Genomic DNA, 57,671 nt, shown 5'->3' on the forward strand with positions numbered 1-57,671 from the left:
GCAGACCCTGGCGAAGCAGGGCGCGCTGATCGAGCGCATCGAATTTCCGGAGTTTCTCGACGTCGGCGTCATCGGCATGAAGGGCGGCTTTGCCGCGGCCGAGAGCTACGCCTGGCACCGCTTCCTGCTGATCGCCAAGGGCGACGTCTATGATCCGCGCGTCTCCGTCCGCATCCTGCGCGGCGAGGCGATCACGGTGCCGGACTACATCGAGATGCTCAACGCCCGCCGCTCGCTGGTCAAGCGGGCCGCCGCACGGATCGCGCCGTACGACGCGCTGGTGATGCCGACCACCGCCAACGCGTCGCCCAGGATTGCCGATCTCGCCGACGATCAGGTCTTCGCCCGCGAAAACATCCGTGCCCTGCGCAACTGCACCTTCATCAACATGATCGACGGCTGCGCCATCTCGCTGCCGGCGCATCGCCATGGCGAGGTCCCGGTCGGCCTGATGTTGGCGCAATCCGGCGGCAACGACCGCAAGCTGCTGGAGATCGCGGCCGGGATCGAGGGCGTGGTGCGGGGTTGAGGCGGCGGCTCGGCATGTCTGCGGTTTGGTATCGAGCTACGTGAGCTCGTTTTTGCCGAGCAGCGTTGTCTCTGATCGAGTTTGTTCTACCCCGGAAAACGGGTGGCGCTGGGCCAGCCTGATGGCCACATTGCTTGCATGATCAAGGCACGCAAGATGACTCCATCGTCGCCCGAACCCACGCCGCGCCCCGAGGCGATCGACTGGGCGATGGTGGAACGGGACCTCGATGCGCGCGGCTGCGCCGTGTTGACGCAGTTGCTCTCGCCCGACGACTGCCGCGCGTTGGCGGCGCTCTATCCGGACGACAGTCGCTTTCGCAGCCGGGTGGTGATGGCGCGGCACGGCTTCGGGCGGGGCGAGTACAGATATTTCAGCTATCCGCTGCCGGATCCGATCGCGCGGCTGCGGCCGCTTTTGTACGCGCATCTTGTTGCGGTCGCCAACCGCTGGAACGCGACGATGGGGATCGACGTCCGGTACCCCGGCGACCACGATGATTTTCTCGCGCGCTGCCATCGGGCCGGCCAGACCAGGCCGACGCCGCTGCTGCTGCAATATGTCGAGGGCGACTACAATTGCCTGCACCAGGACCTCTATGGCGAGCACGTGTTTCCGCTGCAGGTCGCGATCCTCTTGTCCGAGCCGGGGCGTGATTTCGAGGGCGGCGAGTTCGTGCTGACCGAGCAGCGGCCGCGCATGCAGTCGCGCGCCGAGGTGGTGCCGCTGCGGCAGGGCGATGCCGTGGTGTTCGCGGTCTACAATCGTCCGGTGCAGGGCACGCGCGGCAGCTACCGCGTCAACATGCGCCATGGTGTCAGCCGGCTGCGCTCCGGCCGGCGCCATACGCTGGGCGTGATCTTTCACGATGCGAAGTGAGGCGCATGACGGTGGATCTGTTCGATGGACTCGCGGCGGTAGGACCGGCTCGCGAGCAGCTCGCGCCCGGCGCGGTGCTGCTGCGCGGCTTCGCGCGGCCGCAGGAGGCGGAGCTTATCACAGCGATCGAGACGATCGCGGCGCAGGCGCCGTTCCGCCGCATGGTGACCCCGGGCGGCCATCAGATGTCGGTGGCGATGACGAGTTGCGGCGCGTGTGGCTGGGTCACGGATCGCAGCGGCTACCGCTATGATGCTGTTGATCCGGACAGCGGCCAGCCATGGCCGGCGATGCCGCCGCTGTTTCATCAACTTGCCGAGCAAGCCGCAAGCGAGGCCGGCTTCGCAGGCTTCGCGCCCGATGCCTGCCTGATCAACCGCTATGAGCCGGGCGCCAGGATGTCGCTGCATCAGGACCGCGATGAGCGTGACATCGGCGCGCCGATCGTCTCGGTGTCGCTCGGGCTGCCCGCGACCTTTCTGTTCGGCGGGCTCAAACGCACCGAAAGGACGCAACGCTATCGGCTGGTTCATGGCGACGTCGTCGTCTGGGGCGGGCCGGCGCGGCTCGCGTTTCATGGCGTTGCCCCGCTCGCCGACGGTGAGCATGCTCGGCTCGGCCGCCGGCGCATCAACCTGACCTTCCGCCGAGCGCGGTAGTCCTGGCCGGTCTGTGACCTTCCTCGTTTTGCAACGGGCATCCTTGGCTCTATGCTGCCCCCGGGAGAGGGGCCATGAGCACTGTCGAACTTGCGGAGGAGCGAGCGCCGGCGGCGACGCGAATAGGACTTCACCTTGCGCTGCTGCAGCTGGTGTTCACGCTGCTGTGGACGACCTATGTGATCTATCTGCCGAAGCTCGCGGCCCAGGCCGGCATCGCGCCCTCGGACGTCGTTCTGATCCTGATGCTGGACCAGGCGATCTTCACGCTCTCGGATACGGCCATGGGGATCGCGGCCGATCGCATCGGGCGCGTCGCCGCGCGGTTCGGTCTATTCGTTGGCCTGCTGGCTGCGGTATCCTGCGCCGCCTTTGTCGCGCTGCCGTTCGTGGCGGCGTCGGCGGGTCCAGCGGTCTTCATCGGACTGATCGCGATCTGGGCGCTGACCTCCTCGGTGTTGCGCGCGCCGCCCTTGACCCTGCTCGGGCGCCATGCGGCCCGGCCGGCCATTCCGTTCCTGGCAGCGCTGGTCATGCTCGGCTATGGCGTGGCCGGCGCCGTGTCGCCGTATCTCGGCGTGATCCTGCGCGACTACGATCCGCGATTGCCTTTCATCATCTCATCAGCCGTGCTGCTGCTGACCGCACTCGGTCTCGCGCGCATCCCGCAGGATGCCGGTCCGGCCGCGCAAGCGCCGGCCAATCCCAAGCCCGAGCCCAAGCCGCTGCGGGGACTGCCGCTGCTGTTCATCGGCGCCATGGTGATCCTCGCGCTCGGCTACCAGCTGCATTTCAGCATCAACAGCTCGGCGTTCTATCTCCGCTTCGCCAAGCCGGAGGATCTGTCCTGGCTGATGCCGGTGTTCTGGATCGGCTTCAACCTTGTGCTGTTTCCGGCCAGCGTGGTGGTGAAGCATCGCGGTGGGCTGATCGTGATGGGCATCGCGGGCCTGCTGGGCGCGATCGCGATCGTCATCGCCGAACTCGCCGGTGCGCTGACCGTGCTGATCGTGGCGCAGTTCATCGCCGGTGCGGCCTGGGGCTGCATGATGATGAGCGCAATCTCGGCAGCGCTCGCGATCGGCACGTCAGGTGCCGAGGGCAAGGTGACCGGTCTCGTGTTCTCCGCGCTGGCGCTGGCCACGTTCGCGCGGATCGCCGCCGTCGCCGGCGGTCTGCAGAAGCTGCCCGACTACGCACCACTGGTGCGATGGGCGCCGGTCGCGTGCTGGCTCGTGGCCGGGGCCGGCCTGCTGGCGATGGCCGCGGCCGGATTGCAGGGACGCCGCGCGTCCCCGCCGTGAGCTCGATCGGTGCCTTCAGGGCTTCGGCGGATGGATGAAGGCCCAGGGCGAGACCTCGCTGTCGCGAGGCACCTCGATATCGATCAGATACGGCCCGCCATGGGCGAGCGCGGTCTCCAGCGCCGACTTGAGCTGGTCGGGTGACGTGACCTTGCTGGCGGCGACGCCGAAGGATTCGGCGAGCCTGACGAAATCCGGATTGACGAGATCGGAGGCGACGACGCGGCCGTCGAAGCGCTCGCGCTGGTCGCGCCGGACATTGCCATAGGCATTGTTGTTGAACACCAGGGTGACGACGCCGATGTTGTATTGCACGGCGGTCGCCAATTCCTGCACGGCGAACATGAAACCGCCGTCGCCGGTGATCGCGACGACAGGCCTGTCGGGATGCGCGACCTTGGCGCCGAGCGCGGTCGGGAAGCCGGCGCCGAGCGTGCCCTGATAGCCCGAGGTGATGAAGGTGCGCGGCTCGTAGACCGGAAAGCCGTACCAGGAAGCGAAGCCGACTTGTGACAATTCGTCGGTGACGATGGCGTCTTTCGGCAGCGCCTCGCGCAGCACGTTCAGATAGGCCATCTGCGGCTGCACCTGCTGGATTTCCTGCAAGGTCGCAGCGCTGGCGTCGCGGATGGACGCGCGACGGCCTGTTGTCTTGCGATAGCCCGCTTTGCTGACGGCGGCCGCGAGCGCGGCCGTGCCCGCCTTGGCGTCGGCGACGATGCCGGCATCGACGATCAGGCGCCGCATCTCGGCGGGATCGATGTCGATGCGGATCGACTTCAGGCCATCCGGCTTGAACGGCCAGCGGAACGTGGTCGGCAGCTCCATGCGGGTGCCGATGCCGATCATCAGATCCGTGGTCGGCCACAACTTGTAGGCCGCGGCCATGGTGAGCCCGAGCTCGTGCGCATTGGAGACGATGCCGCGCCCGGAGCGGAAGGCGACCACCGGCGCGTCGATCATCTCGGCGAGCTCGCGGATCTCCTCGCGCGCATCGATCGCGCCCGCACCGACGAAAATCATCGGCGTCTTCGCAGCCGTGATCAGCGCGGCGGCCTTGGCGATGCGGTCGGGATCGGGCTGCGGCGGCGCGAACGGAGCCAGCGGCTTTGCGGCGGCCGTCTCAGCCTTCTGCGTGAACACGTCCCAGGGCATTTCCAGCGCCGCGGGGCCGCGCCGCCCGGACATCATCTCTTGAAAGGCGCGCGACACGAGCGTCGGCGCGCTGTCGGGATATTCGATGCGCTCGGCCCATTTGACGAAGGTGCGCAAGGTCGCGAGCTGGTCTGGCATCTCGTGCAGATGGCCGCGGCCACGGCCGAGATAGTCGGTCGGCACCTGGCCCGTGAGGCACAGCACCGGCTCATTGCAGCCGAAGGCGGTGAGCAGCGCAGCACCAGCATTCAGCACGCCGGGACCCGGTACGACGCTGAACACGCCGGGCTTGCCGCTGGCGCGCGCATAGCCGAACGCCATGTAGCCGCAGGCCTGCTCGTGGCGGGCGCCGACGACCTTGAGCTGCGCCTGGTGGAAGGCGTCGAACAGGCCGTAGACCTGCGCGCCGGGCAGGCCGAACACGGTGTCGACGCCGTGGGCGACGAGCCCGCTGACGATGGCTTCGCCGCCGGTCATGGTGGTCATGCTGACATTCCGTTTCTGAACTTCTACAGGGCTTCGTCGACGACGCCGTTGCGCAAGGTGCCGACGCCCTCGGCTTCGATCTCGATGACGTCGCCGGGCTTCAGATAGCGCGGCGGATCGAACCGTGCACCGGCGCCGGTGGGCGTGCCCGTCACGATCACGTCACCGGGGACAAGCGTGGTGAAGGTCGAGATGTAGTTGATGAGGTAGCGGAAGCCGAAGATCAGCCGCGACGTGCGGTCGTCCTGGCGCAATTCGCCATTGACGTGCGTGGTCAGCCTGATGTCGGCGAGCTGGCTCTCATTGGTGTAGGGCACGATCCAGGGCCCGAGGCTGCCCGTCGAATCGAAGTTCTTGCCTTGCGTGACGTTGAATTTCGCATGCCGCACCCAGTCGCGGATCGTGCCCTCGTTGCACAGCGTGAGCGCGGCGATGTGATCCAGCGCCTCGCTCTCCGGAATGTGCCGTCCGGCCTTGCCGATTACGAGGACCAGCTCGCCCTCATAGTCGAGCTGCGGCGAGGCGCGCGGGCGCACCAGCGGCGTGTCATGGCCGACGAAGGAGCGCGGCGTGCGCATGAACATCGACGGATATTTCGGCGCGTCCTGGCCGTCCTTGTACTCGGCGTTGCGATCGGGATAGTTGACGCCGATGCAGATGATCTTCTCGGGCGCGGGGACCGGCGGCTGCCAGCTGATGGCATCGAGGCCATGATCGGGCGACAGCCCGGCTGCGGCATCGATCAGCCGGGGCAGGGCTCCCGCGGCGATCACCTCGCGCAAGGTCGGATAATCCTGGGCGAAACGCGTGGAGAGATCGATGAGGCCCTTGTCGGTCGCAAGTCCGTAGCGGACCGAGCCATCGGCGACATAGGTGGCGAGGCGAGGGGAGGTCATGGGCTTGTCTCCTTACACCCCGAGCCGCTGGATCTTGTGGGTGCCGCGCGCGAGCGAGACGTGCTTGGTCTCCATGTAGAAGTCGAACGAATAGTCGCCGCCGTCGCGGCCGATGCCCGATGCCTTCATGCCGCCGAACGGGGTTGGCAGGTGGCGGACATTCTCCGAGTTCAGCCAGATCATGCCGGCTTCCAGCGCGTCGGCGACGCGCAGCGCGCGGCCCATGTCGCCGGTCCAGACATAGCCGGTAAGGCCGTATTGCACGTCATTGGCGATCGCGATCGCGTCAGCCTCGTCGCGGAACGGGATCACGGTGAGGAACGGCCCGAACACTTCTTCCTGCGCCACGCGCATGGTCTGGCGCGCGCCGGTCACCAGCGTCGGCTCGACGTAATGCCCGCCACCCGGGCCGTCGAACCGCTTGCCGCCGACGGCGATGATCGCACCGTCCTCGCGTGCAACGTCGACATAGGAGCAGACCTTGGCGAGATGCCGCTCGTGGATCAGCGGCCCGAGCTCGGTGGCGGGATCGAGCGGATGACCCACTTTCAGCGCACGCACGCGCGCCGCAAGCTTGGCCGTAAAGGTCTCGGCGATACTCTGCTGCACCAGCAGGCGGCTGGATGAGGTGCAGCGCTCACCGTTGAGCGAGTAGATCATGAACACGACGGCATCGAGCGCGCGGTCGAGATCGGCATCGTCGAACACGATCACCGGGTTCTTGCCGCCGAGCTCGAAATGCACCCGCTTCAGGGTCGGTGCGCCCTGCGCCATGATCGCAGATCCCGTCGAGCTCTCGCCGACGAAGCCGATTGCCTTGATCGCGGGATGCTCGGTCAGCGCCCTGCCGGCCTCCTCCCCGAAGCCATGAACGGTGTTGAGGACGCCGTCGGGAATGCCGGCGTCCTTGGCGAGCTTGGCCAGCCACTGCGCCGTGATCGGCGACCATTCCGCCGGCTTGTGCACGACCGTGCAGCCCGCCGCGAGCGCCGGGGCGATCTTCCAGGTCGACAGCATGAACGGCGTGTTCCACGGCGTGATCACGCCGACAGGCCCGATCGGCACCCGCGTCGAGATGTTCCAATGCTCGTCGCTCGGCGTGCTCAGGCCGTCGCGGGCCTCGGTGCATTTGTCGGCGAAGAAGCGGAAATTCTCGGCGGCGCGGATCGCGGCCTTGGCCATGAAGCGATAGGCCTGACCGGTGTCGATGCATTCGAGCACGGCGATGTCGTCGGCATGATCCTCGATCGCGTCGGCCACGCGATGCAGCAGCTTGCGCCGCATCGCCGGCGCCATGTCGCGCCACGACTTGAAGGCGAGGGCGGCCGACGTCGCCGCGCGATCGATGTCCTCGGCATTGCCGCGCGCGACCTTGGCGAGCACGGCACCGTCGATCGGAGACTTCGTCTCGAACGTCGCGCCTGAGATCGCCGGCACCACCTTGCCGTCGATGAAGTGACCGATGCCCTCGTCCTTCAGCTTCGCGAGCAGGGGAGCGGCACGGTCGAGATTGGCCTTGTAGATGTCGGCTTTGGGACTGGCCTTATCCATGGGATGCCTCCGCTTTCAGGGCGTCGTGGATGTTGTTGCGCTTCCAACTGGTCGCGGCATCGTTGATCTGCATGTCGAAGGACAGCGCGAACTTGCTACTGGCGAAGACTGGGTCGAGGTAATCTGAAAGTGCCTTGAAGACGTGCTCGCCGGCCTTCTGCCGTGCCGCGAGGTCGCGGCCTTCGCCGAGCCGCAGCAGCATCGCGAGGAAGGCGGAATCGGGCTTGCCGTCGGCGATCGCGTAGTGCTCGCAGCGGATCGCGCGCACGCGGATGCCGCCGATCGGAAAGATCCCGGTCTCGCTGGCGGCCTTGCGGACCACTTCGCAAAGGTTGCCCATCATGACAAAGCCGTCGAGATTGGCGGAGTATTCGATGCTGAAATGCGGCATGGTGCGGTCGCTCCGGGGCAGGCGTCAGGCGAAGTAACAGCTCACCGTCCCATACGGGCCGTAGTCGGCCTGGATCGTGTCGCCCTTGCGCGCCTCGATCGGCCGGATGAACGAGCCGGCAAGGACCACCTGTCCCGGCTCCAGCGCGAATCCATTTGCCGCGATCTTGTTGGCGAGCCACGCAACGGCCGTTGCCGGGTTGTTCAGCACGCCGGCGGCCAAGCCGGTCTCTTCCAGTTGACCGTTCTTATAACAGAGTGCGCCGATCCAGCGCAGGTCGGCATCGAGCGGCCGCAGCGGCCGGCCGCCGAGCACGATGCCGGCATTTGCGGCGTTGTCGGCGATCGTGTCGAAGATCTTGCGCGTCGCCTTCGTTTCCTGATCAACCCGCTCGATCCGGGTGTCGAGAATCTCCAATGCCGGCACCACGAAATCGGTCGCGTTGAGCACGTCGAACAGAGTGCAGTCCGGTCCCGAAAGACGATGCTTCATGACGAAGGCAAGCTCCGCCTCGATACGCGTCGCGATGAAGCGGTCGGACGGCACCAGCCCGCCATCGGCAAAGAACATGTCGTCGAGCAGCACGCCCGAATCCGGTTCATCGATGTTCAGCGCGCTCTGCATCGCCTTCGATGTCAATCCGATCTTGTGACCCTTGATGACGCGGCCCGCGGCCACCTTGACGCTGATCCAGGCCTCCTGGATCGCATAGGCATCTGCGATGGTGATATCGGGAAACTCCTGCGACAACTGCCTGATCTGGCGGCGGCTCTTTTCGGCCTGATCCAGGCGTAAGGCGCAGCTATGAATCTGGTCACTCGCAAGAGGCATGGTCTATCGCTCAGAAAAGAGATGGCGGCAGATGATTAACATGTTAAGTTTCAGCCGGCAAACCGAAACGGCGTTTGCTGCAGTGCAAATATTCAGGATGGCCCACGGGAGATTGATGTGAGCGAGACCAGGGCCAAGGTCGCCAGGCAGGCTGCGAAGGAAGCGCGCAAGGTGCCGATGCGCGACTTCTCGCAGTCGCTGCCGATGGCCTTGTTGCGGGCGCGTGAGGCCGTGATGCGGCAGTTTCGCCCCAATCTGCGACAGCACGGCCTGACCGAGCAGCAATGGCGTATCTTGCGCGCGCTGGCGGCGGTCGATGTGATCGAGGTGACGGAGCTGGCGCGGGTCGCGTTCCTGCTCGGGCCCAGCCTCTCTCGCATCCTGCGCGATCTCGAGGCGCGCGGCTTGATTCAGCGCGAAGTCGATAGCCGCGACATGCGCAGGGGCGTGTTGTCGATTTCCGCCAAGGGCATGAAGCTGATCGCACAGGTCGCGCCGAGCTCAGAGGCGATCTATGCATCGATTGCCAGCCGGTATGGGGCCCGCAAGCTTGCCGCATTGCACAAGATGCTGGGCGAGCTGGAGCAGAGCATCGGCGGCGATCTCGACGCCTCCGACGACGGCGATGGCTGATATGCCGCGGACCAAGCGCAATGGCGCGGTCTCATGCTTGGCAGGCCGTTCGGCGTTTTGATAAGAAGCGATGCAGCCGAGCGGAGAGGGCGTGCGTCGCAGGCATGGCAAACCATGCTAACTCTGTTTTCGCATGCTGATCGAACCCGCGAGTTGTCATGGTCACTATCAAGGTTGCGCATCTCATCGATTTCGTTGCCGACGTCTTCGAGCACGCCAATTCCTCGCCGGAGGAGGCCCGCCGGATCGCGACCTATCTGACGACGGCCAACCTGACAGGGCATGACAGCCACGGTGTGATCCGCGTGCCCGTCTATATCCGTTGGCAGAAGATGGGTTCGATCGTGCCCAATCAGACCGCAGAGGTCGTGGTCGACACCCCGTCGCTGGTGGTCGTCGACGGCAAGTTCGGCTACGGCCAGACCGTGACACCACAGGCCGTGAGGATCGGCATCGAGCGTTGCAAGAAGAGCGGCTTGGCCGCCTTGGCGCTGCGCAATTCCGGCCATCTCGGCCGGGTCGGCGACTGGGCGGAGATGGCCGCCGCTGAGGGACTCGTCTCCATTCATTTCGTCACGGCCGCAGGTTCACTGCTGGTGGCGCCCTATGGCGGAGTCGAGAAGCGGTTCTCCACCGCGCCATATTGTGTCGGCATCCCGCGCCAGGGACAGGATCCCATCGTGCTCGATTTCGCGACCTCGATCGTGGCTGAGGGCAAGGTCCTGGTGGCGAGCCGCGGCGGCAAGAAGCTGCCCAAGGGCGCCTTGATCGATGCCGATGGTACGCTCAGCGAGGATCCGGCGGTGCTCTATGGACCCTATGAGGCCGAGGGGACGCGCGACCACACCAAGGGGACGGGAGCGATCCGCGCCTTCGGCGAGCACAAGGGCTCCGGTCTCGCCTTCATCTGTGAGCTGCTTGGCGGCGCCTTGACCGGCACCGGGGCGACGTCGGCAAACCGGCGCTTTGCCAACGGCATGCTCGCGATCTACATCGACCCGAAGGTGGTCGATCCGGCGAGCTTCTTCGATGGTGAGATCACCCGCTACACGGATTTCATCCGGGCGACCAAGCCGGTCTCCGGCGTCGATCAGGTGCTGGTGCCGGGCGATCCCGAGCGCAAGATGCGGGCCGAGCGTACGGCCAATGGCGTGCCCTTGCCCGATGACACCTGGGCGGCAATAGTGAACACGGCACGCGAATTGGGTGTCAGCGAAGCGAGCATTCAGCGGGCGACATCGTGATATCAGTGTGATTTGCGGGTGGCGCGAAGCATCCATGCTCAAATTGAGCGGGATTGCATTGCGTTGAGCCATGGGCGAAAACGAATTCTAATGAGACGGATCGGTTGAACAACAAGGGAAGGAAACGCAGTCGTGGCGAACAATAAGGTCAAGCAGCTCTGGGCCGAAGGCAAGACGGTGGTGAATGCCTGGCTCGCGATTCCCTCGGGCTTTTCCGCGGAGGTCGTGGCTCAGTGCGGCTTCGACAGCGTCACCGTGGACATGCAGCACGGGGTACAGGACTATCTGTCGATGGTGCAGTGCTTTCAGGCGATGCATGGCCATCCGGTCACGCCGATGGTGCGCGTGCCGTGGAATGAGCCCGGCATCATCGGCAAGGTGCTCGATGGCGGTGCCTATGGCGTCATCTGCCCGATGGTCAACACAGCGCAGGAAGCGCGCAACCTCGTTTCCTATTCCAAATATCCGCCCAAGGGTGTGCGCTCCAACGGTCCGATCCGTTCGGGCATGTATGGCGGCGCGGGCGAGTATCAGAAGACGGCCAACGACGAGATCGTGCTGCTGCCGATGATGGAGACCAGGACCGCGGTCGAGAACATGGAAGCCATTCTCGATGTCGAAGGCATCGACGGCGTCTATATCGGTCCCTCCGATCTCGGCTTTTCCTATGGCCTGGTGCCGAAGCTCGATCGTGACGAGCCGGAGATCCTCAAGATCTATGAGAAGATCGTGAAGGAATGCGGCAAGCGCGGGCTCAATCCCGGTATTCATTGCAGCGGCGCCGAGGGCGCTGTCCGCGCCATCAACATGGGCTTTAAGCTCGTGACCTTGTCCAACGAGGTCGGCCTGATGCAGGTCTATGCCCGCCAGCAAGTCGCGCAGACCCGCAAGGACTCCGGCGGCAAGGCCTGAGGCGAATTGCGAATAGGGAGTAGCGAATAGGGGATTCATTCATTCGCTATTCGCAACTCGCTATTCGCATGCCGGTTTGCGACCTACCGATACAAACGAAGAGAGACTGCCATGGCTCCCGCCCCCGTCATCCGTCTTCATCCCGAGGACAGCGTCCTGATCGCGCGTGCGAGTCTGCCGCCCGGCCTCGCGGTTGCCGATGGCGTGGCCACGGTGGACCGCATTCCGGCGGGGCATAAGGTCGCGGTGCGTCCGATCGCGCAGGGCGAGCCCATCCGCCGCTACGGCCAGATCATCGGCTTCGCTACCGCGCCGATCGCGCCGGGGCAGCACGTTCATACACAGAACTGCGGCATGGGCGATTTCGCCAAGGATTATGCCTATGGCGTCGACGTGAAGCCGACGCCGAATTTCGATCTTCCGGCGACGTTCGAGGGCATTCGCCGGCCCGATGGCCGGGTCGCGACCCGCAACTACATCGGCATTCTGACGTCGGTGAACTGCAGCGCGCATGTCGCGGGCCTGGTCGCCGACGTCTTCAAGCGGAATCCCTTCACCGGTGATGATCCGCTCGCCGACTACCCGAACGTCGATGGCGTCGTGGCGCTGACGCACAAGACCGGCTGCGGCATGACGCTCGACGAGCCGCTGAAGCTGCTGCGGCGAACCCTCGGCGGCTACGCGCGTCACGCGAACTTCTCTGCGGTGATCGTGCTCGGTCTCGGTTGCGAGGCCAATCAGATCGGCGGACTGATGGAGGAGCAGAAGCTCGCCGGCCGTCTGCGTGCCATGGACATCCAGGAGGTCGGTGGCACCCGCAAGACCGTCGAGGCCGGCATTGCTTTCGTCAAGGAAGCGCTCGCCGACGCCAACAGGGTCAAGCGCGAGACGGTTCCGGCCAGCGAGCTGACGGTCGCGCTGCAGTGTGGCGGCTCCGACGGCTATTCCGGCATCTCGGCCAATCCGGCGCTCGGTGCAGCAAGCGATCTGCTGGTGCGACATGGTGGCACGGTGATCCTGTCGGAGACGCCCGAGACCTATGGCGCCGAGCATCTGCTGACGCGCCGCGCAGTCAGCCGCGACGTCGGCGAGAAGCTCGTCTCCCTGATGCGCTGGTGGGAGGAGTATACGGCGCGCGAGGGTGCGGAGATGAACGCCAATCCCAGCCCGGGCAACAAGGCGGGCGGCCTGACGACGATTCTCGAGAAGTCGCTCGGCGCGATGGCCAAGGCCGGCAGCACCAATCTGGTCGATGTGCTGCATTATGCCGAGGCCGTCACCAAGAAGGGCTTCGTGTTCATGGACACGCCTGGCTACGATCCCGTCGCGGCGACGGGGCAGGTGGCCGGAGGAGCCAATCTCGTTTGCTTCACGACCGGACGCGGCAGCGTGTTCGGCTGCAAGCCGGCGCCGTCCATCAAGCTCGCGACCAACACGCCGATGTACAAGCGGATGGAAGACGACATGGACGTGAATTGCGGCACCATCCTCGACGGCGAGGAGACGGTGCAGGAGTGCGGCCAGCGCATCTTCGAATTGATGCTGAAGACCGCCTCGGGGCAGCCGACCAAGAGCGAGAGCTTCGATTTCGGCGGGGCCGAGTTCGCACCCTGGGTGCTCGGCGCGACGATGTAGCTGGATCACTCAGCTATTCGGCGGCCCCATATCGGGGCTGCCGTCTGACATGTCCCGGCATCTGATCGCAGCTGAGATCGCCAATAGCTGAGACTGGATCGCAACTGAGATCAGATGACAGGTGAGCGCGCCGCCATGTGCTGGCTGTCGTGGGCAGTCCGTCATGGGCTGGCCCTGCCGACGCTCGCGCGACAGCGGCGCAGAGCAATTTACCGCTGGTGGCCCAGGCCGATGCCGAGCGCCAGGGCCTTCTGACGGAGCGAGCCTTCGGTCCGCTTCATGGCCTTGGCGATCTTGGCAACCGGGGTCTTGGACTTCGAGTGCTGCTTCAGCAGCTTGATGTCGGCGGGCGTGTAGGGTTTCCGCGCCAACTTCTTGGTAGCTGCCTTCTTAGCTGTCTTCGCCACTTGATTCTCCTTTTGGCAATGGTGGTCCTAAATAGCATGTGTAGTCGAGCTATCAAGCGATTGCGGCAAATGCAACGCTATTAGTTCTTGTTAGTTCATCATTCGGGGTTAATCCCTGCTTTGAGGGACTGGTCAATCTTCCGTGAGCGCCTGCGCGCCTTCCTGTGGACAACTCTCCGCGTGCGGCTGGAGAGGTTGTTTGTTCTTCTCTCGTTCTTCGTGACGGGCCGGATTGGGGCGCGCAGCGGCCGGAAAAGCGACCGGTGCGTGCAGCTGAAGCACCTGACAGGGGAGGCTCAACTCGACCTACGCGGACCCAAATGCCGCCTTTCGGGCTTAGGATAGTTCAATAGGCAGCTCTGCCCTTTGTTAGTGCTTGATCCCTAAGCACAGCAATGTTCTGCTTAAAAAAGTTGCTGGAGCGCCGAAACCTCGTGTCAATCTACGTCGCATTACATCACGTCACCCATTACAAATACGATCGTCCGGTCGAACTGGGCCCGCAGACCATCCGCCTGCGTCCTGCACCACATACCAGGACCCCCGTGCTGAGCTATTCGCTCAAGGTCACGCCGCCCAACCATTTCGTGAACTGGCAACAGGATCCGCAAGGCAATTGGCTGGCCCGCTACGTTTTCCCTGAGAAGGTGAACGAACTCAAAATCGAGGTCGACTTCACGGCGCAGATGACCGTGATCAATCCGTTCGACTTCTTCGTCGAGCCTTATGCGGACAGTTTTCCCTTTGCCTATCCCGAGGGCCTCAAGGTGGAACTCGCGCCCTATCTCGAGACGATCGAGCCGGGGCCGTTGTTCGCGGAATACTTGAAGTCGATTCCCCGCGATGCGGACAACACCGTCAACTATCTCGTCGAACTCAATGCGCAGTTGCAGAAAAAGATTCGTTATATCATCCGGATGGAGCCCGGTGTTCAAACGCCGGAGGAGACGCTGTCGTCGGCCGCCGGCTCCTGCCGCGACTCGGCGTGGCTGCTGATCCAGACGCTGCGGCATCTCGGCCTCGCCGCCCGCTTCGTCTCCGGCTATTTGATTCAGCTTCGTCCCGACATTGATCCGGTCGAGGGGCCGGTCGAGGTCGAGAATGATTTCACCGATCTGCATGCCTGGGCGGAGGTCTATCTGCCCGGTGCTGGATGGATAGGCTTCGACGTCACCTCGGGCATGCTGGCGGGCGAGGGACACATCCCCGTTGCTGCGACTCCCCACTATCACTCGGCCGCGCCGATCAGCGGCAGCGCCGGAGTTGCCGAGGTCGACTTCAACTTCGAGATGAATGTGAGGCGCATCCGCGAAGCGCCGCGGATCACCCGGCCATTTTCGGATGAGGCGTGGGACCGGCTCGACCGCCTCGGCGAAGCCGTCGATGCCGATCTCGCCGAAAACGACGTGCGGCTCACGATGGGCGGCGAGCCGACCTTCGTGTCGATCGACGACATGGAATCGGCTGAGTGGAATACGGCTGCCGTCGGCCCGGCCAAGCGCGGGCTCGCCGACAGCCTGATCCGGCGTCTGCGCGCGCGTTTCGCGCCCGGTGGCCTGCTGCATTACGGCCAGGGCAAGTGGTATCCCGGCGAAAGCCTGCCGCGCTGGGCGTTCGGACTGTATTGGCGCAAGGATGGTGAGCCGATCTGGCGCAATCCGGACCTGATCGCCAGCGTCGATGGTCCGCGCAAGGCGACGATCCAGGATGCGGAGCGTTTCCTCGACACGGCCGCCGAGACGCTCGGGCTCGAAGCCGACTACGTGCTGCCCGCGTTCGAGGATCCCGCGCATTGGCTGCAGAAGGAAGCCGCCCTGCCCGAGAACGTCGACGCACTCGACTCCAAGCTCGCCGATCCCGAAGAGCGCGCGCGCATGGCGCGGGTGTTCGACGAAGGCCTGCACATCCCGCGCGGCTTCGTGCTGCCGATCCAGCGCTGGAATGCACAGCCCAGGCGCTGGCGCAGCGAGCGCTGGGGCCTGCGGCGCAAGCGCCTGTTCCTGATTCCCGGCGACTCGCCGCTCGGCCTGCGGTTGCCGATCGGCTCGCTGGCCTACATTCCGCCGGAAGATTTCCCGTATATCCACGAGCAGGACCCGATGGAGGAGCGCGGGCCGCTGCCGATGTTCACGCAGGGGCGGCCGGTGATCGTGCCACAGGTGCCGCCGCTGCCGAAGCTCGACCGCGCGCCGAAGCCGCAGCAGGACGTTCAGTATCAGTACTGGGGCGGGCTCGGCGTCCGCACGGCGATGTCGGTCGAGATCCGCGATGGCATTCTCTGCGTGTTCATGCCGCCGGTCGAAACCATTGAGGACTACCTGGAGCTCGTCGCAACGGTCGAAGCGACGGCGGAGGCGATGCAGATCAAGGTTCACGTGGAGGGCTATGCGCCGCCGTTCGATCCGCGCATCGAGGTGATCAAGGTGACGCCCGATCCGGGCGTCATCGAGGTCAACATCCAGCCGGCCTCGAGCTGGCGGCAATCGGTCGACATCACCTTCGGACTTTATGAGGATGCCGCCAAGGTGCGGCTCGGCGCCAATCGCTTCCTGATCGATGGTCGCCACACCGGCACCGGCGGCGGCAATCACGTCGTGGTCGGTGGCAGCTCGCCGCCGGATTCGCCGTTCCTGCGCCGCCCCGATCTGCTGAAGAGCCTCGTCCTGTATTGGCAACGGCATCCGTCGCTGTCTTATTTGTTCTCCGGCATGTTCATCGGGCCGACCAGCCAGGCTCCGCGCATCGACGAGGCGCGCCACGACAGTCTCTATGAGCTGGAGATCGCGCTCGCCAATGTGCCACGGATCGGGCAGAGCGTGCCGCTGTGGCTGGTCGACCGGCTGTTCAGGCATCTGCTGGTGGACATCACCGGCAACACGCATCGCTCGGAGATCTGCATCGACAAGCTCTACTCGCCGGAGGGACCGACGGGCCGCCTCGGACTCGTGGAGTTCCGTGCGCTGGAAATGCCGCCCGATCCGCGCATGTCGCTGGCGCAGCAGCTTCTCATCCGTGCGCTGATCGCCAAATCGTGGCGCGAGCCGCAGGACGGCAAGTTCGTGCGCTGGGGCACGGCGCTGCACGACCGCTTCATGCTGCCTCACTTCATATGGGAAGACTTTCTTGATGTCCTGGATGAGCTGAGGTCGTCCGGCTACGATTTCTCGCCGGAATGGTACCAGGCGCAGCTCGAGTTCCGTTTTCCGACCTTCGGCCGCGTGCAGCATGGCGGCGTGACGCTGGAGCTGCGGCAGGCGCTGGAGCCCTGGCATGTGCTGGGCGAGGAAGGCGCGGCCGGCGGCACGGTGCGCTATGTCGATTCCTCGGTCGAACGACTTCAAGTCAAAGCCGAAGGTTTCATCGAAGGCCGCCACCTCGTGACCTGCAATGGTAGGAGAATGCCGATGACCTTGACGGGGCGTTCGGCGGAGGCGGTGGCGGCGGTTCGTTTCAAGGCGTGGCAGCCGGCCTCCGGTCTGCACCCGACGATTCCGGTGCATGCGCCACTGACCTTCGACCTGATCGACACCTGGAATGGCCGTTCGCTCGGCGGCTGCGTCTATCACGTCGCCCATCCCGGCGGCCGCAACTACGACACCAAGCCGATCAACTCCTACGAGGCGGAGGCGCGGCGGCTCGCCCGCTTCCAGGATCACGGCCACACTCCCGGACGAATCCCGCTGCCGCCGGAAGAACGCACAAATGAATTCCCGATGACCCTCGACTTGCGCAGGCCGCTCCTGCATTGATGAAACGGAGTTTGCGCGGAGGACCAGGGTATGGACGGCTCGAGCGGCCAGGACCAGGGAGCGAGCCCCGCCGCCGGTCGGCCGGCGGCACGTTCTCCGCTGCGCCGCGCCGAGCATTGGGCGCGCGATTATGCCCGGCTCCCCGGCATCCCCGATGAGTTCATCGGGGCCGACGGCCGTCCGCGGCCGGTCTGGACCCGCTTTGCCGAGACCTTCGCCGCACTCGCGCCGAGCGACATCGAGCGCCGCTTCGCCTCCGCCGATCGCCATCTGCGCGAAGCCGGCGTCACCTATCGCTCGCCGGGCGATAACGCCGAGCGATTGTGGCCGCTGAGCCATCTGCCGCTGCTGATCGACGAGTCCGAATGGGCGCAATTGTCCCAGGGCATCGTCCAGCGCGCCGAGCTGTTCGAGCGGGTGCTGCAGGACATCTATGGCGAGGGACGGCTGCTCGCGAGCGGCGCGCTTCCTGCGGCCGCCGTCGCCGGGTCCAGCGAATATCTGCGCCCGGTCTGCGGCGTCAAACCGCCCGGCGGCCGCTTCCTCAGCATCTACGCCGCCGATATCGGCCGTGGGCCCGACGGCGGCTGGTGGGTGCTCAACGACCGCACCCAGGCGCCGTCCGGCATGGGCTATGCGCTGGAAAATCGGCTGGTGCTGTCGCGCGCCTTCTCCTCGATCTACAAGTCCATGAACGTCGAGCGTCTCGCGCCGTTCTTCGAAGCGTTCCGCGATGCGCTGCGCGCCAGCGCCGATCGTGACGAGCCGCGCATCGGCTTGCTCACGCCGGGCATGTTCAGCGAGACCTATTTCGAGCACGCGACGCTGGCGCGCTATCTCGGCTTCCTGCTGGTCGAGGGCGACGATCTCGCCGTCAGCGGCGACCGCGTGCACATCCGCACCGTCGCCGGCCTCAAGCGCGTCGACGTGCTGCTGCGGCGGCTCGATTCCAACTCGCTCGATCCGCTCGAGCTCGACGCGGCCTCGCGGCTCGGCGTTGCCGGACTCATGGACGTCGTGCGCAAGGGCGGCGTCGTGGTCGCCAACATGCCGGGCTCCGGCGTGCTCGAGGCGCGCGCGCTGCTCGGCTTCCTGCCGAGCCTTGCCCGGCGCGTGCTCGGGGAGGATCTCAAGATCCCGCACATCGCGACCTGGTGGTGCGGCCAGAAGTCCGCGCGCGACGAGGTGCTGTCGCGGCTCGAGGAGTTCGCGATCGAAGGCGCCTATGGCCGCGCCGTGCCGGGCTTCGCGAGCAGCGGTCCGGTGCTGGCCGGCGAGCTCTCGGCCGCCGAGCGCGAGCGGCTGCGCGCTGCCATCAGCCAGCGCGGCATCGATTATGTCGGCCAGGAGGTGGTGCGGCTGTCGACCACGCCGGTGTGGCAGGACGGCCGGATCGCGCCGCGGCCGTTCGTGCTGCGGGTGTTCGCGGCCGCCACGCCCGACGGCTGGACCGTGATGCCCGGCGGCTTCTGCCGCATCGCCGACAAGCTCGATGCGCGCGCGGTGTCGATGGGCGACGGCGCGCGCGCCGCCGACGTCTGGGTGGTCGCCGACAAGGCGGTGGCGGCGCGCACTTTGCTGCCGGGCTCTGACAACGTGCGGATACGCCGCATCGCCGGCGTGCTGCCGAGCCGCGCCGCCGACAATCTGTTCTGGCTCGGACGCTATCTGGAGCGCGCCGAGGCCACCGTACGGCTGATCCGGGCGCTCGCAGCCCAGCATCGTGATCCCGGCAAGGGATCGCCGGCGCAGCTCAACACCTCCGAGCGCATCCAGCGGCTGTTGCTGGCATGGGGCGCTGTTGAGCAGACCTCGCGCAGCAAGGGATTCCAGGTGGCTGCCGAAGCCCTGCAGGCCGAGGCGCAGTTCGGCTCGGCGCTGTCGCTGCTCAGATCGGCGCAGCGCACCGCGACCTCGCTGCGCGAGCGCCTCTCGCCCGACGCCTGGCAGGTCATCACCGAGATGCCGAATCGGCTGGCGCAGGAGGCCGAGGATGAGGACGCCGTCGTCAGCATGGCCGAACTCACGCTCGACCGGCTCGCGAGCTTCGCCGGCCTTGCCCAGGAGAACATGAATCGCGCCGCCGGCTGGCGCTTTCTCGACATGGGTCGCCGCGCCGAGCGCGCCATCAACACCGCGCGGTTCGCGCGCCAGTTCGGCTATGACGAGGCGACGCCCGAGGATCTCGACGTCCTGCTCACCCTGGTCGATTGTCAGATCACCTATCGCTCGCGCTATCTGATCGGCCCGGCGCTGGCGCCGATCCGCGATCTCGTCGTGCTCGACCTCTATAACCCGCGCTCGGTCGCGTTCCAGGTCGAGCTGCTGAACGAGCACATTGCGAGCCTGCCGGTCCTGAAGGAGAACGGGCTGATCGAGCGGCCGCAACGCCTCGCGATCTCGCTGGGCGCGCGGCTGACCGCAGCGGAGGCGGCCCATCTCGACGGCCGCACGCTGTTTGCACTGGAGCAGGACCTGCTCAATCTGGCGGAGGCGATTGGCCAGCACTATTTCCCGCACGGTCCGAACGCGACGCGACCGGAAAAGCTGACGGGCCTCGCGTGATCTACGACATCCGGCATGTCACGACCTATGAGTATGAGAGCGCCGTCAGCTTTGCGCGCTGCTCGCTGCGCCTGGAGCCGCTCAGCGGCGACGGCCAGGAGTTGATCTCGCACAGCGTCGACATTCGCCCGCGTCCCTCGGAGCGGACGGCGCGGCGTGATTTCTTCGGCACGCTGACCGAGAGCATCGTGATCGACACTCAGCACCGCCATCTGCGCATCGACTCGCGCTCGCGGGTAAAGCTGTCGCGTACACCGCCGGAGCGCGATGCGCCGAGCGCGGCCTGGGAGGACGTGCGCGATGCCGCCTTCGAGGCGACGAGCCTCGGCCCGTCGTCGCCGATCGGCTACGTCTTCGCCAGCGCGCTGGTGCCGGTGCTGGAGCCGGTGACGGACTATGCCGCGGCAAGCTTTCGCGCCGGCACCGGCATCGTTGCCGGCGCGGCCGACCTCATGCGGCGCATCCGCAAGGAGTTCAGATACGATCCGAAGGCGACCGTGATCTCGACCCCGTTGCGCGAGGTGTTCGACAATCGCCACGGCGTCTGCCAGGATTTTGCTCATATCATGATCGCCGGCCTGCGCGGTCTCGGTCTCCCCGCGGCCTATGTCAGCGGCTATCTGCGCACCATCCCGCCCGAGGGCCAGCCGCCGCTGCAGGGCGCCGACGCCACCCATGCCTGGGTGTCGCTGTGGGGTGGCGAGGAGCTGGGCTGGATCGGCTTCGATCCGACCAATGATCTCCTGGTCGGCAATGATCACATCATCCTCGGCATGGGCCGCGACTTCTCCGACGTTTCGCCGGTCGATGGCATCATCGTCGGTTCGCGCAAGCAGAAGCTCGGCGTCGCCGTCGATGTGGTGATGGTCGAGTAGGGTTCCCTCACCGGGAACGGCCGGAACATTTTTCCCGCATCGCACTTGATCCGCCCGAGGGGCCCGAATGGGGGCTGGCTGACCCTTTCGAGCGATGGAGTGATCGACATGAAACGCGTTGCAATCGTCATTGGCCTCGTCGGCGCCTGCGTCGCCGGCAGCGCCTCGGCCCAGCCGAGTGCGAACCTCACCGGCACCTACCGCTGCATCCAGATGTGCCGCGACGGCATGATCGGCGCGCCGGCCTTCGTGACGCAGAACGGCGATGCCGTGAACCTGACCACCGAGACCGGCGAGTCCCTCCAGGCTTGGCCGGACTGGAATGCTCCCAATAGCCGGCTGTGGATCGATGCGCGCGACGAAAGCGCGGTCTATTCGCCCGACGGCATGCGCATTCAGTTCGACGACGGCCGCGTCTGGGAGCGCGACCTGCCGCCGCCGCTGATCGTGCGCCGCGCGCCGGTCGTGTACGGGCGATAAGCGATCGCCATTGCTACCAAGGCCCTCGCGCACGCGGGGGCCTTGATTTGCGGGTGAGATGAAAGGTGCCGGCCTCACAATCACTGTCGTCCCGGCGAACGCCGGGATCCATAACCCCAACTGAGTGTTGGGCGGCACGCTGTTAGCAGTTTCTCGCACGTCACTCCTGCTGCGGAGTATGAATCCCGGGCTTGCCTGGGACGACGGCGAGTTTGTTGCACGGTCTCTCCACCATTCGCGCTGCGGCGGGATACTTTCCGCTATCATTGTCCGCGAAAGCAGACGATCCAGTATTCCCCAGCAGGGGTGATGAATCGAGACGCCGCGGCGTACTGGATGCCCGCCTGCGCGGGCATGACACGGAGTATGAGGCAGCGTTCTCGCGACATGATCTGTCCGAGTCATGAAGGATAGCTCGAACCCTCTGAGAACAAGAGGGCGCAGGGAATGCCGGGTGATGGCCTCACCCATGGCCCGCCTGCGAAAAGAATGCAGGCGGCAGGAACCACAGGCAAAGCCGGATCAACCGGCATTCCCTGCGCGATGGCTTTACGGCTTATACGTGGTCTCCCTGGTGCGCCGGGCTTTCTGGCCACCATCCCCAGCGCGATCGCATTGCGCCAGGTTGACACCAGCATCGGGGTGTCGGGACATCACGACTTCACCGTGCGCATCATGCCGTTCGTCCGCGCGACTGATCACGCTGCAGCACCACACGCCCACCGCTCCCCAGGCTCCACGTTCGTGACGACCGCGATCCGCCCCTCTCACGAGCCCGGGATGGCCGGAAACATCGGTCTGATTTGCCCGACGACACAAGTGGGCAAGCGTGCGACAAACTGGCACGACGGGCAATTCGGGCATGGCGGATATGCGCGATCTGTTAGTTGTCGTTCAGACAGCGAGCGGCATGCTCAATCTGGCACCAGCAGAGAAGCTCAGCACTTCCGCATCTGCAAACAATGCTCTCGCCCCTCGACATCAGTCCGAAACGACTCGATGAAGCCGCCCTGGCGCTGGGTCACATACACGGTCTTGCCGTCGGTGCCGCCGAAGGCGAGGTTGGTCGGCTCCTTGGCTTTCAGCGCGATCTCCCTGATCATGCGCCCATCCGGCGCCAGCATGGCGATGCTGCCCTTGAGGATGCGCGCGACCAGCAGCCGGCCGCTGGCGTCGGTGCGCAGTCCGTCGATCGTGTTCGGCTCGAAGGTCTTGATCAGCTTCGGCCGTGTCAGCGCGTCGCCGTCGATCGCATAGGACCAGATCTCGCCGCTGTTGGATTCGCCGACATAGAGTGTGCGGCCGTCGGGGCTGAGATCGATGCCGTTGGCGGTGCCCATGGCGCGTGGCGCGATCATCGCCGCGCCCTGCATCACGCCATCAGCGCCCTTCGCAATGCGCCAGACGCGGCCGCTGCGCGCCTTCCAGTTGGGATCGCTCGCATAGATGGTGCCGTCGCGTGACAGCGTGACGTCGTTGGGCTGGCTCATGTCGTCGCCATGGAAGACGAGGCGGGGCTCGGTGGTGCCGGGCGCGATGGCGAAGATGTTGTGCTTCTTGTAGTCGGCGACGAACATGACGCCGGCAGCGTCGATGCGGATCGCATTGCCGATGCTGCCGTCGGGCAGCTCGGTGAATTTCTCCGAGGCCGTCGCTTCCGGCGCCAGCCTGCCGATCGTGCCGGGTTTGCTGATATTGACCACGAACAGATTGCCGTCGCGGTCGACGGCGGGGCCTTCGATGCCGAAGGTGTATTCGCCTGACGGTGTGAGCTGCGTGCTCTCGAACAGTTTTGGTGCGGCCAGGGCAGGGACGGTCGCAACGACGAGCATTGCGAGTCCCGCCAAACGCGGGATGCGTAGGGTGGGCAAGGGCGCGATGCGACGCTGCTTCCGAGCCAACACCGTGTGCGGCGCGCCGTGCCCACCATCGCGGGCAGCGGTGCTCGCGACTACCCCCACCCCCGACCCCTCCCCGCAAGGGGGAGGGGAGCACACTGCGCCTATGGCAGTCGCCTTGCTCGTCCCAGGGATCATCTCGTCGCGTCCGTCAGAGCGGCACCAGAAACTGCTGTTGGATATAATAGCCATCGTCGTCCGTGCAGGTGCCGTTGAGATAGGTGTCGGCTGGCCGGAAGAAACGGCTGAAGCCGGGCTTATTGACGGCAGACCTCTCGGTCACCACGACGATCTTGCCGAACGGAATGTCGCCGCATTCGCGGCCGTCCGCGGCGAAGAACTTGCGGTGCGGCGGGCCGCCCGCTTTGACCCGCATCCGCGTGCCTGGAACCAGGCGCGCGACGAGGTCGTCGGCCACATCAAGCAGTTTCGCATAGCCTGGTTCCGTCTTGATCAGGTCGGCCCCGGGCGGCATCTGCCGCTCGGCACCCAACCCGCGCAATCGCTGACGCAGCCGGCCGGCTTCGGGATCGCCGGGATAGATCCAGCCGTCCTGGGCCAGCATGAAGCGCAGCACCGCGAGGTCCTTGTCTCGATCGGATTGTCCGGCCTCGAGGCCGAAATCCGAATGGCAACCGCGACAATGTTTCTCGACGAGGTTCTTGCGCACCATCGCCAACCGCGCGCGCCGGGCAGCATCGTCCATCACCAAGGCGGCCAGCCGGTCGATCAGTTGATCGCTTCTCGTGTCGCAAGGCAACGGCTCGGGTGCAGCCTCGTCCGTGCGGTCGATCCGGATCACGGTCTGGTTCTTGTCCTCCACCAGCCAGATCGCGCCGTCGTCGGCCACGGTCATGCCGACCGGCGCGCCTTGCGGCCGGATGCCGTTGACGCGATGCCAGCCGGTGATGATCTCGTCGAACGCCGCGGCCGGCGCGGGACCGGCTGCGGTCTGGAAAGCGCGGGTCGGCTCGGCGGCGCAGCTCACATGATAGCGCACCGGCGCCGGGCTCACTTTCGGGAAGCCACGCTCGTCGACCTCATAGGCGAGCAGCCGGCTGCCGGTCGGCCGGTAGCCGTGCAGGCCGACCAGCAGCCTGCCTTTCAGCTCGTCGAAGCGATCGCCCGTGTAGTAGAGCATGCCGAGCGGCGCGCCATGCGGTGGCAGCAGCGACCAGGGCTGCTTGTAGAGCGTGGTGGTGTTGCAGAGGTTCTTGAGCGCGCCGGATTGCAGCACGCGCTTGAATTCCGGGCTCGGCGTCGTCAGGTCGTAGCAATAGGGCCAGCCATAGTGGCGGCCTTGCTCGATGGCGTTGATCTCCTCGTTGGGTGCGAACACGTCCTGCAGATCGCGCGCGTTCTCGCCCTGCAGCAAGGCGGTGCCGGGATCGGGAAAGCGCGGATGCAGGGCCAACGCCATTGAGTTGCGCAGGCCGCGCGCGTAGACCTCGTGCGGCGGCGACGGATCGCCGGATTTCAGCGCCGCAAAGACGCCGCCCGCCGGTGGCGTGAACAGCCAGATCGCGGCGAGCGCCGAGGTGCCTTCACCGGCGGCGCAGGGCTGCGTGATCGGCGCCGGCGACAGGCAGTTGTCGCTAGGCGAGCCGATGTTGACGAACAGCCGTCCGATGCGGTCGAAGGCGAATGCCTTCATCGGATGCGCACTTTCCGATAGGCGCGTGCCGTCGGGCAGCGTGAGGCGGCGTCCCGGCAGGTCGCGGATGATGGTCTCGATCGTTGCTTTCGGGGTGCTCGCGAGCGGATCGAAGCGGAAGATCGACGTATCGGTGGAGGCGTAGATCTTGCCGTCGGGACCGGCCGCAAGCCCGAACGGATAGGACAGCCGCGTGATCGCCTCGCGGAGGCGCTGGCCGGCCGGCGCCGCGGGATCGAGGATCAGCAGCCGGCCGTCGTCATGGCCCCAGCCGCCCATGTCCGCGATCACGAACAGCCGATGGCCGGGGATCTGCACGATGCCGCGCGGAAATCTCAGGCCATCGTCGCGGCTGGCGACGAGACCGGCGCAGAAGCCGGCCTTCATGTCGATCTGGAGGCGCGGAAAGGCGAGGGCGCCGTCGCCGCAACTGGCCGAGCTCAACGCGTAGCCGCTGCGGATCGTTGCGTCGTCAGCGCGGCCTTGGCTTGCGCCGAACAGGACGGTCGCGACGACTGCAAGGACATGCCACGACCGGCGCATGCGATCCGATCTGCTCAGTGCATCAGATTGTACTGCACGATGTAGGCGGCAGCGCCGGCAAAATAGCCGAGCAGGGCGATGCCGCTGATGCGGCGCACGTACCAGAAGAAGTGGATGTTCTCGAGCCCCATCGCGGCGACGCCGGCCGCCGAGCCGATGATCAGGATCGAGCCGCCGGTGCCGGCGCAATAGGCGACGAACTCCCACAGGAAACTGTCCGGCGGAAACTGGCTCAGGCTGTACATGCCCATCGATGCCGCGACCAGCGGCACGTTGTCGATGACCGCGCTGGCGAGGCCGAGCACGATCACGATCAGGTCGAGCCGGCCGACGGTGCGATCGAGCCATTGCGCCAGCGTCTGCAGGATGTGGGTGTGCTCGAGCGCGGCGACTGCCAGCAGGATGCCGATGAAGAACACGATCGAGGGCATGTCGATCCGGGTCAGCGCATGCACCAGCGTCAGGCGCTGCTTCTGCTCCGAGGCCTTCTCGCGATGGATGATCTCGCCGACCATCCAGAGTAGGCCGAGCCCGAACAGGATGCCCATGAACGGCGGCAGGTGCGTCACCGCCTTGAACACCGGCACGGCGACCAGGATGCCAAGGCCCATGAAGAACATCAAATTGCGCTCGAACGGCAGGATCGGGCTGATCGAGGCGAGGCCGGCGCTCGCCGGCGGCACCAGCTGCTTGCCGCGCAGGGTGAAGCTGACGACGGCGAGCGGGACCAGCAGGTTCAAGAGCGAGGGGATGAAGACCGACTTCATGATCGCGAGCGGCGTGATCTGGCCGCCGATCCACAGCATGGTGGTGGTGACGTCGCCGATCGCCGACCAGGCGCCGCCGGCATTGGCGGCGATGACGATGATCGATGCGAAGACCAGGCGGTCCTCGTCGCGGCCGGACAGCTTCTTCATCAGCGACACCATCACGATCGCGGTGGTGAGGTTGTCGAGCATGGCGCTGAGAAAGAAGGTGACGAAGCCGACCAGCCAGACCAGGGTGACCTGGTTGCGGGTGCCGATCAGCGAGGTCACGACCTCGAAGCCGTTATGGGCGTCGATGACCTCGACGATGGTCATCGCGCCGATCAGGAAGAAGATGATCTGGGCGGTCGAGGCCACGGACTCGTTGAGCTCGGTCGCGACCGCCGGCGCGGTCCCGCCCATGACGGCGTAGATGGTCCACATCAGGCCGGCACCGACCAGGGCGGTGGCCGCCTTGTTGATCCGGAACGGGTGCTCCAGCGCCACCACGGCATAGGCGAGCGTGAAGACGGCGACGATGGCAGCGGTCATCGCGGGGGATTTCCGGTCATGAATCTCGGCATGGGCAGCGTGGAACCGCCCCAGATATGACCGATCGGCGGTCCGCCAGCAAGCAGGGGACCGAAACCGCGTCGGGTCCTACACCACGGCCGACGCGATCGCGTCGGCGTGGCTGCGGATGGCGCGGATCTCGGCCGCGCTGCGGCGCGCACGGTCTTCCGCATCTTCAAGATCGTTGCAGCATGGAGCTCGGCAAAAGCTTGCTCATCGTTGCGTCCGGCACGGGCCAGAAGTCTGCTGAGATGCGCAACGTAATCCTTCTGATCCGCTGATCCGCGCTTGCTGATCGCATCCTTCTCCTCCATGCGCTCTCTCTGAGCGGAAACGGGTCAGAGTCAGATGCGGATCACCCGAATGCTTGCGGTCGTCATTGCGAGGAGCGAAGCGACGAAGCAATCCAGGCCCTTCGCGTCGCCCTGGATTAATTCGCTGCGCTCACAAGGACGGCGGAGGAATTCAGAGCCGGACGAACGGGCTGATGAGGCGGCCGAGCAGGCCGTGCATGCGCAGGTCGCCGGTCATGGCGACGAGGCAGAGGCAGGGGCCCTCGTCACCGACCACCGGACGATGGTCGACCTCGTCGTCGCCATAGTCGAAGTCGCCGGGTCCGTAATAGCCGCCGAGATGGCTGAAGCTGCCCTTCAGCACGCAGGTCAGCTCATTGCCGGAATGCGTATGCTCCAGCATCCGCGCCCCGGGCTCCGAGCGCAGCAGGAAGGCGCGCGATTTACCTGTGCCCGGTAGCAGGATCGGGCGCATGCTGATGCCCGGCGCCACGCGCCGGCGCTTGCCGATCTTGCAGCGCTTGACCATCTCGGGCAGGTCCGCGAGCTCGGGATCGTGCTCGGCGACCTCGCTCACCTGCGGCGCCGCCTGCGGGCGTCGATCGATGCGTGCCATCACGGCATCGAAAGCATCCGCGCCCGTCGCGACCGGCTCGGCCGCGTCCAGCGAGGCGCCGGCGAGCTGCTCGATGGCGCGCACGAAGCGCTGGCATCGGCCGCAATCGGCGACATGGACACCGACGACCAGCCGCTCGGCCTCGTCGAGCGCACCAGTGGCGAAGTCGGCCAGCAGGTCTTCCGGCGGGTGGTGGCTGATCGTCATGTCGCGTCGTCCAACAGGTCTCTCAGGCGATTCATCGCCAGTCTGATTCGTGACTTTACCGTACCCAGCGGCAGGCCGAGCACCGCCGCGATTTCCGAATGCGGTCGTTCTTCAACGAACGACAGGCGGATCACGGTGGATTGCTCCACCGATAATCTTTCGATCGCGGCCGCCACCCGCGTGGCATCTTCGACACGCGAGACGATCTGGTCGGCCGCGAGCGTCGGATCGGCCTCCTCGTCGCGCACTACTTCCCTGCTCAGCCGGCCGTCGCGGGCGGCCTTGCGCGCGGCGTCGATCCGCTGGTTGCGCGCGATCGTGAAGATCCAGGCGGCCGCGCCGGCCGTCGACGGATCGAATTGCCCCGCCTTCGTCCACACCGCCACCATGGTGGATTGGGCGATTTCCTCAGCGTCGTCGGCGTTGCAGCCGGTCTTGATGAGGAAGCCTTTGATGCGGGGCGCAAAATGCGCGAACAGGGCCTTGAACGCCTCGCGGTCGCCGCGCGCGGCGACGCGTCCGATCAATTCAGCCCAGTCCACAGTCGCCTTCGGCCCTCTGCTCACATTCACCCTGGTACGGGCACGGAAGGCCCGTGCAAATCGATGCCGGGACGATGCCACGTTCCATTGCGCTAATCCAGCCGCTCTCATCGCGTGGTCATGGTCCCCGGCACGCTGCTTAATCCTGGATAACGTGGACCATGGACGGCTGGATCACAGCGGGCCGAGGATTTTCCGGCCCCTCAATCCTTCAGCTCGGAATTGACCATCGCCAGGAACTCCTGGCGGCTCATCGGGTCGGTGCGGAAGCAGCCGAGCATGCGGCTGGTGGTGAGATCGACGCCGTGCTTCTTGACGCCGCGCGAGCTGATGCAGTGATGGGCTGCCTTGATCACGACCGCCACGCCCTGCGGCTGCAGCACCTCGTCGATGATGTTGGCGATCTCGGCGGTCATGCGCTCCTGGATCTGCAGCCGGCTGACATAGGCTTCGACGACCCGGGCGAGCTTGGAAATCCCGACCACGCGGTTGCGCGGCACGTAGCCGACCCAGGCGCGGCCGATGATGGGCGCCATGTGGTGCTCGCAATGGCTCTGGAACGGGATGTTCCGCAACAGCACCATTTCGTCGTAGCCGGCGGTCTCCTCGAACGTCTTGCGCAGATACTCCTCGGGGTTCTGCTCATAGCCGGAAAAATAGCTCTTGTAGGCCCGCGCGACGCGGGCCGGGGTCTCGGAGAGACCCTCGCGTGACGGGTCCTCGCCGATCCAGGTCAGGATGGTGCGGATGGCGTCCTCGACGTCATCCTGGGTGACCGCAACCGGGTCGCAGGCGAACGGAAGTTTCTTGGCTGTCTGGCGCACGAGGGCTCTCCAAAAACCAGGAAACGGTTCCGATATCGGAACGGATCACGTCTTGCGGGGCGATTTCCGCGACCGATGGCTCGCCGCCGTCAGCTCGCCTTGCGCAGCCGCATCTCCGCGGAGGGACCCGAGCGCAGGTTCTGGAAGAACTTCTCGACCTCGTTGGCGAGCGTCTGCGCGGTGGCGTTGAGGTCGCCGGACGCCGACAGGACGGAGGCGGCGGCCGTCGAGGTCTCACTGATGGCGTCGCGGAGCGAGTCGATGTTCATGACCAGCGTCTGGTTGCCCTGGGCGGTCGACTGCGCGTTGGTCGAGATCTCCCGCGTCGCCTGGTCCTGCTGCTGGATCGCATTGGAGATGTTCGAGGTGATCTCGTTGATGCCGCGGACCGCCTGGCCGATCTCGCGGACCGCGTCGACCGCGGTCTTGGTCGATGCCTGGATCAGGCCGACGTTCTGGCTGATCTCCTCGGTCGCCTTGGCCGTCTGCCCGGCCAGCGCCTTGACCTCGTGCGCGACCACGGCAAAACCACGGCCGGCCTCGCCGGCGCGGGCGGCCTCGATGGTCGCATTCAGAGCGAGGAGGTTGGTCTGTTCGGCGATGGTCTGGATCAGCGTCAGCACGCCGTCGATGCGCTGGGTGGCGGCGGCAAGGCCCTCGATCTCCGTGACCGACTTCTCGGTGCGTTGGCCGGTCTGCTCGACGGCGCCGGCCGACTGCCGGATCTGCCGGCCGATCTCCTCGACGGACGTCGACAATTCCTCGGCGGCGCTGGCGACGGCGGAGACGTTGGTCGACGCCTGCGACGTCGCGCCGGCGGCGGTGACCGCGCGCTCGTTGGCATCTGCCGTCAGCCGCGTGATCATCTCGGCGGTTTGGCGCATCGCGGCGGCGTTCTCGGTGACGGTCCGCATCACGCTGCCGATCGCGGTGCGGAATTGCTCGACCGCGGTCTCGATGTGGCGGGCGCGGGCTTCGCGGATTTCCGAGTCCTGCGAGACCTGGACATTGAGGTCGCGGTTATGGGCCATCGCCTGCTGGAACACGCCGATGGCGCGAGCGAGCTCGCCGACCTCGTCGGCGCGCCCGGCATACGGCACTTCGACGTTCTCGGCGCCGGTGGCGACCCGGCGGATCGTATCGGTGATCTGAGACAGCGGCCGAGCGATCGAGCGAGCGATGATCACCACGCCGGCTGCGACCAGAACCAACATCAAGCCGCCAAGGCCGGTCAGCACGAGCGAGAGCTTGTTGTTCAGCGCCGTTTCCTCGGCGATCTTTCCTGCGCGCTCGACATAGACTTTGGACAGCGCCTCGAGATCCTTGTTGAGCGCCTTGCGCACGGAGCGATTGGCGTCGTTGTCGCCCCACTCGCGTCCCGCGGCCGGGCTGATTTCATTGGCGCGGCGGACCAGTTCGGCGCGGAATTCGACGAATTGCTCGATCCGCTTCTTGAATGTTGCGAATTGCTGGGCGTCGTCGGCCTGTACGATCGCCTGCCACTTGTCGACGACCTTCACGATGTCGGCATTGAACTTGAGCAAGCCGTTGCCGTATTGTTTTACGACGGCGGGGTCGGTCGACATATAGACGCCGCGCGACTCCATGACGACGGCATAGACGAGGCCGTTGACCAGCTGAACGTTGTGAGCGGCGAGATTGGCCGTCTCGATGGCCTTGATGAGCTCCGTGGCCCGCCGCGAGTTGTAGTCGGACAGCCAGGTGATTGCGGCGGTCAATAGCGCAAACAACGCGAAGATTGCATAGAGCTTGACTGCGATGGATTGGCGCGTGGCCGTATTCGTTGACGTCGGGCGTGAGGTCATGAGGTGAGATACCGCGAGTTTTTGCTACGACGCAGGGGGCGCTTGATTGTTAATAGTTATGCAAAACCTTCATGGAGAAAGCGTTAAGTTGACGCCGTCAGTATTATGCAACCCCCGCGTACTTCGCTTGGCGTTTCAATCGATTAGTTGGTGCTCCGCAGCAGGGGCGGGCGCCGGGGCATCCGGTTGACTACGGAGGGCATGCGCCATTTCGAGGCCCCTCGTTCCCCTGCAAATGCATTGCAACCGGTGGCCGGCCGCGCACGCGCTCCCCAATTGGTTCGCCGATCGGAGACCGGCCGGGAACGGTCGTTGCGCTCGATCGATCAATTCTCCATCTGATTGGAACTTTAGATCGCCCTTCGCATTCCGCCATCCGCATTGCGATGCATCGGATCAGGTCGCCTCGTCGGGGCGCGTCCGATCAGGCCAGACGGCGCGAGCATCCGGCATGCGAAGGGGACGTTGCGCCCTGCGACAGGAGCGGAAGGCTCGATCGCACTCAACTTTTCCGGAAGGGGTGGCGAAGCCTTATCTTCGGCCGTAAGGTAACCAGTTAGCGGGTTGTCGCGAGGGGCAGTCGATGAGATTCGAGGGCATCGAAACGGTACGTCGCATTCTCTGTGTGTTTCCGCGCTACACCTCGTCGTTCGGAACCTTCGAGCACGCCTATCCGCTCACCGACGGCGTCCAGGCCTTCATGCCGCCGCAGGGGCTGCTGCTGATCGCGGCCTATCTTCCAAGTTCCTGGCAGGTGCGCTTCATCGATGAGAACATCCGCCCGGCGCAGGACGAGGATTTCTCCTGGGCCGAAGCGGTGTTCGTCAGCGGAATGCACATCCAGCGTCAGCAGATGAACGACATCTGCCAGAGGGCGCATGCGTTCGACCTGCCGGTCGCGCTGGGCGGCCCCTCCGTCAGCGCCTGTCCGGACTACTATCCGAGCTTCGACTATCTGCATGTCGGCGAGCTCGGCGATGCCACCGACGAGCTGATCGCGCGGCTGGCGCGGGATCCGTCGCGGCCTGCGCAGCAGGTCGTGCTGCGGACCGACGAGCGGGTGGCGATGACCGATTTCCCGGTGCCGGCCTATGAGCTCGCCGAGGTGAAGAAGTACTTTCTCGGCAGTATCCAGTATTCCAGCGGCTGCCCCTATCAGTGCGAGTTCTGCGACATCCCCGGCCTCTATGGACGCAACCCGCGCATCAAGTCGCCGCAGCAGATCGTCGCCGAGCTCGACAAGCTCAGGGAATGCGGCGTCACCGGCTCGGTCTATTTCGTCGACGACAATTTCATCGGCAACCGCAAGGCGGCGATGGACCTGCTGCCGCATCTGATCGAATGGCAGAAGCGCACCGGCTATGTGATGCGGCTCGCCTGCGAGGCCACGCTCAACATCGCCAAGCGGCCCGAGATCCTGGAGAAGATGCGTGAGGCCTATTTCATCACGATCTTCTGCGGCATCGAGACGCCCGACCCGGATGCGCTGACGGCGATGCACAAGGACCACAACATGATGGTGCCGATCCTGGAGGGGATCAGGACCATCAACGGCTATGGCATGGAGGTCGTCTCCGGTATCATCATGGGGCTGGACACCGATACGCCGCAGACCGCGGACGCGCTGCTGCAGTTCGTCGCGGAGAGCCGGATCCCGCTGCTCACGATCAATCTGCTGCAGGCGCTGCCGAAGACGCCGCTGTGGGATCGCCTCGAGCGCGAGGGCAGGCTGGTCCACGATGACGGCCGCGACTCCAACGTGAAATTCCTGATGCCCTATGACGAGGTGGTCACGGCGTGGCGGCGCTGCATGGAGGTGGCCTATGAGCCGGAGCGGCTGCTCGCACGCTACAAGCACCAATGCGACACCACCTACGCCAACCGCATCAAGGTGCCGGTCAGCGACGAGATGAAGAGCTGGCCGAACATCAGGCGCGGCCTGGTCATGATGGGCAAGATCTTCTGGAAGGTGGGCGTGCTCGGCGACTACAAGCGGCCGTTCTGGCGCTTCGCCTGGAGCCAGCTGAAGCGAGGCGAGATCGAGAATTTCATCGCCGTGGCGCTGATCGCGCATCACCTCATCATGTTTGCGCGCGCCGCCTCGCGCGGGAATCAGAACGCGTCGAACTACTCGATCCGGCTGCGCGAGGCCGCCCTTCCCGCAGGGTGATGGTCCTCTCTGGGGCAGGGGCGGTGAGTGGCGCTCGCCGGCACCGGTCCGCGGCCTGCCCCGGGCAAGGGACGGCTCGGTCGGATACCGGTCCTTGAGTCGTTCAGGTTTTTGAGCCCAGCGCCCGTCCGGGCCGTCCACGCTCTTTTCAAGCACGGCAGAATCGTGGCGTGATCGGAAGCCATGCCGGCTCGCCGTCTTGTGTGGCCGGGCATGGTTGCGGCCGGGGAGTGAACCCTGCTAGACCCGGCCTCGACGAATTGTCACATGTTTTCAAGGATTAGCTTCGGCTGCGGGCCACAATGCGGTCATCTCTGCTTCGCTGAGCGGCCTTATTTCTGCCCTATGCGCTCAGGCCTTCCGAATTAGGCCGCCCCCAACCACTGGACACCGCATGCTGGAAGTCAGGCACGACAACGAAGTCCATGTCGAGAAGGTCGAGCACCGGCCGGCCGACAGCATCGCTTTCGGCATCGAACGGCTCGGCCTCTTCGCGGTCAAGGCGCCGATCTTCTCCTGCGTCGTCCTGCTCGTCCTGATCGTGGCGGCGGTGTTCGGCATCAAGCGGATCCAGATCGACGATTCGCTCAGCCAGCTGTTTCGCTCCGACAGCAAGGAATTCCACCAGTACGAGGAGGTGACGAAGAAGTTCCCGGCCGAGGAATTCGACGTCCTCGTCGTGGTCGAGGGCAAGACCTTGCTGGCCCGCCAGAACCTCGAGAAGCTGCGTGACTTCGTGACCGACCTGCAACTGGTCGAGGGCACCCGTGGCCTGGTGTCGCTGTTCTCGGCCCGTCAGGCGCCGGCGCCCGGCAAGCTTCCGGCGGCGCTGTTTCCGTCGGATCTGCCGGAGGGCGAGGCCTACGACAAGTTCATCGAAACGGTGAAGTCCAACGAGATCATCCGCGGCAAGCTGTTGTCGGAGGACGGCACGCTCGCCCTGATCGTGCTGTCGCTCGAGCCCAAGGTGGTGGCCTCGAACGATCTCGGGAAGGTGGTGGGCGACATCCGGAAGCTGATGGCGGAGGACCTCGCCGACACCGGCCTGAATGTCCAGCTTTCCGGCGTGCCGGTCATGCAGCTCGAGATCCGCAACGCGGTGGAACGTGACGGGCTGACCTACAACATTCTCGGCATTCTCGCCGGCTGCATCATCGCCATCATCTTCTTCCGCAAGGTCTCCTTCATGATCGCGGCGGCGTTTCCGCCGCTGATCGCGATCATGCTCGCGCTCGGCGCGCTCGGCTGGGCCAATTTCAATCTCAACATGTTCCTGAACGTGATGACGCCGCTCATCATGGTCATCAGCTTCTCCGATTCGATGCAGCTCACCTTCGCCGCCCGCGACCGCCTGATCGCAGGGCAGGACAAGGTGACGGCGTTCAAGAACGCCGTGCTGGTCGTCGGCCCCGCCTGTGTGCTGACCCACGCCACCGCCGGCATTTCCTTCATCGCCCTGCAGTTCTCCGACAGCGACCTGATCCGCAAGTTCGGCGAGGCGGGGCTTGCCGCCACCATCATCGCGCTGGTCGCGGTGCTGTCGCTGGTGCCGGTGTTCGGCGTGCTGCTGGTGCGCAACGAGAAGACGTTCGCGGTCAAATTCCAGGGGGCCGATGCCGGCGTGCAGGCGCTGCGCAATTTCTGCTACTGGATCGCGGTGCGCATGGTCGGTCGTCCCGGCCTGTTCAGCCTGATCGCGGTGGTGTTCGTCGGCTCGCTCGCGGTGGTCTATGCGAGCCTGGAGCCGCGCTACCGGCTCGCCGACCAGGTGCCGGACAAGCGCCAGGCAGTGGCGGCGAGCAACCGGCTCGATGCCAAGCTCACCGGCGCCAATCCGGTCAATGTGCTGGTCCAGTTTCCCAAGGGCGCCTCGCTCTATGCGCCGGAGACGTTGCAGACCATCGCCGACGTCCATGCCACCGTCGAGAAGACTGCCGGTGTCGGCAACGTCTGGTCGGTCGAGACGCTCAGGCGCTGGCTGGCCGAGAAGGCCGGCTCGTCCGATACGACGACGCTGCAGGAATACGTCAATCTGATCCCCGAGCATCTGGTGCGCCGCTTCATCGACAAGGAGCAGGATGCGGTGGTGGTCGCCGGCCGCGTTCCCGATCTGGATTCCAGCCAGCTGCTGCCGGTGGTCGACAAGCTTGATCATGAGCTCGACACGGTCAGGAAGAAGCACCCCGGCTTTGAGATCGCGGTCACCGGCCTAGCCGCCATCGCCGCGCGCAACTCCGCCAGCATGATCCAGAAGCTCAATCACGGGCTCACCATCGAGTTCGCGCTGGTGGCGATGTTCATCGGGCTCGCCTTCCGCTCCTGGGTGGTGATGCTCGCCTGCATCCTGCCCGGCATCTTCCCGGTGGTGATGTCCGGGACGTTGTTGTGGGCGATGGGGGAGGGGCTGCAATTTGCCAGCGTGGTGGCGCTCACGGTCTCCTTCGGCCTCGGCCTGTCGGCCACCATCCACTTCCTGAACCGGCTGCGGATGGAGAGTGCGCCCGGCGTCAGCGCCGCGGTCGCGGTGGAGCGTGCCACCGTGCTGGTCGGACCGGCGCTGATCCTCACCACGGTGGTGCTGGCCTGCGGCCTCGTCGTCACCGTGTTCTCGGATCTGCCGTCGCTGCGGCTGTTCGGCTGGCTCAGCGCGTTCTCGATGGTGGCGGCGCTGTTCGCCGACCTCTTCATCCTCCGCCCGACCGCGATGTTCCTGATCAACCTGTCGCAGAAGCTGAAGCGCAAGCCGGTGTGAGGGGCGTGATCTAAGCCCAATCCAACACTGTCATCGCCCGCGTACGACGCGGGCGAAAAAACAAAACGGCCCTGACGCCGTCAGGGCCGTTCGCGCATTCCGTTGCTGACGATGTCGCGACCGTTCAGGTCTTCGACATCGTGATGTTGACGCCGCGGATCTCGCCCTTGGAGGAGATCTGCACGACCTGCTTGTTGCCGCTGGTCCTCAGGGTGATGCTGGCGGCGAAGCCGGCGGCCTGCACGAACACGTCGATCTGGCCGTTGCCGGCGGTGCCCTGCAGCTCGCCGTTCACGTTGCGGCTGGATTCGCTCCAGTTGCCGGAGATGCGATCGCCCTGGCTGGTGACGTCACTGGTCAGGAGGAACTTGTAGCTGTCGCTGGCGCATTGCAGACTCTGCTTCAGATTGGCGCCGGCCACCTTGTAGCTGGCCTTGCAGCGGATGCGCTCGGTGGTGCCGTCGGACAGCGCGACCGTACCGTTGCCCGACCACGACCCGTCGAAGCCGGCGAACGGGCCCGACTGAGCCTGAACCGCGGTCGCCGCCACGAACAATGCCGCTCCGAGACCGGCGGCCTTGACGACGCGCCCAGAGAAAGGTGAGCCGAACAGTTTCATATCGAGTTTCCCATCCAAAATGACACCGCTGTGTCGGCGTACGCCGCCGCTTCGAACACTTGGTGTTCTCGCCGAAGGTTAGGTTCAAATGACGGCCGGTCGGGCGCTGCGACCGGATGCCATGATGCCCGCCGACACCGTGCGACGGGTCGGCGCCGAATGGTCGTCCTCGCAAGACGGCTGCACGCAAGCCGCCTCGACGGCGCTGCATCTAACGGTCCGCGCGGCATGCTTGCAACAGCCAAATGCGAAAAACGTGTTCCGAGAATAACGCCCTAGTATCAACGCCTTGTTTGTGCCAAAGCTGTGATCTCCGAGCTTGATCCGCTCGGGATCATAGGGCGCAAATTTGGCCGCATTTGGCAGCGTACCTCCGGCGCTGGGGGGGCTTGCGGTCCTTGCCAAACCAAACAGGTGTTTCCCGGGCAGCATCGGCGATCCGGGAGGTCTCCTCTGCTGTCAAAATGAAGGAACACGATGCGTAAGATTTTCCTGGCACTTTCCCTGCTGTCGTCGGTGTCCGTTTCCACCGGCGCGTTCGCGCAAGGCCGCGGCGGCACGCCCGAAGAGCAGGCGGCCTGCACGCGTGACGTTCAGAAGTTCTGCCGTGCCGTCATCGATCAGGGTGACTTCACGATCCTTGCGTGCCTGAAGGAGAACCGCCCCAAGATCAGCCCGGCCTGCGATCAGGTGCTGAAGACCCACAACCAGTAAGCGGTTGCCGTTCGGAACGGTTGTTTCCGAACTCTTTTGGTTAACGACCGCCGGCCCGCCCCTCAGGGAAGGGGCGGCGGTTCGATCCTATGGGCTGCCCGACATCGATTGCATTGGTTTTGGCTGGATCTTCGCCTATATGGGGGCGAGCAATCCGTTCGCATGAGCGAAGCGGCGGGCATTGTTTTCGGTAGCGCCCTTTCAACCTGATAGCTGTTTCGTCCATGACCACCGCGAGCGATTTGCGATCCGGCAAGACACACCGGGACGAGAACTTTCCGGTGGCCTCCTGGATCATCCGTCCAGAGCACCGGGCGCTGATCCTCGCCTTCTACAATTTCGTGCGAACCGCCGACGACATCGCCGATCATCCGAGCCTGCCGGGCGAGGAGAAGCTGCGGCTGCTCGATCTGCTCGAAGCCGAGCTGACCGGGACCGGCGAGACCCAGGATGTCGCCGTCAGCCTGCGCCGGGCGCTCGCCGAACGCGGCATGCCGCCCCGGCATGCGCTCGATCTGCTGGTTGCCTTCCGGATGGACGTGACCAAGCTGCGTTACGAGAACTGGGACGAGGTCATCCACTACTGCCGCTACTCGGCGATGCCGGTCGGCCGCTTCATGCTCGATGTGCACGGCGAGTCCACCGCGACCTGGCCGGCCTCGGACGCGATCTGCGCCGGGCTGCAGATCAACAACCACCTGCAGGACTGCGGCAAGGACTACAAGGCGCTCAATCGCGTGTACCTGCCGCGCGATGCGCTGGCGGAAGCCGGCGCCACCGTCGAGATGCTCGGCGAGTCCAGATCGCCGCCGCAACTGCTGGCCTGCCTGCAGAAGCTCGCGGTGCGTAACGCGGCGCTGCTCGATGAGGGCAGGGACCTCAACAGCGGCGTCAAGGATTTCCGTTTCGGACTGGAGATCGCCGTGATCCAGGCTTTCGCCGACCGTATCGTGGCGCTGCTGAAGGTGCGCGATCCGCTGAGTGAGCGCGTGCACCTGTCGCCCGTAGGCATGCTCGGCCTCACCTTCACGTCGGTGATGGGCGAGATCGGCCGCCGCGTGGCCGGGCGTCATCCCGCCACCAAATCGGCAGCCGGCGCATGACCCTCGAGGCGACCGCAGACAATATCGATCACGGCACGGCGGCGTCCGGCAGCTCGTTCTATGCCGCCATGCGCATCCTGCCGCGCGCCCAGCGCGATGCGATGTTCCAGGTTTACAGCTTCTGCCGCGAGGTCGACGACATCGCCGATTCCGACGGGCCGCGGCCCGAGCGGCTGGCGGCGCTGCAGAAATGGCGCGACGACATCGACGCGCTCTACCAGGGTAACCCGCCGCCGCGGCTGCGCGACTACGTCGCCGCGGTGAAGACGTTCGGCCTGAAGCGGGAGGATTTCCTCGCCATCATCGACGGCATGGAGATGGACGTGCCGCAGGAGATCCGCGCGCCAGATCTCGCCACGCTGGACCTTTATTGCGACCGGGTCGCGAGCGCGGTCGGCCGCCTCTCGGTGCGCATCTTCGGCATGCCCGAGGAGGACGGCATCCTGCTGGCCCACCATCTCGGCCGCGCGCTGCAGCTCACCAACATCCTGCGCGACATCGACGAGGACGCGGCCATCGGCCGGCTCTATCTGCCGCGCGAGGCGCTGCTGTTCGCCGGAATCACCGGCGATGATCCGGCCAAGGTGACGCAGGAGCGCGCGCTTCCCAAGGTCTGCAACTCGGTTGCCGTCAGGGCGAAGACGCATTTCGAGAAGGCCGACGAGATCATGCGGCGCAACCGCCGGCGTGCCGTGCGTGCGCCGCGCATCATGTCGAAATACTACCGCGCCGTGTTCGACCTCCTGCTCGAACGTGGCTTCGCGCTGCCGCGCGAGCCCGTCCGCGTGAGCAAGCTCACGAAGATCGGCATCATCCTCCGTTACGCAATCATCTGATGCAAAAGACCGCTCACATCATCGGCGCCGGCGTGTCCGGCCTTTCCGCCGGCGTGCGGCTCGCCAATGCGGGCTACGTCGTGCACGTCCACGAGGCCACGCAGCAGCTCGGCGGCCGCTGCCGGTCCTATTACGACGCCGCGACCGACCTGGTGATCGACAACGGCAACCATCTGCTGCTGTCGGCCAATCATCACGTGTTGTCCTATGCCCGCGCGATCGGCTCGGAAGCGGGGCTGGTCGGGCCGGAGAAGGCGCAGTTCGCCTTCGTCGACATCCGGAGCGGCCAGCGCTGGCTGCTCGATCTCGGCAACGGCCGCCTGCCGCTGTGGGTGTTCGACGAGGGCCGCCGCGTGCCGGATACCAAGCTCGGCGACTACCTCGCGCTGTCGCCGCTGATCTGGGCCGGTACGTCCAAGACGATCGGCAGCACGATTCCCTGCAAGGGTACGCTGTACGACCGCCTGGTGCAGCCGCTGCTGCTCGCGGCACTGAACTGCGATCCGCCGGAAGGCTCGGCGGGGCTTGCCGGCGCCATCGTCCGCGAGACCTTGCTCGCCGGCGGCCAGGCCTGCCGGCCGCTGATCGCGCGCGATGGCCTGTCGGGCGTGCTGATCGATCCGGCCGTGAAATTCCTGGAAGGCAAGGGCGGCAGCGTGCGGATCGGCCGCGAGCTGCGTGGCCTCGACGATGCGGGTGGTCGCGTCACCGGGCTCAGGTTCGGCGGCGATGAAACGGTCGCGCTCGGTCCGTCCGACGTCGTGGTGCTCGCCGTGCCGCCGCGGCCGGCGATGGCCCTGCTGCCGGGGCTCACGGGGCCGACGAAATATCGCGCCATCGTCAATGCCCATTTCCGCATCACGCCGCCGCGCGATGCACCAGCTCTGCTCGGGGTGGTCGGCGGCCTGGTCGAATGGCTGTTCGCCTTCCCGCAGCGGCTCTCGGTCACCATCAGCAATGGCGATCGGCTGGTCGACATGCCGCGCGAGGAGCTCGCCGCCGCGATCTGGGCCGACGTCTGCAAGGCCGCCGGGATCAAGGCGGAGCTGCCGCCGTGGCAGATCGTGCGCGAGCGTCGCGCCACCTTCGAGGCGACGCCGGAGCAGAACGCGCTCCGACCGGGAGCGAAGACGGCGTTCGGCAATCTCGCTCTGGCGGGGGACTGGACCGATACCGGCCTGCCGGCAACCATCGAAGGCTCGGTGCGCTCCGGCGACCGCGCTGCGAATCTCCTGCTCGGGCACGGCTGACCGGCGCAGGGCCGAATCTGGCCGCGCCGTCATGCCGCCTGCGCCGCGAGTCTCACATTTTCGTGGCGTAGTTCTTGCTTAAAGTTCCACGCCTGGTGGCGCCGGCGCAATTTGTTCCAGGGCGGAACAGGGATCGGCGGGGCCAAATGGCAACACCAGGCAAAAAACGCATCGGGTACGGGTGCAGTGCGGCGCAAACGGGGTTTCCTCGCGGAATTTTTCTGCGTAATCCTCGATTTGTTAAGGTCTTTCCGCTCTGGCGCCGCCGCGGCTGAGGCTTTGGAACAAGAGACGGAGACGTCGGATCACGCGACGTCCGAGAAGGTGTCAGGGGTCGGATTGTGAAGTTGGGGATGGGGGACGACACGTCCGCGGATCGCCCGATTGATCCGCGGCCGGTCTTGGTCGTGACGGGCTTGGTGCAGGAGGCCCGGATTGCTGCCGGGCCCGGCATGATGGTGATCTGCAGCTCGAGCGACCCCAGGCAGTTGCGCTCGCTGCTCACCGTGTTCGATCCGACCTCGATCCGCGGCGTCGTCAGCTTTGGCGTGGCCGGCGGCCTCGATCCCAGCCTCAAGGCCGGCGACATCGTCGTCGCCACCGAGGTGACCGCGGGCGATGCCCGTTGGCTGTCTGGGCTCTCCCTGCGTGAGGAGCACATCGCCCGCGCCGCCCTGAAGAAGCGCCGCGTCGTGCGCGGCGTGCTGGCCGGGGCCGAGGAGGTTGTCGTGGCCCAGGCCCGCAAGGCGGCGCTGCGCATGAAGACCGGGGCGGCCGCGGTCGACATGGAGAGCCACATCGCCGCCGCCTATGCCGCCGAATACGGGTTGCCGTTCGCGGCGCTGCGGGTGATCTCCGATCCCGCCCATCGCACCCTCCCGTCGCTCGCCAAGGACGCCATCAAGCCGAACGGCGACATCGACCTGCCGATGATCCTGCGCGGTGTCGCCCGCAATCCGGCCGTGCTGCGCGGCTTGGTGTCCACGGGCATCGAGTTCAATCGCGCCCTGCGCTCGTTGCGCGGTGCCCGCGACCTGCTGCTGAGCGGCATGCTCGCCGCCGAGCACTTCCTCGAGACCGAAACGCTCGCTGCTGCCGAGGCGTGAGCCGTTTGCTCATCGCGGAGCGTAGCGTCCATCCCGATCCAGAGATCAGTTCAATGAAAAAGGCCGCCGATCACTCGGCGGCCTTTTGATTGATCAGAGCCGTGAAGATCAGGCGGCCGTCGAGGCCTTCTGCTGCGCCTCGATCGCCTCGTCGTGACGGATCTCGGAGAGGCGCTTTTGCACCTCCGACGAGAACACGTACTGCGCCGGGCGCTGCTTGGAGAGGTCGATCTCCGGCGCCATCGGGCCTTCGGTCTTGATGCCGCGCAGCGACACGAACATCGCCTTGATCGGGTTGGTCAGCGCCGCATTGGCGGCGGTGGCCTCGTAGCCGCAATGCGCCATGCAGTCGGCGCACTTCTCGTACTTGCCGGTGCCGTAGGAGTCCCAGTCGGTGGTCTCCATCAGCTCCTTGAAGGTCTTGGTGTAGCCTTCGCCGAGCAGATAGCAGGGCTTCTGCCAGCCGAAGATGTTGCGCGCAGGCATGCCCCAGGGGGTGCACTCGAACTCCTGGTTGCCGGCCAGGAAGTCGAGGAACAGACCGGAATGCATGAAATTCCACTTCTTGCCCTTGCCGAGCTTGAAGACGTCGCGGAACAGCTGCTTGGTCTTGGTGCGGTTGAGGAAGTGCTCCTGGTCCGGCGCGCGCTCATAGGCATAGCCGGGCGACATGGTGACGCCGACGCCGAGCTCGGTCGTAAAGTCCAGGAACTTGGCGATCTCCTCGGCGGGATGGCCGTCGAACACCGTGGCGTTGACGTTGACGGTGAAGCCGCGCGCCTTGGCGGCCTTGATCGCGGAGACGGCGCGGTCGAACACGCCCTTCTGCGAGACCGCCTTATCGTGATGCTCGCGCAGGCCGTCGAGATGCACCGAGAAGAAGAGGTAGGGGGAGGGCTCGAACAGATCGAGCTTCTTCTCGAGCAGCAGCGCGTTGGTGCAGAGCGAGACGAACTTCTTGCGGGCGACCAGGCCGCGCACGATCTCGCCGATCTCCTTGTGGATCAGCGGCTCGCCGCCGGGGATCGCCACCATCGGCGCACCGCATTCGTCGGCCGCGTCCCAGCACTCCTGCGCGCTCATGCGGCGGTTGAGGATCGCATCGGGATAGTCGATCTTGCCACAGCCGGCACACGCCAGGTTGCAGCGAAACAGCGGCTCCAGCATCAGCACGAGCGGATAGCGTTTCCGGCCGAGAAGCTTCTGCTTCATCAGATAGGCCCCGATACGCAGTTCCTTATGGAAGGGGATTGCCATTACGTCTCTTCTTTCTGGACCAAACGAGGACCGATCAGCCCGCGACCAGCTCGGCCGGCAGGCGGAATTCGATGTTTTCTTCCCGCCCCGGGACCACCGCGACCTCAACCGGTCCGATGCGCCGCAGGGCTTCGATGACGTCGTCGACGAGGACTTCGGGGGCCGAGGCGCCGGCGGTGATGCCGACGGCCTTGGCGTCCTTCAGCCAAACCGGATCGAGCTCGCTGCCATCAGCGATCAGATAGCTTGCGACCCCGGCCTCGGTGCCGATCTCGCGCAGTCTGTTCGAGTTGGAGCTGTTGGCGGCGCCCACCACCAGGATGACGTCCACCAGCTTGCTTAAGTCCCTTACCGCAGATTGCCGGTTCTGTGTCGCATAGCAGATATCCCGGATATCGGGACCTTGAAGGTCTGTAAAGCGGGCTTGAAGGGCTAAAATGATGTCCCTGGTGTCGTCCACGCTGAGCGTGGTCTGGGTAATATAGGCCAGCGGGGTATCGACCGGCAGGGGCAGGGTGGCCACATCGGCCACGTTCTGCACGAGGTGGACCGGGCCGGGAACCTGACCCATGGTTCCCTCGACCTCCGGATGACCGGCATGGCCGATCAGTACCAGGGTACGGCCCTTGGACATGTAGCGCTTGCCCTGGTTGTGGACCTTGGTCACCAGCGGGCAGGTGGCATTGAGCACCGGCAGCCCGCGGGCGGCCGCTTCCTCCTCGACCGTCCGGGCAACGCCGTGGGCGCTGAACACGGTGACGGCGCGCGGCGGCACCTCGGAGAGGTCCTCGACGAAGATGGCGCCCTTGGCCTTCAGGCTCTCGACCACGTGCTTGTTGTGGACGATCTCATGACGCACATAGACCGGCGGGCCATACTTCTCCAGCGCGCGCTCGACGATCTCGATTGCACGCACGACTCCAGCACAAAAACCGCGCGGCTGCGCGAGATACACCTGCATGGGACGTCCAGCCACGTTGCCTCACTTTCGACCCGGCACCTCCGTGCGTGCGACGGGGCTGCAATATTCGCACCAGCGAATGCCCCAATTGCCCGCCACACCGATGGAAGCGCAGGGCTTTGTGTCAAAAATCGAGCGAAGAGGAAAGCCAGTCTGCAAGTCGCTCGCATGTGACCCGTCGCACACAGCCCGCGACAGGCCGCAGGTAATTTAGTAATTATAAATTAGATCAATTAATTGAGTTGGTTATGCTCTCACTCGTTCGTCACTTTACCGCCGAGAACAGCCGCTATATCAGCCGCCCCGACGGTTCCGTGCATCGTTCGACCTGATCCGCCGTCGAGGGACCATCCTCGTCTTCAAAGGTTGGGCCAGGCCGGGTCGGGGCGCCGCTCAGGATGTGTGCGTCCGGGGCTCGCCCTGATCGGGGAACTCCGCCATGAAGCGGACGTTTCCGCCCAGCTCTCTAAACATTAGAAAGTCACGAAGTGCTGACCACGTTTGTCGTCTCGATCGTCAAGGCCTGCACCCGGTTTGCCTGGCCGACATTGATTGCGGCCCTGCTGCTCTCCGTAGGCGCGGGCTTCTATACGGCGCGTCATTTCTCCATCAATACCGACATCAACAAGCTGATTTCGCCTGAGCTCGACTGGCGCAAGCGCGACCAGCAGTACGAGCAGGCCTTCGATCGCGATCGGATGATCCTGGCGGTGGTCGAAGCGGCGACGCCCGAGATGACAGGTGTGGCGGCCGATGCGCTCGCCAAGAAGCTCAAGGGCGACACCGCGAACTTCTCATCGGTCGAGCTGCTCGGCGGCGGCGAGTTCTTCGCCAGGAACGGCCTGCTATTCCTGCCGACCGAGGAGGTCAAGCAGCTCACGGACCAGTTCGCGGCGGCGGCACCGCTGGTCGAGATCATGGCCGGGGACCCCTCGATCCGCGGCCTGACCGGTGCGCTGGAGACCGGCCTTGCCGGCGTCAAGCGCGGGCAAGTCAAGCTCGACAACGTTGCGCGGCCGTTCGACTACATCTCCCAGACCGTCGAGACCGTGCTCGACAAGGGCGATGCGACCTTCTCCTGGCGCCAGTTGATCTCCGACAAGCCGCTCGAAGACAGTGACAAGCGCGCCTTCATCCAATTCAAGCCGATCCTCGACTACCAGGCGCTCGAGCCGGGCAAGGCCGCCACCGATGCGATCCGGCAGGCCGCGGTCGAGCTCGATTTCCCGAACCGTTTTCATGCGCGCGTGCGGCTGAGCGGGCCGGTGCCGATCGCCAACGAGGAATACGCCACCGTGCAGGAGGGCGCCGTCGTCAACGGCATCGGCACCGTGATCGTCGTGCTGATCATCCTGTGGCTGGCGCTGCATTCGGCCAAGATCATCTCGGCCGTGTTCATCAACCTGTTCATCGGCCTCGCCCTCACCACGGCCGTTGGCCTGATGATGGTCGGCTCCCTGAATCTGTTGTCGGTCGCGTTCGCCGTGCTGTTCATCGGCCTGGGCGTCGATTTCGGCATCCAGTTCAGCGTCCGCTACCGTTCCGAGCGCTTCAAGAACGACAATCTGCCTGAGGCGCTGGCGGAAGCAGCGCGCCGCTCCGCCGTGCCGCTGTCGCTTGCGGCGATGGCGACGGCTGCCGGCTTCCTGTGCTTCCTGCCGACCGACTACAAGGGCATCTCCGAGCTCGGTGCCATCGCCGGCGCCGGCATGATCATCGCGTTCCTGTCGTCGATCACGGTGCTGCCGGCCCTGCTGAGGATTCTCAATCCGCCCGGCGAGAAGGAGCCGGTCGGCTACGCCTTCCTGGCGCCTGTCGATCATTTCCTGGAGAAGCACCGGGTGCCGATCATCGTCGGCACGCTCGGCTTGGTCGTCGCCGGCCTGCCGCTGCTTTACTACATGAAGTTCGACTTCAACCCGATGAACCTGCGCAATCCGCGCGCCGAGTCGATCGCGACCTATCTCGACCTGCGAAAGGATCCGAACACGGGCGCCAACGCGATCGATGTGCTGACGCGCTCCGAGACCGAGGCCAAGGCGATCGAGGCCAAGCTCGAGAAGCTCCCCGAAGTGGCGCGCGTGATGTCGCTCGACAGCTTCGTCCCCCAGGACCAGCCGGCCAAGCTGAAGCTGATCGCGCAGGGCGCGAAGGTGCTGGGGCCTGCGCTCAGTCCGGACCAGATCGATGCGGCGCCAAGCGACAAGGAGAACGTGGACGCCCTGAACTCGACCGTCGACAATCTCCGGCGCACCGCGGGCGAGAGCAGTGGGCCGGGCGCGGTCGCGTCGCGGCGGCTCGCCGACGCGCTTGCCAGACTCGCGGGCGCCAGCGAAGCGGTGCGCAACAAGGCGCAGGCGGTGTTCGTCGAGCCGTGGAAGATCACGCTGGCGCAGCTTGGCGCCACGTTGCAGGCGCAGCCCGTCAGCCTCGCGAACCTGCCACCGGAGCTGGTGTCGCAGTGGAAGAGCAAGGACGGATTGATTCGGGTCGAGGCGCAGCCCAAGGGGGATCCGAATGACAACGACAATCTCCGGCGATTCGCCAACGCGGTGCTGGCGGCCGAGCCCAATGCGATCGGCGGGCCGGTGTCGATCCTGAAGTCAGGTGACACGATCGTGAAGGCATTCATCCACGCCGGCATCTACTCGCTGGTCGTGATCAGCCTCCTGTTGTGGGTGACCTTGAAGCGCTTCACCGACGTGCTGATGACGATCGTGCCGCTGCTGGTTGCAGGAGCCGTGACGTTGGAGATCTGCGTGCTGATCAAGCTGCCGCTGAACTTCGCCAACATCGTCGCCCTACCGCTCCTGCTTGGCATTGGCGTCGCGTTCAAGATCTACTACGTGGTGGCATGGCGCGGCGGCCGCACCAACCTGCTGCAGACCAGCCTGACCCGGGCGATCTTCTTCAGCGCGCTGACGACGGCGACCGCGTTCGGCAGCCTGTGGCTGTCGAGCCATCCCGGAACGTCCAGCATGGGCAAGCTGCTGGCGCTGTCGCTGGTCACCACGCTCGCGGCCGTGCTGCTGTTCCAGCCGGCGCTGATGGGCAAGCCTCGCGAGATCAAGGAGCAAGAGGGCTCGTGATCCCGGAATAGAAAAAGCGGCCGATCTCTCGGCCGCTTTTTTGTTCGGGTGACGGACGCCAATTAACGGGCGCGCGCGATATCGGGCAGCAGGCAGATATCGCCGACCTGGTCCGCGGGCTTTTGTCCCGGCTTGGCCAATGCGGTTGCGCCACTGCCGACGCCGGTCGTCGTTTTGGCCGCCGGGGCAGGGGCTGGCGCGATTGGTTTCTGTGTACCTTTAGCCATGCTGTTCACGGGGCTCGACGGGATCGGCGGAGCGACACGCGTCCAGGTCTCGCCGCCGCACAGGAAGCCGAGCACGCAGCCCTTGATCTCCAGGTGATCGGGATCGATCGGCGTGATGGTCGAGCTGTAGAGCTGCCCATCCTTGGCGTTGTAGACTTGGCCTTCCCACGCGTCTGCGCCGGGCTTCTTCTTCATGTCGATCAGGATCGGCATGCCGAGCGTCGGACGGCTCTGGCGGGCCGGATCGGGGTTGTTGCTGTCGCGTCCGCCCGGGGTCTTCTCCCAGGCCACGACGCCCCACATGCTGCCATTGCATTGTGCGACTCGGATGTTCGCGACGCCGTCGGCGACCCGCCAGTCGCCGGTGGGGTCGGCCGCGAGCGCGGAAGAAATTCCTGCTGCGAACACGACTGCAGAGTATGCTAGTGTCGTCGACATGAGATATCTAAGGCGATGCAACATTGGCAGAAACCCGTGCTTGCTTTGATGGTGCGAATGAGGGCAAAACGCCGCATTGCGCGTTTTCAGTTGACGTCACGTCCATCAACCGAAGTATGTAGCCGATGCTAAAACCCAATCTAGACGTTTCCGAGATGTTTGTGGAGCGCCAAGCGCAGCGCAGCACGATGCATTCTCGGCATCTGAACGAGCAGCTTGTCCGCGTTCTCAAGACGATTGGATATGATGTTGGGTTCCAGAAGGGACAAGGGCAATATCTCTACGATCGTGATGGGGCCCGTTATCTTGACCTGCTCAGCGGTTTTGGCGTCTTTGCAATCGGCCGCAATCATCCGACGCTGCGCGCCGCGCTGAAAAGCGTCCTCGATAGCGATCTGCCGAATCTCGTTCAGCTCGACGTCTCGACCCTGGCGGGTGTTCTTGCCGAGCGGCTGCTGGAATATGTCCCGTATCTGGACAAGGTGTTCTTTGCCAATTCCGGCGCCGAGACCGTGGAAGCCGCGATCAAATTCGCGCGTGGCGCGACCGGCCGGCCTGGTATCGTCTATTGCGGGCACTCCTATCACGGCCTCACCTACGGCGCGCTATCGCTGACCGATGATTCGAACTTCCGCAACGGCTTCGAGCCGCTGCTGCCGGGCTGCACGGCCATCCCCTTCAACGATCTTGCCGCGCTCGAGCAGGCGCTCTCGTCGCGCGAGATCGCAGCCTTCATCGTCGAGCCGATCCAGGGCAAGGGCGTCAACATGCCCTCTGACGAGTTCCTGCCCGGGGCCGCCGCGCTCTGCAAGAAATATGGCACCATCTTCATCGCCGACGAGATCCAGACCGGCATGGGACGCACCGGCCGGTTCCTGGCGGTGGAACATTGGAATGTCGAGCCCGACATGGTGCTGCTGTCGAAGGCGCTGTCCGGCGGCCATGTCCCGGTCGGCGCGCTGCTGACGCGCAAGCAGATCTTCGACAAGATCTTCAACCGCATGGACCGCGCCGTGGTGCACGGCTCGACCTTCGCCAAGAACGACCTCGCGATGGCCGCCGGCATTGCCACGCTCGAGGTGATGAAGGCCGAGAAGCTGGTGGAGGCCGCCGCCAAGCGCGGCGCCGAGCTGCGGCTGGCGCTGACGCGGATGGTGCCGGGCTACGAGCTGCTCAAGGAAGTGCGCGGCAAGGGACTGATGATCGGCGTCGAGTTCGGTCCGCCGAAATCGCTGCGCCTCAAGGCCTCCTGGACCATGCTGGAGAGCGCCAACAAGGGCCTGTTCTGCCAGCTCATCACGGTGCCGCTGTTCAAGGATCACAAGATCCTGACCCAGGTCGCCGGCCATGGCCTGCACACGATCAAGCTGCTGCCGCCGCTGACCATCACCGAAGAGGACTGCGCCTGGATCGAGCGCGCCTTCGACGACGTCATCGCGCAGAGCCACAAGGTCCCCGGCGCGATCTGGTCGCTCGGCAAGACCCTGGTCGACAACGCGATCCGCAAATCGGCGTGATGTTCGCGTCGGGTGGGGCAAAGGCGCGTAGCGCCGTGCCCACCGTTTCAGTTCGTCTCCGGACAGACCGTGGGCACGCTTCGCTCGCAATGACTGAAGCGCGAGAGCGCGTCATCCCTCCTTGTTCGCACCCATCGCGCGCTCGAACCGCTCGCCGAACTCGTTGAGTTCGTCGGCGCCGATATCGCTGACCGCCCAATAGCTCAGGCCGCGGTCGCGCCAAGAGCGAATGTTGAAGCCTTGGACGGTGTCCATCCGTGCGGCGCGGCGCTCGGTAGACGCGGTCTGCGCCACGAACAGGTTGATGACGTGCTGGCGGCGGCGATAGACCACGGCGCCGATCGCGCGTGCGTCGACATAGTCGAGCCGCCCGCCGATCAACGTGAAGCCTTGTGCGGTGAGGTCGATCACCGGTGGCGCGACGTCGAGCTTGCCGTTGAACCAGGGCTTGACGGTGTGCTGATCGGTCGAGATCACGTCGGTGAGGTGCCCGGCCTGCAGCGAGCGCAGATGCGCCGAGACGATCTCGGCCTCGATCCGCTGCTGGTCGTCATTGCGCAGCACGATGGCGACGAGGCCGGTGGCCGCCAGCGCCGACACCGCCGAGCCCAGGGCGAAGCCTCGCAGCAGCGTACGTCGGCTCGGCACTGCAGCGAGCGGGGTGATGGAGGCCGCATCGGCCGGCGGCAGGGTGGCTTCGATCCGCTGGCGCAAGGCAGGGGACGCCTTGTAGCTGAGGTCGGTGCCGGCGAGCATCTGCTTCATCTGCCGGATTGCAGCAAGCTCCGCGGCGCAGCGCGGGCAGCTCGCAACATGGGCTTCGACCTCGCGCGCGTGGCCGGCGTCGAGCTCGCCATCGGCCAGCGCGTGGATCAGGATCTCGGCTTCATCGCAGGTCATCGTTGTGGCTCCTCCCGCGCGAGCCAGGCGGCGCGCAGCATCGCGCGGGCGCGGGCGAGGCGCGACATCACGGTGCCGACCGGCACGCCGGCCGCCGCCGCGATCTCGCGATAGGACAGATCGTTGACCTCGCGCATGACGAAGGTCTCGCGAAACGGCTCGGCCAGCGTGTCGATCAGCCGGCGGATCGCCGAGGCATCACGTTCCCGCAATACGGCGCCTTCCGGCGTCTCGGCGCTCTCCTGCCACAGCGGCGGCTGCTCGGCCGCTTCCGGCGCGTCGTCGAGCGCCTTGGCCGGCGCGCCGGCGCGGCGCGCGAATTCGGCGTGGCAGACGTTGCGCAGGATCGCGAACAGCCACGGCTTCATCGCCGGACCACGGTAAGCGTCGAAATGCTTCAGCGCACGCAGGTAGCATTCCTGCACGGCGTCCTCGGCGTCGGCAGGGTTGCGCAGGAGATAGCGCGCCAGGGTGTAGACGTCGTCGAGATAGGGCAGCGCCGCCTCGCGGAAGCGTCGCGCCCTCTCGGGATCGTCATTGGCTGTTGTCACCGGCGTGGTCTCCGGCTCGGTTCGCGGTCGCACGGCGCGGCCGGCGCTGCGCCGCCGACCGGTCCATGTGACGATGCTCATGCCCTGGTTCGCGATGCTACTCAACCTTGACCAGTCCCGTCATGTGCGGATGCAGCGAGCAGAAATATTTGTAGTCGCCGGCGGCTGCGAAGGTGAAGGAGAAGCTGTCGTCGGTATCGAGCGTCTTCGACCTGTATTTCCCGGCCGACACCACCGTGTGCGGGATGTCGTCATGGTTGGTCCAGGTCACCGTGTCGCCGACCTTCACCGTCAGCGCAGCCGGGGTGAAGGTGAAATTGTCGATCGTGACCTTGATGGTCTCGGCGCGCGCCGGCGTGGCGCAAACAAGCAGTACGGCGGCCAAGCCGACGCCGCGAAGAACAGGCTGGATCATCGCGTTTTCGTCCCTCAGCCCGCAAGCGGCGTATCGATGATGGCGAGGCGCTCGTCACCGACCTTGAAATCGATGCTGGCGATGCCGAGCAGGCTGCGCAGCCTTGCGTCCTCGACCTTCATCGGGCCGGGCGAGGGCGCCGTGCCCGGCGCCGGTTGCGGGAACGCGGTCGAGCGCGCGGTGTGGAAGGTGACGTTGCCTTCGACCTTCTGCATCACCTGGTGGATATGGCCGTTCAGCACCGTCACCGAGCCGAACCCCTTCAGGGTGTCGAGCGCGCGGCCGCCATCCTCGGTACCCCAGCCCCATTGCGGATACACCGTCCACAGCGGGATGTGCGCGAACACCACGATCGGCGTCGATTTCGAGCGGCCCTTGAGATCCTGCTCCAGCCAGGCAAGCTGCTCGGCGCCGAGATTGCCGAGCCCGCCGGCCTTGAGATCGACCACGTTGACGAGGCCGATGAAGTGCACGCTATTGGCGTCGAACGAATACCAGCCGGCGCCGCGGCTGCCCTTGCCGTAGCGCTCCTTGTAGAGCTTGACGTCCTCGTCGAGGAAGTCGTGCTCGCCCGGCACGTAGTGCACGTCGAGCCGGGATTGCGAGATGATGCGGTCGGCATCGTCGAACTCGGCTGCCTTCGACAGATGCGAGATGTCGCCGGTATGGATCATGAAGGCCGGCTTCACCGGCATCGCCTTGATCCGGTTCACGGCCTCTTCCAACGTCCCGATCGCGTTGGGATTGGCCGGCTTGTCGAAGCCGACATGGCTGTCGCTGATCTGCAGGAAGGTCAGGCCGGAGGCGGGCTGCTCGGCCGCCCGCGCCGCGTCGACCAGGCCGAGCGAACGTGGCACGCCGCCCGACAAGGTCCAGAGCACGCCCGTGCCGGCCCATGTCATGCATTCCAGCACCTTGCGGCGGCTGACGCCGCTCTCGTCATGATCACCAAGGCTCATCGTCATCTCCCGTTGCCCGTCATCGGGCTTGCGGGTGAGAAGAGCGGTGGCGGCCCGGGTTTATTCCCGGCTTCTCGCGATCCCAAAGCGATGACGTGTTCGTGATCATCCCGGCAATGGCCGACGGCTCACCTGTTCACGCAGGATGTGGCGCAGGGCCGCGCGAAATATATGAGCGGCTGATGGACTGGATGCGACGTCGATGCATGAGCGCGTGACCCCGACCCTGCAACGAACCGAGACGTCGCGCGATCGGATCGTGGCGCTCGACCGCGCCAGGACCTTCATCACGCTCTCGGTCGTGCTCTATCACTCCGCGATCAACTACACCGATTTCGGCCAGGGCGGCGACCGCATGCACTGGCTCGGATTCGATCTGGTCGCGCTGTTCAACGACAGCTACTTCATGTCGTGCATGTTCTTCATCTCCGGCCTGTTCGTGCCGGCGAGTCTGGCGGGCAGAGGAGCGTCGGACTATGTCGGGCGCCGCGCGCTGCGGCTCGGCGTGCCCTATATCGTTTCGATCTTCGTGATCATGCCGATCGCCTACTACCGTTACGATGTGGCCGAGGATCAGTTCAGCGCGGTGTGGTGGCGGATGATCAGCGAGGGGCCGTGGCCGTCCGGCTCGGCCTGGTTTCTCGGCGTGCTGCTGGGGTTTGATATGCTGGCTGCGCTCGTATGCGTCCTGGCACCGCAGGCGATCGGCGCACTCGGGCGCTGGGCCGGAACGTTGCTGCACTATCCGCTCACTGGCTTCCTGATCTTCCTCGTCATCGCCAACCTGGCCTATCTGCCGCCGCATCTCGGCTTCGGTGACGGATTCTGGTTCATGCCCGGACATTTTCCGCTGCCGCTGCAGGCGAGCCGGGTGCTGCTCTACCCGACCTTCTTCGTCGCCGGCATCGCGATCGGTGCCGCCGGGCTGCGGGCGGGGCCGTTCGCAGCCGATGGCGTACTGGTCCGGCGCTGGTGCATCTGGTTCGGTCTTTCCTACGGCTGCTACGGCGCGATCCTGTTGCTGGCCTACGCGCATCACAACTGGATCGCCGATTTCGATTCACCGCCGCTATGGTGGCGCGCGGCCTATGGCATGGCGGTCGCGAGCTTCTGTGCTGCGATGGCGTTCGCCGTGCCGACCTTCTTTCAGCGCTGGGCAAAGGCGCCGCTGGCGCTGATGGACCGCATCCAGCCGGCGGCCTACGGCATCTATCTCCTGCACTTCCTGCCGCTGCTATGGCTGCAATATCTGGTCTACGACCCGGCGTGGCCGGCCGCCGTGAAGTTCGCGACCGTGCTGATCGGCACGCTGTCGGTGAGCTGGCTCGCAGCAGCACTGTTGCGCCGGGTTCCGCTGGTGGCGCGGATCATCTAGGTCAGCATGCGGCGATGCGTAGGTGGGCAAAGGCGATGCCGTGCTCTCTCACATCCGAGATATTAGTGGCGCCGTGCCCGCCGCCGTGCCGCCGAGTCTGCCGCACGACGGTGGGCACGCGCCGCCTTCGGCGCCGCTTTGCCCACCCTACGATTCCCGCATCATTGCGAGGAGCCCAAGGCGAAGAAGCAATCCAGAGTGGGGTCGGGACCCTGGATTGCTTCGCTGCGTTCGCAATGACGGGAATGAGGAGTCGGACGTGAGCGCCTAGCGCCCATCCTCCAAGATCATCGACGCCGCCTTCTCCGCGATCATCGCCGTCGGCGTGTTGGTGTTGCCTGACGTGATGGTCGGCATGATCGAGGCATCGGCGACGCGCAGCCGTTCGATGCCGCGGAAGCGCAGCCGCTCGTCGACGACCGCCATCGGATCGTCTGCGGTGCCCATCCTGGCGGTGCCGACGGGATGGAAGATCGTGGTGCCGATGTCGCCGGCGGCCTTGGCCAGCGCGGCGTCGTCATCGCCGACCGACGGGCCGGGCAGGTATTCCTGCGGCCTGTAGGCCGCAAGCGCATTCTGCTTCATCAGCCGGCGCGTGACGCGGATGGCATCGGCCGCGACCTGGCGGTCGTCCTCGGTCGCCAGATAGTTCGGTGCGATCGACGGCGCCTCATCGATCCTGGCTGACCGAATGCGCACCGTGCCGCGCGAGGTCGGGCGGAGGTTGCAGGCGCTGACGGTGATCGCGGGAAAACGATGCAGGGGATCGCCGAACTTGTCGAGCGACAGCGGCTGCACGTGAAACTGGATGTTGGCGCGGTCGCGCCTCGGGTCCGAGCGCGTGAAGATGCCGAGCTGCGACGGCGCCATGGTCAGCGGCCCGCGGCGCCGGAACGCATAGTCGAGCCCCATCAGGCCGCGGCGGACCAGCGAGTAATAGGTCTCGTTCAGCGTCTTCACGCCCGTGACCTTGTAGATCGCGCGCTGTTGCAGGTGGTCCTGCAGATTGCGCCCCACGCCTGGCTTGTCGAGGACGACGTCGATGCCGAGCTCGCCGAGCCACTCGGCCGGGCCGATGCCGGAGCGCTGCAGCACCTGCACCGAGCCGATCGAGCCGGCGCTGAGGATCACCTCGCCCTTGGTGCGCGCCTCGATGGTCTCACCATTCTGCTGGAAGCGCACGCCTGTGGCACGGCCGTTCTCGACGATCAGGCGGTCGACGAGGACGTTGGTTTTGAGCCGCAGGTTAGGCCGCTTCAGCGCCGGCTTGAGGAAGCCCCGCGCGGAGGACCAGCGCCGGCCGCGCTTCTGGTTGACGTGGAAATAGCTGATGCCTTCATTGTCGCCGGTATTGAAGTCGGGGATGCGGCGGATGCCCATCTGCTCGGCGGCGTCGCCGACCGCGTCCAGCACCGCCCAGGACAGCCGGGGCGCCTCGATGCGCCAGCCACCGCCGGTGCCATGATGCTCGCTCTCGCCGAGGAAGTGATCCTCCAGCCGTTTGAACACCGGCAGCACGTCGGAATAGGACCAGCCGGAGAGGCCGAGCTGGCGCCAATGGTCGTAGTCCGCGGCCTGGCCGCGCATCGAGATCATGGCATTGATCGCCGAGCAGCCGCCGATCACCTTGCCGCGGGGGTAGGCCAGCGAGCGGCCGTTCAGGCCCGGCTCGGCCTCGGTGCGAAACATCCAGTCGGAGCGTGGATTGCCGATCGCGAAGAGGTAGCCGACCGGAATATGGAACCAGATCCAATTGTCGTTGCCGCCAGCCTCGAGAATCAGGACGCGGCTGTTCGGATCGGCCGACAGCCGGTTGGTGAGGATGCAGCCGGCAGTGCCGGCGCCCACCACGATATAGTCGAAATCCCCCTCGAGCTGTCTCGGCATCGGCATTCCCTTCCCATCATTGCTAGGCTTTTAGTCAGCCCGGACGGGCCCGGACAAGCGCCACGTTCATGGCTGGTTGACCGAGCCATGAGACGGGCGCAGCCCTTATCTTGGGCGGTGCGGCTTTTGCATGCTAAACAGGCGCAAAGTCCCACAGGAGTTACGAGATTTCCCATGCCCATCGTCAACCGCGTCGCCGATCTGCAGCCCGATATCCAGGCCTGGAGGCGGGATATCCATTCGCATCCGGAGCTGCTCTACGACGTGCATCGGACGGCGGCCTTCGTCGCCGAGCGGCTGCGCGAGTTCGGCTGTGACGAGGTCGTGACGGGCCTCGGCAAGACCGGCGTGGTCGGCGTCATCAAGGGCCGGAAGCCCGGCCACGGCGAGGTGAGGGTGCTCGGACTACGCGCCGACATGGACGCGCTGCCGATCGAGGAGGCGACCGGGCTGCCCTATGCCTCGAAGACCCCGGGCATGATGCATGCCTGCGGCCATGACGGCCACACCGCGATGCTGCTCGGCGCGGCGCGCTATCTCGCCGAGACGCGCAATTTCGCCGGCGAGGTCGCCGTGATCTTCCAGCCGGCCGAGGAGGGCGGTGGCGGTGCGGACGCGATGATCAAGGACGGGCTGATCGACCGCTTCAAGATCGATCAGGTCTACGGCATGCACAACGGCCCCGGCCTGCCGGTCGGCGCGTTCGCCATTCGCCAGGGGGCGCTGATGGCATCGACCGACGCGGTCGACATCACCATCGAGGGCCATGGCGGCCACGCCGCCAAGCCGCACAATTGCATCGACTCGCTGCTGGTCGGCGCCCACCTCGTCACGGCGCTACAGCAGATCGTGTCGCGCAGCGTCGATCCGCTGGAGGCCGCGGTGCTGTCGATCTGCGAGTTCCACGCCGGCAACGCCCGCAACGTGATTCCGCAGAGCGCGGTGCTGCGCGGCACGGTGCGGACGCTGACGCCGAAGGTGCGCGAGCTGATGGAGAAGCGGGTGCGCGAGGTCGTGACCGGCGTCGCCCAGATGACCGGCGCCAAGATCGACCTGAACTATGCGCGCGGCTATCCCGTCGTCATCAATCACGCCGAGCAGACCGAGATCGCGATCCGCGCCGCCAAGGAGGTCGCGGGCGATGCCAACGTGCACGAGATGCCGCCGATGATGGGCGGCGAGGACTTCGCCTACATGCTCGAAGCTCGTCCCGGCGCCTTCATCTTCGTCGGCAACGGCGACAGCGCCGGCCTGCATCATCCCGCCTACAACTTCAACGACGAGGCGATCGTCTACGGCACCTCGTTCTTCATCAAGGTGGTGGAGAACACGCTGGCGGCGTGAGCCGCGGCCCAGCCATCTCAGATGAACTGATCCGCCAGACAGGGGCGCCGACCGGAGTCGGCGCCCCTGTCTTATGGATGGGGCGCCTGTTTGTTATTTTGCCGCCTCTGGCGCTGACAGGCGCAGCGCGTATTGATTCGATCCGCCTGCATCGATCGTGCGGCTTGTTTGTTACGAATTCTCCTCACGTCCCAACGACAGGCATCGCTGCAACGATGATCTGTATCGGCGCGCGTCACGCGATGCGCAGCTGACGACGCGCGCCCGTCTGCGGAGCTGAAATAAATTTCCGCCAGCGTCACTGTCGTAAAAGGCAAGTGTTTTCAAAGACACAACCTAAGGTATTTACAACGAAAGCGAGTAAGTTATAGTCATTCGCGTTTCTGCTCACTGCTCGTGATCGAGCGTTCATTGCCTGTCTGAAATTTCCTTGTTCACCAGTTCGATTCCACAGATGGAGAACCCCCATGGACGTCAAGAAGCTCTCCGTGAAGGAAGCGGCTGCGGCCGCGGCCAAGTGTGCGGCAACTGCGGCGCAATGCGCGGCAAACTCGGCCAAGTGCGCTGCGACGGCAGCGCATGCCCAGGCTAAGGCGGCGTCGGCACGGTGTGCGGCCACCGCTGCGCGATGCGCAGCAACTGCGGCGCGCTGTGCGGCCACAGCCGCAAAGTGTGCTGCCTCCTGAAGCAGATCTCCTGCAAGAAATCCGGCGCGCTGGCTGAGCCGGCGTGGTCGGGCTGGTCGGAGATGAGACCTATGAGCTTTCCGCGTCTTGGAGTGGGACTCCAATTCAACCCGGAACTGATCGGCTGGTTTCCCTTCCTCGACCAGCCGCTTGATGCGCTCGAAATCCTGTTCGACTCGATCATGAGCCCCCTCGATGGCCCGGGGGTGTTGTCTCCCCGTGCCATCGAACTCGTCCGTGATGTCTCAGGCAAGTTTCCGCTGCTCGGACATTCGAACTATGGCGGAGATTTCGGCTTCGAGGATCTGACGGCGACAGCCGCGGTGCGCCGACACGTGCCGCTGGCCAGGAAGTTCGGCGTGGCCTGGGTTGCCAATCACTGCTTCTACAGCGATGCGTCCTGGGCGGATGTGTGGAGCAGTCCGCTGCAGTTTTCTCGCGCGGAGGTCGTGCGGCTCGCCGAGCGGGCGCGCACGCTGCAGGCGCTCTATGGCGTCCCGCTCGCGCACGAAAACGCAGCCTATTATCGGACCTGTCCCGGCAGCGAGATGCCCGAGGAAGAGTTCCTCGCGGCAATCCTGGAACTATCGGGGACCTATCTGCATCTCGATC

Annotated in this window: 46 protein-coding genes (2 of these 46 cut by a window edge); 24 read left to right on the top strand and 22 right to left on the bottom strand. The window is 65.4% G+C overall.

The window, feature by feature from the left end:
- The 4 genes from QX121_RS22470 to QX121_RS22485 form a co-directional block, all read left to right on the top strand.
- A protein-coding gene (locus tag QX121_RS22470) for an amidase (RefSeq protein WP_315813060.1) crosses the window boundary here: on the top strand, positions 1-529 show its final stretch. 824 nt of this gene lie to the left of the window's left edge; 529 of the gene's 1,353 nt are visible here — the last part of the coding sequence; its start codon lies beyond the left edge, outside the window; its stop codon occupies positions 527-529.
- 210 nt (positions 530-739) lie between these two features.
- Positions 740-1,408, top strand: coding sequence for a 2OG-Fe(II) oxygenase (locus QX121_RS22475; protein ID WP_409998097.1), 669 nt, complete (start codon positions 740-742; stop codon positions 1,406-1,408).
- A 5-nt stretch (positions 1,409-1,413) separates the two neighbouring features.
- Positions 1,414-2,067, top strand: coding sequence for a DNA oxidative demethylase AlkB (gene alkB, locus QX121_RS22480; protein WP_315776469.1), 654 nt, complete (start codon positions 1,414-1,416; stop codon positions 2,065-2,067).
- 74 nt (positions 2,068-2,141) lie between these two features.
- Positions 2,142-3,371 (top strand): MFS transporter, encoded by a 1,230-nt coding sequence (locus QX121_RS22485; RefSeq protein ID WP_315776470.1) that lies wholly within the window; start codon positions 2,142-2,144, stop codon positions 3,369-3,371.
- Between the two features lie 15 nt (positions 3,372-3,386).
- Here the strand turns inward: QX121_RS22485 and QX121_RS22490 are convergent, their stop codons facing one another.
- Genes QX121_RS22490 through hpaH form a run of 5 tightly spaced genes read right to left on the bottom strand, consistent with a single transcriptional unit; the run spans position 3,387 to position 8,681 of the window.
- Positions 3,387-5,012 (bottom strand): thiamine pyrophosphate-dependent enzyme, encoded by a 1,626-nt coding sequence (locus QX121_RS22490; RefSeq protein ID WP_315776471.1) that lies wholly within the window; start codon positions 5,010-5,012, stop codon positions 3,387-3,389.
- Between the two features lie 23 nt (positions 5,013-5,035).
- Positions 5,036-5,908 carry a fumarylacetoacetate hydrolase family protein gene (locus QX121_RS22495; protein WP_315776472.1) on the bottom strand — a complete coding sequence of 291 codons (873 nt, stop codon included), beginning with the start codon at positions 5,906-5,908 and terminating at the stop codon, positions 5,036-5,038.
- A 12-nt stretch (positions 5,909-5,920) separates the two neighbouring features.
- Entirely contained in the window at positions 5,921-7,459 is a 1,539-nt protein-coding gene (hpaE, locus tag QX121_RS22500; protein WP_315737275.1) for a 5-carboxymethyl-2-hydroxymuconate semialdehyde dehydrogenase, read from the bottom strand.
- Positions 7,452-7,850 carry a 5-carboxymethyl-2-hydroxymuconate Delta-isomerase gene (locus QX121_RS22505; RefSeq protein WP_315737276.1) on the bottom strand — a complete coding sequence of 133 codons (399 nt, stop codon included), beginning with the start codon at positions 7,848-7,850 and terminating at the stop codon, positions 7,452-7,454. The genes hpaE and QX121_RS22505 overlap by 8 nt, the downstream gene beginning before the upstream one ends.
- 24 nt (positions 7,851-7,874) lie before the next feature.
- Positions 7,875-8,681, bottom strand: coding sequence for a 2-oxo-hept-4-ene-1,7-dioate hydratase (hpaH, locus tag QX121_RS22510; RefSeq protein WP_315776473.1), 807 nt, complete (start codon positions 8,679-8,681; stop codon positions 7,875-7,877).
- 177 nt (positions 8,682-8,858) lie between these two features.
- On the opposite strand from hpaH, the gene hpaR reads away from it, so the two are divergent.
- The 4 genes from hpaR (at position 8,859) to QX121_RS22530 (ending at position 13,105) form a co-directional block, all read left to right on the top strand.
- Complete coding sequence (gene hpaR, locus QX121_RS22515) at positions 8,859-9,314, top strand: homoprotocatechuate degradation operon regulator HpaR (protein WP_409977900.1); 456 nt, start codon at positions 8,859-8,861, stop codon at positions 9,312-9,314.
- Positions 9,315-9,472: 158 nt separating this feature from the next.
- Positions 9,473-10,558, top strand: a complete 1,086-nt coding sequence (locus tag QX121_RS22520; protein WP_315813061.1) for a malate/lactate/ureidoglycolate dehydrogenase — start codon at positions 9,473-9,475, stop codon at positions 10,556-10,558.
- Positions 10,559-10,690: 132 nt separating this feature from the next.
- Positions 10,691-11,470 carry an HpcH/HpaI aldolase family protein gene (locus QX121_RS22525; protein ID WP_315714912.1) on the top strand — a complete coding sequence of 260 codons (780 nt, stop codon included), beginning with the start codon at positions 10,691-10,693 and terminating at the stop codon, positions 11,468-11,470.
- Between the two features lie 111 nt (positions 11,471-11,581).
- Complete coding sequence (locus QX121_RS22530) at positions 11,582-13,105, top strand: altronate dehydratase family protein (protein WP_315798084.1); 1,524 nt, start codon at positions 11,582-11,584, stop codon at positions 13,103-13,105.
- 209 nt (positions 13,106-13,314) lie between these two features.
- Here QX121_RS22530 and QX121_RS22535 read toward each other — a convergent pair whose 3' ends face one another.
- Positions 13,315-13,512, bottom strand: coding sequence for a hypothetical protein (locus QX121_RS22535; protein ID WP_008964013.1), 198 nt, complete (start codon positions 13,510-13,512; stop codon positions 13,315-13,317).
- Between the two features lie 434 nt (positions 13,513-13,946).
- Between QX121_RS22535 and QX121_RS22540 the strand changes: the two genes are divergently transcribed.
- From QX121_RS22540 to QX121_RS22555, 4 genes are all read left to right on the top strand, one after another.
- The gene (locus tag QX121_RS22540) at positions 13,947-17,261 is read left to right on the top strand and encodes a transglutaminase family protein (protein WP_315813062.1); all 3,315 of its coding nucleotides are present in this window, start codon (positions 13,947-13,949) and stop codon (positions 17,259-17,261) included.
- 30 nt (positions 17,262-17,291) lie between these two features.
- Entirely contained in the window at positions 17,292-19,826 is a 2,535-nt protein-coding gene (locus tag QX121_RS22545; protein WP_315813063.1) for a circularly permuted type 2 ATP-grasp protein, read from the top strand.
- Positions 19,823-20,701 (top strand): transglutaminase family protein, encoded by an 879-nt coding sequence (locus QX121_RS22550; RefSeq protein ID WP_315737284.1) that lies wholly within the window; start codon positions 19,823-19,825, stop codon positions 20,699-20,701. The genes QX121_RS22545 and QX121_RS22550 overlap by 4 nt, the downstream gene beginning before the upstream one ends.
- 99 nt (positions 20,702-20,800) lie before the next feature.
- A complete protein-coding gene (locus QX121_RS22555; RefSeq protein ID WP_315714907.1) occupies positions 20,801-21,181 on the top strand; it encodes a hypothetical protein in 381 nt (126 codons plus the stop codon).
- Between the two features lie 938 nt (positions 21,182-22,119).
- Here QX121_RS22555 and QX121_RS22560 read toward each other — a convergent pair.
- From QX121_RS22560 to QX121_RS22590, 7 genes are all read right to left on the bottom strand, one after another.
- Positions 22,120-23,013: an SMP-30/gluconolactonase/LRE family protein gene (locus QX121_RS22560; RefSeq protein WP_315813064.1), complete on the bottom strand. Its 894-nt coding sequence runs from the start codon at positions 23,011-23,013 to the stop codon at positions 22,120-22,122.
- A 217-nt stretch (positions 23,014-23,230) separates the two neighbouring features.
- Positions 23,231-25,276, bottom strand: coding sequence for a PQQ-dependent sugar dehydrogenase (locus tag QX121_RS22565; RefSeq protein WP_315813065.1), 2,046 nt, complete (start codon positions 25,274-25,276; stop codon positions 23,231-23,233).
- A 14-nt stretch (positions 25,277-25,290) separates the two neighbouring features.
- Complete coding sequence (gene nhaD, locus QX121_RS22570) at positions 25,291-26,574, bottom strand: sodium:proton antiporter NhaD (protein WP_315813066.1); 1,284 nt, start codon at positions 26,572-26,574, stop codon at positions 25,291-25,293.
- Positions 26,575-27,060: 486 nt separating this feature from the next.
- Complete coding sequence (locus tag QX121_RS22575) at positions 27,061-27,711, bottom strand: ChrR family anti-sigma-E factor (protein WP_315737288.1); 651 nt, start codon at positions 27,709-27,711, stop codon at positions 27,061-27,063.
- Complete coding sequence (locus QX121_RS22580; protein ID WP_315737289.1) at positions 27,708-28,253, bottom strand: sigma-70 family RNA polymerase sigma factor; 546 nt, start codon at positions 28,251-28,253, stop codon at positions 27,708-27,710. The genes QX121_RS22575 and QX121_RS22580 overlap by 4 nt, the downstream gene beginning before the upstream one ends.
- 203 nt (positions 28,254-28,456) lie before the next feature.
- A complete protein-coding gene (folE, locus tag QX121_RS22585) occupies positions 28,457-29,077 on the bottom strand; it encodes a GTP cyclohydrolase I FolE (protein ID WP_315813067.1) in 621 nt (206 codons plus the stop codon).
- A gap of 89 nt (positions 29,078-29,166) precedes the next feature.
- The gene (locus tag QX121_RS22590; protein WP_315813068.1) at positions 29,167-30,903 is read right to left on the bottom strand and encodes a methyl-accepting chemotaxis protein; all 1,737 of its coding nucleotides are present in this window, start codon (positions 30,901-30,903) and stop codon (positions 29,167-29,169) included.
- A gap of 583 nt (positions 30,904-31,486) precedes the next feature.
- Between QX121_RS22590 and QX121_RS22595 the strand changes: the two genes are divergently transcribed.
- A complete protein-coding gene (locus QX121_RS22595) occupies positions 31,487-33,073 on the top strand; it encodes a B12-binding domain-containing radical SAM protein (protein ID WP_315813069.1) in 1,587 nt (528 codons plus the stop codon).
- Positions 33,074-33,467: 394 nt separating this feature from the next.
- A complete protein-coding gene (locus QX121_RS22600) occupies positions 33,468-35,825 on the top strand; it encodes an efflux RND transporter permease subunit (protein ID WP_315813070.1) in 2,358 nt (785 codons plus the stop codon).
- A gap of 124 nt (positions 35,826-35,949) precedes the next feature.
- On the opposite strand, the gene QX121_RS22605 is transcribed toward QX121_RS22600, so the two are convergent.
- Complete coding sequence (locus QX121_RS22605; protein ID WP_315737293.1) at positions 35,950-36,444, bottom strand: hypothetical protein; 495 nt, start codon at positions 36,442-36,444, stop codon at positions 35,950-35,952.
- Between the two features lie 477 nt (positions 36,445-36,921).
- On the opposite strand from QX121_RS22605, the gene QX121_RS22610 reads away from it, so the two are divergent.
- The 5 genes from QX121_RS22610 (at position 36,922) to QX121_RS22630 (ending at position 41,453) form a co-directional block, all read left to right on the top strand.
- On the top strand, positions 36,922-37,158 hold the full coding sequence (locus tag QX121_RS22610; RefSeq protein ID WP_315714894.1) for a hypothetical protein: 237 nt from the start codon (positions 36,922-36,924) through the stop codon (positions 37,156-37,158).
- 224 nt (positions 37,159-37,382) lie between these two features.
- A complete protein-coding gene (gene hpnC / locus QX121_RS22615) occupies positions 37,383-38,261 on the top strand; it encodes a squalene synthase HpnC (protein ID WP_315737294.1) in 879 nt (292 codons plus the stop codon).
- Positions 38,258-39,097, top strand: coding sequence for a presqualene diphosphate synthase HpnD (gene hpnD, locus QX121_RS22620; protein ID WP_315813071.1), 840 nt, complete (start codon positions 38,258-38,260; stop codon positions 39,095-39,097). Before hpnC ends, hpnD begins: the two co-directional genes overlap by 4 nt.
- Positions 39,097-40,347, top strand: a complete 1,251-nt coding sequence (gene hpnE, locus QX121_RS22625) for a hydroxysqualene dehydroxylase HpnE (protein ID WP_315813072.1) — start codon at positions 39,097-39,099, stop codon at positions 40,345-40,347. The genes hpnD and hpnE overlap by 1 nt, the downstream gene beginning before the upstream one ends.
- Positions 40,348-40,688: 341 nt before the next feature.
- Complete coding sequence (locus QX121_RS22630; RefSeq protein WP_409998094.1) at positions 40,689-41,453, top strand: phosphorylase; 765 nt, start codon at positions 40,689-40,691, stop codon at positions 41,451-41,453.
- Between the two features lie 108 nt (positions 41,454-41,561).
- Here the strand turns inward: QX121_RS22630 and hpnH are convergent, their stop codons facing one another.
- Complete coding sequence (gene hpnH / locus QX121_RS22635) at positions 41,562-42,710, bottom strand: adenosyl-hopene transferase HpnH (RefSeq protein WP_315714889.1); 1,149 nt, start codon at positions 42,708-42,710, stop codon at positions 41,562-41,564.
- 34 nt (positions 42,711-42,744) lie between these two features.
- Positions 42,745-43,671, bottom strand: coding sequence for a 4-hydroxy-3-methylbut-2-enyl diphosphate reductase (gene ispH, locus QX121_RS22640; RefSeq protein WP_315714888.1), 927 nt, complete (start codon positions 43,669-43,671; stop codon positions 42,745-42,747).
- A gap of 488 nt (positions 43,672-44,159) precedes the next feature.
- Here ispH and QX121_RS22645 point away from each other — a divergent pair, with 488 nt between their 5' ends.
- Positions 44,160-46,760 carry an MMPL family transporter gene (locus QX121_RS22645; RefSeq protein ID WP_315813073.1) on the top strand — a complete coding sequence of 867 codons (2,601 nt, stop codon included), beginning with the start codon at positions 44,160-44,162 and terminating at the stop codon, positions 46,758-46,760.
- 62 nt (positions 46,761-46,822) lie between these two features.
- Here QX121_RS22645 and QX121_RS22650 read toward each other — a convergent pair whose 3' ends face one another.
- The gene (locus tag QX121_RS22650; protein ID WP_409997722.1) at positions 46,823-47,449 is read right to left on the bottom strand and encodes a DUF2147 domain-containing protein; all 627 of its coding nucleotides are present in this window, start codon (positions 47,447-47,449) and stop codon (positions 46,823-46,825) included.
- 101 nt (positions 47,450-47,550) lie between these two features.
- Between QX121_RS22650 and hpnO the strand changes: the two genes are divergently transcribed.
- Positions 47,551-48,942, top strand: a complete 1,392-nt coding sequence (gene hpnO / locus QX121_RS22655; protein WP_315737300.1) for an aminobacteriohopanetriol synthase HpnO — start codon at positions 47,551-47,553, stop codon at positions 48,940-48,942.
- 111 nt (positions 48,943-49,053) lie between these two features.
- Here hpnO and QX121_RS22660 read toward each other — a convergent pair whose 3' ends face one another.
- The 4 genes from QX121_RS22660 to QX121_RS22675 form a co-directional block, all read right to left on the bottom strand.
- On the bottom strand, positions 49,054-49,842 hold the full coding sequence (locus QX121_RS22660; RefSeq protein ID WP_315798074.1) for an anti-sigma factor: 789 nt from the start codon (positions 49,840-49,842) through the stop codon (positions 49,054-49,056).
- Positions 49,839-50,393 carry a sigma-70 family RNA polymerase sigma factor gene (locus QX121_RS22665; RefSeq protein ID WP_315813093.1) on the bottom strand — a complete coding sequence of 185 codons (555 nt, stop codon included), beginning with the start codon at positions 50,391-50,393 and terminating at the stop codon, positions 49,839-49,841. Before QX121_RS22665 ends, QX121_RS22660 begins: the two co-directional genes overlap by 4 nt.
- A gap of 97 nt (positions 50,394-50,490) precedes the next feature.
- Positions 50,491-50,808: a cupredoxin family copper-binding protein gene (locus QX121_RS22670; protein ID WP_315779693.1), complete on the bottom strand. Its 318-nt coding sequence runs from the start codon at positions 50,806-50,808 to the stop codon at positions 50,491-50,493.
- A 14-nt stretch (positions 50,809-50,822) separates the two neighbouring features.
- A complete protein-coding gene (locus tag QX121_RS22675; RefSeq protein WP_315813074.1) occupies positions 50,823-51,767 on the bottom strand; it encodes a metallophosphoesterase family protein in 945 nt (314 codons plus the stop codon).
- A gap of 202 nt (positions 51,768-51,969) precedes the next feature.
- Between QX121_RS22675 and QX121_RS22680 the strand changes: the two genes are divergently transcribed.
- Positions 51,970-53,142 (top strand): acyltransferase, encoded by a 1,173-nt coding sequence (locus tag QX121_RS22680; protein WP_315813075.1) that lies wholly within the window; start codon positions 51,970-51,972, stop codon positions 53,140-53,142.
- Between the two features lie 267 nt (positions 53,143-53,409).
- On the opposite strand, the gene QX121_RS22685 is transcribed toward QX121_RS22680, so the two are convergent.
- Positions 53,410-55,029 carry a GMC family oxidoreductase gene (locus QX121_RS22685; RefSeq protein ID WP_315813076.1) on the bottom strand — a complete coding sequence of 540 codons (1,620 nt, stop codon included), beginning with the start codon at positions 55,027-55,029 and terminating at the stop codon, positions 53,410-53,412.
- A gap of 174 nt (positions 55,030-55,203) precedes the next feature.
- On the opposite strand from QX121_RS22685, the gene QX121_RS22690 reads away from it, so the two are divergent.
- Entirely contained in the window at positions 55,204-56,373 is a 1,170-nt protein-coding gene (locus tag QX121_RS22690; RefSeq protein ID WP_315813077.1) for a M20 aminoacylase family protein, read from the top strand.
- Between the two features lie 757 nt (positions 56,374-57,130).
- On the top strand, positions 57,131-57,671 hold the 5' portion of the coding sequence (locus QX121_RS22695) for a DUF692 family multinuclear iron-containing protein (RefSeq protein WP_315813078.1). The gene runs 380 nt beyond the window's last position; 541 of the gene's 921 nt are visible here — the first part of the coding sequence; the start codon lies at positions 57,131-57,133; its stop codon lies off the right edge, out of view.

Source organism: Bradyrhizobium sp. SZCCHNR2028, assembly GCF_032380995.1.
Lineage (GTDB): Bacteria > Pseudomonadota > Alphaproteobacteria > Rhizobiales > Xanthobacteraceae > Bradyrhizobium.

What these genes read in the sequence shown, in the direction of transcription:
- QX121_RS22475 (WP_409998097.1), top strand. Translation starts at nt 740, where the DNA reads ATGGTGGAACGGGACCTCGATGCGCGCGGCTGCGCCGTGTTGACGCAG.
- alkB (WP_315776469.1), top strand. Translation starts at nt 1,414, where the DNA reads ATGACGGTGGATCTGTTCGATGGACTCGCGGCGGTAGGACCGGCTCGC.
- QX121_RS22485 (WP_315776470.1), top strand. Translation starts at nt 2,142, where the DNA reads ATGAGCACTGTCGAACTTGCGGAGGAGCGAGCGCCGGCGGCGACGCGA.
- QX121_RS22490 (WP_315776471.1), bottom strand. Translation starts at nt 5,012, where the DNA reads ATGACCACCATGACCGGCGGCGAAGCCATCGTCAGCGGGCTCGTCGCC.
- QX121_RS22495 (WP_315776472.1), bottom strand. Translation starts at nt 5,908, where the DNA reads ATGACCTCCCCTCGCCTCGCCACCTATGTCGCCGATGGCTCGGTCCGC.
- hpaE (WP_315737275.1), bottom strand. Translation starts at nt 7,459, where the DNA reads ATGGATAAGGCCAGTCCCAAAGCCGACATCTACAAGGCCAATCTCGAC.
- QX121_RS22505 (WP_315737276.1), bottom strand. Translation starts at nt 7,850, where the DNA reads ATGCCGCATTTCAGCATCGAATACTCCGCCAATCTCGACGGCTTTGTC.
- hpaH (WP_315776473.1), bottom strand. Translation starts at nt 8,681, where the DNA reads ATGCCTCTTGCGAGTGACCAGATTCATAGCTGCGCCTTACGCCTGGAT.
- hpaR (WP_409977900.1), top strand. Translation starts at nt 8,859, where the DNA reads ATGCGCGACTTCTCGCAGTCGCTGCCGATGGCCTTGTTGCGGGCGCGT.
- QX121_RS22520 (WP_315813061.1), top strand. Translation starts at nt 9,473, where the DNA reads ATGGTCACTATCAAGGTTGCGCATCTCATCGATTTCGTTGCCGACGTC.
- QX121_RS22530 (WP_315798084.1), top strand. Translation starts at nt 11,582, where the DNA reads ATGGCTCCCGCCCCCGTCATCCGTCTTCATCCCGAGGACAGCGTCCTG.
- QX121_RS22545 (WP_315813063.1), top strand. Translation starts at nt 17,292, where the DNA reads ATGGACGGCTCGAGCGGCCAGGACCAGGGAGCGAGCCCCGCCGCCGGT.
- QX121_RS22560 (WP_315813064.1), bottom strand. Translation starts at nt 23,013, where the DNA reads ATGCTCGTCGTTGCGACCGTCCCTGCCCTGGCCGCACCAAAACTGTTC.
- QX121_RS22565 (WP_315813065.1), bottom strand. Translation starts at nt 25,276, where the DNA reads ATGCGCCGGTCGTGGCATGTCCTTGCAGTCGTCGCGACCGTCCTGTTC.
- nhaD (WP_315813066.1), bottom strand. Translation starts at nt 26,574, where the DNA reads ATGACCGCTGCCATCGTCGCCGTCTTCACGCTCGCCTATGCCGTGGTG.
- QX121_RS22575 (WP_315737288.1), bottom strand. Translation starts at nt 27,711, where the DNA reads ATGACGATCAGCCACCACCCGCCGGAAGACCTGCTGGCCGACTTCGCC.
- QX121_RS22590 (WP_315813068.1), bottom strand. Translation starts at nt 30,903, where the DNA reads ATGACCTCACGCCCGACGTCAACGAATACGGCCACGCGCCAATCCATC.
- QX121_RS22595 (WP_315813069.1), top strand. Translation starts at nt 31,487, where the DNA reads ATGAGATTCGAGGGCATCGAAACGGTACGTCGCATTCTCTGTGTGTTT.
- QX121_RS22600 (WP_315813070.1), top strand. Translation starts at nt 33,468, where the DNA reads ATGCTGGAAGTCAGGCACGACAACGAAGTCCATGTCGAGAAGGTCGAG.
- QX121_RS22605 (WP_315737293.1), bottom strand. Translation starts at nt 36,444, where the DNA reads ATGAAACTGTTCGGCTCACCTTTCTCTGGGCGCGTCGTCAAGGCCGCC.
- QX121_RS22610 (WP_315714894.1), top strand. Translation starts at nt 36,922, where the DNA reads ATGCGTAAGATTTTCCTGGCACTTTCCCTGCTGTCGTCGGTGTCCGTT.
- hpnC (WP_315737294.1), top strand. Translation starts at nt 37,383, where the DNA reads ATGACCACCGCGAGCGATTTGCGATCCGGCAAGACACACCGGGACGAG.
- hpnD (WP_315813071.1), top strand. Translation starts at nt 38,258, where the DNA reads ATGACCCTCGAGGCGACCGCAGACAATATCGATCACGGCACGGCGGCG.
- hpnE (WP_315813072.1), top strand. Translation starts at nt 39,097, where the DNA reads ATGCAAAAGACCGCTCACATCATCGGCGCCGGCGTGTCCGGCCTTTCC.
- hpnH (WP_315714889.1), bottom strand. Translation starts at nt 42,710, where the DNA reads ATGGCAATCCCCTTCCATAAGGAACTGCGTATCGGGGCCTATCTGATG.
- ispH (WP_315714888.1), bottom strand. Translation starts at nt 43,671, where the DNA reads ATGCAGGTGTATCTCGCGCAGCCGCGCGGTTTTTGTGCTGGAGTCGTG.
- QX121_RS22650 (WP_409997722.1), bottom strand. Translation starts at nt 47,449, where the DNA reads ATGTTGCATCGCCTTAGATATCTCATGTCGACGACACTAGCATACTCT.
- hpnO (WP_315737300.1), top strand. Translation starts at nt 47,551, where the DNA reads ATGCTAAAACCCAATCTAGACGTTTCCGAGATGTTTGTGGAGCGCCAA.
- QX121_RS22660 (WP_315798074.1), bottom strand. Translation starts at nt 49,842, where the DNA reads ATGACCTGCGATGAAGCCGAGATCCTGATCCACGCGCTGGCCGATGGC.
- QX121_RS22670 (WP_315779693.1), bottom strand. Translation starts at nt 50,808, where the DNA reads ATGATCCAGCCTGTTCTTCGCGGCGTCGGCTTGGCCGCCGTACTGCTT.
- QX121_RS22675 (WP_315813074.1), bottom strand. Translation starts at nt 51,767, where the DNA reads ATGAGCCTTGGTGATCATGACGAGAGCGGCGTCAGCCGCCGCAAGGTG.
- QX121_RS22680 (WP_315813075.1), top strand. Translation starts at nt 51,970, where the DNA reads ATGCATGAGCGCGTGACCCCGACCCTGCAACGAACCGAGACGTCGCGC.
- QX121_RS22685 (WP_315813076.1), bottom strand. Translation starts at nt 55,029, where the DNA reads ATGCCGAGACAGCTCGAGGGGGATTTCGACTATATCGTGGTGGGCGCC.
- QX121_RS22690 (WP_315813077.1), top strand. Translation starts at nt 55,204, where the DNA reads ATGCCCATCGTCAACCGCGTCGCCGATCTGCAGCCCGATATCCAGGCC.